Source organism: Ruegeria sp. AM7, from assembly GCF_056535965.1.
The window spans coordinates 1,236,899-1,289,820 of record NZ_JBQFJE010000003.1 but is presented as its reverse complement, the minus strand read 5'-3'; the positions used below and the strand labels follow the sequence as shown (position 1 = coordinate 1,289,820).

The following is a 52,922-nucleotide window of genomic DNA, read 5'->3' as shown; positions in this document are numbered from 1 at the left end:
GATGAAAGCGGCCTGATTGGCTCGGCTGAACAAACCGGCACCGCGCGCTGCATCCCCGAAGGCCGCACGCATTCCTATCTGATCCACGATGCGAGCGCCGAAGGCGGCCCGCGTATCACCGTAACCCAAGGCGATATCCGCGCCATCCAACTGGCGAAATCGGCGCTTTATGCCGGTGCGCGCCTGCTTATGGACGAGATGAAGGTCGACGCCGTGGATCGCGTGGTTCTGGCCGGGGCGTTTGGCGCGCATATCTCGACCAAACACGCGATGGTGCTGGGCATGATCCCCGACGCACCACTGGACAAGGTCTCAAGCGCGGGCAACGCCGCTGGCACCGGTGCCCGGATCGCGCTGTGCAACATCGGATCGCGCCAGGAAATCGAACGCGTCGTGCGCGAGATCACCAAGGTCGAAACCGCCATCGAGCCCAAGTTCCAAGACCATTTCGTCGCCGCCAACGCGATCCCACACAAGACCGACCCGTTCCCGGAACTGGCGCAGGTGGTCACGCTGCCCTCACCCTCGTTCAACACCGGCGGCGGGGATGAGGAAAAATCTGGCCGCCGCCGTCGCCGCAGGTCATAGTCCCCGGCAGGAGGCACCATGACCATAGCAAACGAAGAACAGGCCGAATTCTGGGGCAACTCCCCCTCGGGTGCGAAATGGCTGACCTATGAGGACCAGATGGATGCGCTTCTGGCCCCGGTCCTTGATCTGGTGCTAGAGCGCGCCGCCCTGCAACCGGGGCAGCGCGTGCTGGATATCGGCTGCGGCACAGGGGCCAGCACGGTTCTGGCGGCGCAGGCTGTTGGTCCGGATGGGCATGTTCTCGCCGCCGATGTCTCGCAGCCTTTTCTGGATCGCGCCGCCGAGCGCGCGCTGGCAGACGGGCACGCGAATATTGGCTTTCAATTCGCCGATGCGCAGACCCATCCGTTTGAGGAGGGCGACCGCGATATCATGATCTCGCGCTTTGGGGTGATGTTTTTTGAGGACACCGTAGCCGCCTTTGCCAACATGGCGCGCGCGCTGAAACCCGGCGGTCGGATGTGTTTCGCCGCTTGGGGGTCGCTATCTGGCAACCCGTGGTTCCGCCTGCCCCATATCGCAGCGACCGAACGGCTTGGCACCCCGCCCAAGGTCGACCGCAATGCCCCCGGCCCTTTGGCATTTCACGATCAGGATCGAGTAAGCGGGTTGTTGGCCGAGGCTGGCCTGACCGACATCGCTGTCGATGCTGTTCCCCTCATTTTGCCTGTTCGAGGCACGCTTGAAGACAGCGCGGCGCTGTGTACGCGGATCGGACCCGCCGCACGAGTGATCGCCCATTTCGACGGAACGCCCGAAGATGTCGCCGCAATTCGGCAGGCTGTGGCCGAGGAGTTCAGGCCCTATGTCGCTGGAGATGTTGTTGAAATACCGGCCTTGATAAACCTGTTTCAGGCACGCAGGCCGGGTTGATCTGGAGCGGGTAACGCGCACCATGTTACTGTTGCAACATGTTGCAAACTGAACTAACACCCATACCTATGTTGCATTTTGCGAATTATACCTGTAGCAGATTGTGTCAACATGTTGCAAATGAACTCACCGCAAGTGTGGGGCAAAGTGTGGGGCAGATATGGCAAGAGGCAATAACCGGCTTTCCGCAACTCAAGTGAAGAACGCGGCACCTGGTAGCGTTGTCCAAGACGGTGGCGGGTTATCTCTGAAAAGGTCGGAGAGTGGCGGGCGCTGGACGTACCGTTTCCAGATCAACGGCAAGCGCCGCGATATGGGTTTGGGATCTTACCCAGACATGTCGCTGTCAGACGCGCGCAAAGAGCGATCAAAGTGGGCGGCCTATGCAGAACGCGGCGAAGATCCAATCGCAGAACGAGAACGGCAACGTATTGAAGCAGAGAACAGTCAGAACGACCCAACATTCGAAGATATGGCGAAGCTAGTTTTTGAGGGGCGAAAAGAGAGGTTACGCGGTGACGGCAAGCGCGGTCAGTGGTATTCACCCCTCAAGAACCACATCATCCCGAAAATAGGCACCCGCAGGATCAGCACCCTGCACCAGCGCGACATTCACGATGCGCTGAAACCGATCTGGCGCACAAAGCATGAGACTGCGGACAAAGCCATGTATCGGACCCGAATGGTGCTGAGACAAGCGAAGCTGATGGGATACGAGGCTGAACCATTTATCTGCGACTCGGCCCGTCACATGCTGGGCTATGTCGAGCGTGTTCAAAAGCCTCTGCCTGCGACGCCTTGGCAGGACATACCTGATCTATATGCGCGGCTCGACAAGATGCACCCGTCCTACTTAGCGCTGCGTTTCACGATCCTGACAGCCGCGCGCGGTATGCCTGTGCGTGGCGCGAGATTCGATGAGATAGACGGGGACGTCTGGACTGTGCCCAAAGAGCGCATGAAAGGTGAGCGCAGTAAGGTGCAAGACTTCCGCATTCCTTTATCCACTGAAGCGCTGAATGTTGTCGAGCTTTGCCGGGAGAACGCATGCAACGACTATCTGTTCCCAAGCCCACGAGTGAACAAAGGCGTCAGTGACGTTGCCATGGCGAAGGTGCTGAAGTTTTTGAATGAGGAAGGCCGAATACACGGTTTCAGATCTTCTTTCAGAATGTGGATTCAGGACAACGAGACTGCAAGCTACGAGGTTGCGGAAACGGCCTTGGCGCATGTGATCGGAAATAAGGTTGAGCGCGCGTATGCCCGTTCTGACCTTTTGGATAAACGCCGTGTTCTCATGCAGAAATGGGCTGACTTCGTGACCGGCCAAGAAGCAAAGGTCATCCCGTTGAGAACCGCATAACTCTTAAGTAAAAGACTGCAGATGGGCGCGCTCAGGCAATACCGCCGGATTTTGTAGCCAGGAAGGATCTGATGGCAGTTTCTTCTTCTGCGCTCGGTACGCGGTTGAGGTGAAGCCCGCCGTAGTCGCGAATATTCGCGGCGTTTGGACCGAACACCAAGTACGGCTCTACCCCCCCATCTGTTAAGGCCGCCCCGCTACCACTAACAATGGTCCCATTCACATTTGCGTGCCGTTGGGACGCGCTGTTGCCACCAGTCACAACCACGTCGACCCCGATAAGCGAACCGACCGATTCCACGTTGGTTGGCGAGCCTCCAAAGGCCACAGTCACCCTTTGCGGCGCTGACTGCGGCGTCGAAATCAATGGCTGACGCTGGCCGCCTCTATTGCTGATTATATGTGCAAAAGACCGCCCGATGCTGATGGTCCTAAACGCAACCGCCTCAAAAACATCCGAGGAAAACTCAACGACGCCTTGAAACTCCAACTGATCGTCCACGCCGTCACTTTCGAGCCAGTGCCGAACCCCGTCAGTGCGGTAGGCTGGGGCTGCGGCAGCGTTCGGGGCGAGAAAGAAGCCGCCAAGGGTGCCCTTGTTGTTAACCCGGCGCACTGGATCGCCATCTGCTAAGACAGGTGTCGTTCCAGCCGCGTCTTGAAATAACGTGAGGATATCGGAAGGATCGCGCCACAACGGCGGTGAGAGGGCAGCTATTGGCTGCGCCCGTGGCTGAGAAAAACGCCCAGCCTTGAAGCGACCTCTTCCGAAACGGCCCCCGATCCTCATCTTTATGTCTCCAACGTCGCCGTCGCGCCCAGCCCCGCGATCCAGAGGCGTTCCCCCGATTTCAGGGTCATCGGAAAGTTGTCATGCTCTTTGACAATGTGGCCTTGGCCAACTGCGATAGCGGGCTGGCTGTCATCGGCTGTAATTGTCCAGCGCACCACTCCGCTCGTTGCCGTTAGCAAAACATCCGTCTCAGCCGCCGCCGTAAAGCGATTGGCCGCCAGCCATTGGTTTTTCAATGCGTCGTATGGGGTTGAGGCCATGAAGTGCCCTCCTAATAAAACAGCGCGTTTTTGATTTGCCCCGGCCAGCGCAAAGGGCTGTCGAGAAACAGCGCGACGGCAAAGGCGATGATGATCCAGGCCGGGATCTCGTGAACGGTGATCTGCTCGACTGTTTCAGCTTTCACCTTTCCAGTGTCGCTGGATTGTCGAATAACGCGCGCCTGCGGTCGAATGATCTTTTGTTCTGTGACCTGGTTACTACCCAAGGTCTGATTGTTCGTTTTGCCTGCCTGCACATTGGCTGCCACTTTGGGCCCGCCTCCATTCAACAAGCTAAGCGGCCCGGAGCCACAGCCAACCAGCGCGAACAGCGCGACGACCACAAACAGCAACCGGATCATGTGAACACCTGCTCGGCGGCGCGCAGGATTGCACGGGCAAGGGCCGCCATTTCATGCGGCTCGTCTGTTGCGGCCTGTCCATTTGGTGACGACCCAAAGAAGGGCTCGATGAGCGCCGCAGGGGCGCGACCGGAAATCAGGCTAGTAGCGCCCCGGCCCTTTCGAACGATCTTTTCCCCACGATCCCGCAGGCCCAAGGCGTCAAGCATTTCATCTTGCAGGGCCTCAGCAAACCGCAGGGACATGCGCGAGCCGCTGGACAGTGTTTCTGTGCCTGTGGCGCTTGGTTTGTGGTGGCTGTTGAAATGCAGTTCCACCGTTGCGTCCGCGTCCCACTCATCCGTGCGCCCATAGACGGCGCGGATTTCTTGGGTCGTGGATTTTCCGGGGGTCCGATAAAACGTCTTTACAATCAGTTCGGGAAAGTCGTGAGACAGCTTTTCGATCACAGCAGCAAGCCGTGAGTTCCAAGCAAACTCTGTTTCCCCGGTATCAGGGCGCACCGCGCCCTGTCTCTTGGCATTGTGGCCGACAACAACTGCAAGTTTCATCAATCGAACTCCCTCTTTTTGCGAGGTAGCCAGCGGTCAAGAACCCGATCGGCGATAAGGCTGCTCTGCGCCTCCGTGTGGTCCATGACTTTGACGAAGATGTTGACGAACCAGCTGCTAACGGCAGCGGCTAGGATCATTATCAACTGCGGGGGCCAGCCCCAGAAATCCCACACCTGCGCGGCGATAAGCGCGATGATTGCGGCCAAGCCAGATGTGAAGAGGATGCCTAAAAAATGGGCCTCCTGTTGCCGTTTCCGGCCAATCAAGCTGCCTACGGCCAAGGCCATCACCAAGCCGCCGAAGAATACATGAGGTGCGACGGTAATCCCGATGCCCGCTAGGAACATCGTCAACCAGTCGCGCGAAATCTCAAGAAAGTGGTGTTTCATAGTGCGCTTCCAAATGTGACGGAGTGGCTAGGGCCAGCCAGACCGCACATCTTGTGCGCTTCTGACTCGACCCTACCACAAGTTGTGTCACCTTGGAAGTGGTTCAGTCATAAACCAGCGGCGCGGCGTCTCCGCGCAGCTTCTCGTTTAGCCGCGGATTCAGGATCACGCCGAACTCGTTGCGTTCGCTGGCCTGCATCCGGCCCTTGATCGACCTGCTCAGGCTCTTGTTCGTGATCGCCACCTCCGGGTTTTCCTCGTTGAACTTAGCGATATCGGCCAGAACGCTTTCGGGGATGCCCCGACCGGCGCGCGCAGCATCACTTGCGTCCCGCATGATTGACTTCTTTTCGTCAAGGATCTTGCGCTCTTCGTTCTTGAGGCGGCTATTAGCGTCGTACCGCTCCGACAGGCGGGCCGGTGTGAACCCGATAACCTGGGCGATAAGCTCCTGCGGCTTGAACTCGTCAATGATTGGGTCGCCGTTGTAGGTCTGAGCGCCTTCGTACCAGTACCGGCCCGACCGCATAATGTCTCGGATAGCCTTTGGCATTATGGTCTCAACGCCACGCCAAACGTGGCCCTCGCCAATTTGCTGGACGCCTCGGTGGACATTCTGAGCAATGCCGGGACCAGCGCCAAGCAACTGTTGAACCCAATAATTGTACTCGTCCTCGCCTTCCAACTGACGATCAGGTGCCCGGAACCACAGATCAGGCATACCGACACGCGACCGCAAGTCGATCCCCAGCATGTGACCGGGTACGCCGTTGAGGAACGCGCCTGCAACGTCGCGCGGCAGAACCGACATAAGCAGCTTTTCAAGCTCTTTCTCGGCCTCATCGCCGCCGCCTGCGAAGAACATTCCCGCGAATGCCTTGAGCAATGAATAGCCCCACACGCCCTTGACACCAGCGTTCAGCAACATCTGCGCAGAGATCCCGATCAATTGCCGCCGCGCCTCTGCTTTGACGGCGGAACTTTCGCCGTTAAGTGCTTGGTGTGTATCGCGGAATAGACGCCACAGCATGTTGATTTGGAAGTTTCTAAAAACCATCGCAACGCGCAAATAATCGTTCTGCAACAGGCGCGGACGGCTGGTGTTCTGATAGTCGAAATGGGTGCGCCACGTTAGATCCGCAGCCTTTTCAACGGCCTTTTCGTGCTGCAAACCTTTGGCCTTCGCCATCCGGTAGGCCGCCAAGAACGTAACCTCGCGGTTGGCACGCTCCGTGTGGTGGAACATCCAAGAGATTATGCCCATGACCTTTGTGCGAACTGGGCTGTATTCCACGCCGGTTTCCCCGACGCCCGCCAGATCATGAGATTGGCTCTTGTCGATCGTTCCCCGCTCGTAGGCGTCGTTCATGGCGCGCTTTTCGTCTTTGGTCAGACGCTTGCTGTCAACAGCATGAGCCTTACCCCTCGCAAAGTCCTGAGAGGCCCTAAGCAATTCCTTGGCCGCCGTCGCCTGCCCTCCTTTGCCGTGGTAGGCGCCGAGTATCGGCGTCCCTACGATCACAGTCTGAGTCAGGTTCACCAGCGCCGCAGCGGGTGTCATGGACAAGTAGTAGACAAAGGCGGCACCGGTGATTGTCTGAGCCCATGCTGAGCCTTGCGGGTTCATCACATACTCATGGCGGCGCGCGACTTCTTTAACGATCAACCCATTGCGTTCAGGGCTGTCGGAGTGGCGCGCTTCCTGCTCGGCCGCATCCAGCGCCTCGCCCATATCAAGGCTGTACGTCAGGCGGGCTAACTGGTGCGCGCCGTGGAACATCTGAGAACCGAACGCACGGAACGCATCGCCACTATAGCCCTGCGTGCCCTTACGATGCAGCTTTGACTTGCGCATGGACATGTCAGGAAGCGTTTGCAGCCAGCGTTGCCAAATCGCATCCATGACCATTTCGTCGGCGTCGATATCCTCAAGCAACCCCTCAACGTCCGCGACGAACCCCGGATCTACCGCGTCGCGGGCTTGCATCTCCTTAAGGACGCCGGTCTCAACGTCCCGGCCTTCTGCCTTCATGTCTTCTGCGAATTTTCGCTGTTCGCGGGCACTTTCAAAGCGGCTGAACGAGACTACCGCACCCTCTTTGTTGCGGACGGTTGCATAGAAGTCACCAAAGCGGGCAAGCGGGAAATACGGACCATCCAGACGGTTGCTTTCGAACCTAGCACGCAATCCAGCGAGCCGCGCGTTTTTCGCCCATCGGTTCTGCATCTTGGCCGTGGTCAGGATTTCATCGGCTTCTTTGATCGCCGCTTCCTTCTCTTTTCCGGTCAGGCCATCGTCACGGATTTCCTCAAGCCGCCTTTCGTGCGCCCGTTCGGCGCGGCGAACAGCAACGGTCATCGCCTTTTCTGCGTTGGCCTCAATCGCGGATTCGAACTCGTTGGCCAAATCGTCATAGGCGTCCCGCACGTCGACATACATATCGCGGAACCCTTCCGGCAGCTTCATGTACCGGACGCGCAGTTCGTCATAAGCGGGCTTGCGTTCCGCATCCTTGTCTAGACGGTTTTGCGCCTCCCTGCCGGTCTTGCTGTTCGGTCCGTATTTTGTGACGATGTATGGGTCTCGTTCCTCTGCTACAGGCATGAACGGCTTGGACGGGTCTTGCCCTTCAATGGTACTGTCGTGCATCAGATCCATGAGATGCGTATTGGCGTCCTTATCGCCGCTCAAAAGTTTGCACCACCGCTGGGCCAGTTCGTCCGTCATGGCGTGGCGCTCATTACGCAGGGTGTCCATCTGCTCTTTGAGCCGCAGATACTTCTTCACGGACGGCATTTTGCCGCCCAATTCCTGCATCAAAGCCCGCCCGGGCACCAACGCCAGCAGGTTGGTACCGTTCTTTCCCGCCATTGCCTGCGTCAGAGCATCACTAACAAGCTGTTTGGCCCCTTTGGCAATGCTGGTGGCCTTTATGGGTGGTGCCGCTTCAAAACCGGGATTTTGGCGCGTTCGTTTGTGCTTTGCGGTGCCATCGGCCTTGAAAACGTCTCGGTGCTGCAATATCTTTTGACCACGCTGCGGCGTGGTCGTACCATCCTTGGGCAATTGGAGCCCTCTGGATCGTGACCACTCCGCAGCTTTTCTTTTGTTGATATACCGCAAATACCCGTCGCGGATCAGCCCGATGGTGCCTTTGTCGCTGTCTTTCCCATGGATCGTTGCAATCCGGGAAATTTCAAGGCGTCCAGCCTTGAATGCCACGTCAATGCCCAGAACCATGGACCGGCCATCAGAAGCGGGCTTGTCGACCAGGACAGTGAAATTACCGGGTGCGTTTCGGGCATCGAACACCATCACTGGATTCTCCAAGCCCTCAATAGCATTGATCACATCGTCCAGTGTCAAGCGGTGACTTCCGGCCTTTCGTATCACACTGGATGCAATCACCATGGGCGTGTTTTTCCCGGTCAGAGAGCGCAGAACAGGCGGAAGCTTCCCCAACACAGTCGGCGCATCAGTCCGGTCGCCGTTCCAAATCCCCTCAATCTTGTCGCGTGTCGATTTAGACACGGAAAAGCGAAGCCGCCCTCCGTTCGGTCCACGTGGCCCCGGCGCGCGCCCGCCAATATCGCCGCTCTCAATCCGTTCGAAGATCGAAGCAGCATCTTTATGACCCCCGCCACGCAAGGCGTTAGCGAAGGCTTTCAGGGCCTTGCTGATCTTCTGGAAAACTTCTGCAAGGGGGGAGGTTGCGTCACGCTGCTCACCCCAGAGGCGGTACATTTCCGCAATGATCTCTTCCATCTGTTCGGCGATGGACAGTTCCGGGTAGTCGGCTTCGATCTGCGCCACCAGATCCGTGCGCTTACGGGCTTCCCTTACCAGAGCACGCCATTCGTCCTTGGTGAACAGGCCATATTCACTGCCCCAGAAGCGGTTATCACGCAGCAAGTGAATGACTTCGTGCCGGAAGGTACCTATCGGGCCGTCTGCTGCCGTCATGCTGACGTTGATTTCGCCGTGGTTATATAGGCCATCCAGAGCGATCGGCCCTGCGCTCAGTTGTTTCCACGCGCGCACGGTCGCCCTGCCCTTGAGCCCCAAACGCTCAAGTTCCTCGTTCAGCAAGTCTTTCAAATCGACCAGTTCCGAACGCGGAATCGCCCCGGCGCTCCGTTTGTGTTTCTCACCTTCCAAATGTGAGCCAGGAGCGCTTAGCTCATCAAAGTGCCTACCCACAATTCGGCGAGCCGAATGAATTGCAGCGCTAGTGTTCTTTCTCTGCCACGCTGTATTGGCGCGGCTCCAGCGCCAACCTTCCTTTTTTAGATCTGTTGCGACATCTGACGAAACACGTTCGTCAAACTCGATACGAATGCGTTCATCAGATTTTGCGTTTGTAACGCTCGCGCCTTCAAATTGCGAAATCAGCTCATCATTTTCTGATCTAAGCCCGTCAATTTTGGCCTGTGCGACCTGAGATACTTCCCCCAGCTTCCAAATCTTGTGCCGGTTGGTGAATACTGGCCGGGCCAAGCCAACATCTTCGTGTACCGTTTCAAGACGCTTGAGCATCCGTAACGTCAAATCTACATCGCCACCATTCGCAAGAGTGTTCATGCGATTGTAGAAATTGCCTTTGAGAAGGCTAAGGTTGAACGTTGCCTCTCCATCCGCTGCTAGCTTAGCGTCCACTGCAATTTGGACAACTTGAGCCTCAATCTTTTTCCACGCCTCTTCGGCTTTTACATCATCGGGACGTGCCTCGAGGATCTTCTTCTTGATGGATGCTTTGGCCTTGCCGACCCAATCTAAAAACTCACGAGACCGCCGGTCATAAGTATCCAAGCGCTTTCGGTTGCTGGTAGCCGGGAAGTTCGCGGGCCCAGTGATCATGGGTGAGGCTGTGCGACTGCTGGCATCCCACATGGCGTTTACGTGCCTTATGTAGCGCTCTTTGTAGGTTGTGAACTCAGCGTCGAGAATGGATTCTTGGTCTTTTGTCTTGGCCAACACCGCAAGTTCCGAGTAAAGCCCATTAACCGCTGAAACATACCCTTCGATGTCGGATTTTGCCCGTTTCTCAGGAGTGAAGGTCATGTTTCGATAAGCGGCGTACCCTCGCTCATAGTCGAGATCACTAACGCTCGCCGGACCTTGTTCCGTTTCTTGATCTAGTACGTCAATTTTGCCGTCTGTATCGAGTTCAACAGCCTCAGAATTTGGATTTTCCGCCTTTTCTTCAGGTATTGCGGCAAAATTATCGGAGTCCGTGTTCTTAACCGGTTCTTGATCAGCTACCGCCAAAGCATCCGCCAACGTGGCATCAGCGGGATTCTTGGTGTCACCTTCACCCAGCCATGCTTTGAAGGAGTCGATCGAATGCTCGGTTATAGCCCCTATGCGTGACGCACCAGACCCATCTGAAAACCCTGCAACATAGATCGCGTGAGCGTCCTCACGATTATTTACCCCCAGCACCACCTTATGTTCATCGAATTTACCCGTTTCAGGGTCAATCTGATCGACAATTAACACTTGATCGCTGTCAGGAAATTCCCCCATGTAAAAGTCAACTGGATCGCCGTCCGCGCCCTCAGTGCGCTTAATGTCGCCATAGTGCGCTGGCATGGTCACGGACCATTCGGTGCCATCCTTTGCGGTGCCGCGCCGCTCTTCGCCCTTGGCGGTTTCGATAACCATGTCCAGACCGTTCCACTTAAAGCGGCCCTTCTTATAGTTGCCCGCCTCGGCCTGCGCCGGTGTCGGGTTCGGATCTGCCTCGGCTGCGGCGGCATCAATTTCCGCCTTGTCTGCGGAATTGTCAGGCTGTTTCGGCTTAATTTCAGCGGGTTCAACGGAATTTTCCGTTTCAAATGTCCCGTCAAACAGATCCGTTTGGCTGCGCGCACCCTCATCGAATAAACCGCCCTCGGGCATGGCCGCATCGTCGCCGCGCTTAGGCTTTGCCATCTGCGCCTCTGCCCGGTCCTTGTCTTTGACCGGCTCCACACCGGGGATCAGTGTTTGTTCGCCCTCTGGTGTTTGCTCTGTCGCTGGGGCTTCGTGACGCAGGGCAGATGCGCCGATCGACACATCATAGCCGTTTCCGCCACGGCCCCCGTCCGTACGCAATTCGATAGTGCCCTGTTGCTTCGACAAGACCTTTACGACCGTACCCTTAAAGACGCGCGGGGGTTCAAAATGGTTGTTTGTGTACTCAACCCGGTCGCCCTTTTTGAAGTTCTTCGCAGCTTCACGGTTTGCGGCGAATTTTTCCTCAATCGGGTCGGTTGTGGCGTCATCCGGGGCGCTCAGATCATTATGGCCGCGCTTTTGCAGTTCAGCGTTCACTGCCGACACCAAAGCAGCCTTTTTCGACCACGCGTCGCCCAGATCGTCTTTGGACATGCCCAGACGCTTAGCAGAATGGCGCGCTTTGGGAAGGCTGCGCCACCAACTGTCCTGCAGTTCCGGGGCCGGGTCTACCCGTTCTGCTTCGGGCTGTGCTTCGCTTCGAGTGCTTTCAGCATCGTCAGGTCGCGGTTCGCTTTCGCTTTCGCTTCCGGCGTCGCCTTCGGATCGTTCAGAACCCGATTGCTCCGCTCCTGTACCTGCTGGCTCACTCGCTGCCGATAGCTCGGACTCTGTGAACGGCGGGCCGGGATCTTGAACGGCTGGCTGGCTCGGTTCTGCATACTCGTCGGGCTCCTTTTCCAGTTGCGACCATAGCGCATCCTCAACGCTTCCGCCATTCTCATTCAGCTTTTCGAAAACGGTGCGGCGTTCCGTGGCAGACAGTTCAACGCCGATTTCAAGTTCAGCTGCGCGCACATCCCGCCAGATCATGTCTGCGCGGTCCTCGCCCATGGTGAAATCATCCACGTCATTGCGCGGGGGAAAAATGCGGTATGCTTCCGCTTGCTCGGGCGTGATGGTTTCTGCGCCGGTTTCGTCCAGATCCACGCCCATTTCGCGCAGCTCTTGCAGTTCGGCCTTTGCGTCGGCCACGGCCTGCAATTCCATCTGTTCGCGACCCTGAACGGGTTTCCCGGCCAGTTCATCGGCCAGCGCGTCCACAATGCCTTGTTCGCTCAGATAGCCGCTGCCATCGTCACCGACCAATGAGGCATATTCGGCCCACTCTGCTGTGGGCAGGTTGTCGAGCGATTGCGCGCCGCCTTTGCGGAACAGGCCTGGTGCGGTCTGAGGGGTAACGCCACGGTGCTGCAAGTCCTGACCCAGAGGGCCAGCCGGATCAATGCCGCCTGTGTTGGCCTTGAGCGCCGCTGTAAACGGGCGCTTTTGCAAAGAAGGCTTGGCGGGCTTTTTCGGGCGCGGCTGTTGAGCCGGTTGCGGGACGGGCTGCGCGACTGGTGCGGCAGCGTTCAGGATCTCGCTGGTTTCCGGGTCAAACTCTTCGACAGGGGCTACAGCTTCCGCCTGCGCCTCGGTGATGGGGTTTACCTGCTCAACGGCAACCTTGCCCCCTTCAATCTCTTCGCGCGATACAAGGAAGGGGTTGCCGTCCTGCTCGAACAGCATCCCGGTTTCGTTTTCTTCCTTGAACACGGCGTCAATCGGCTTGCCGCCCGGTACGTTCAACCGGACCTTTGAGCCCGGGACCATGCCAGGTGTTGCCAACGGTGCCGGGGCTTCCGGTTGTTCCGGGGCACGTTGAGCGGCGCGCGATAGCGGACCCTGTGGCGGGGCCTCGGGTGCCGGTACGATCCGTTCAGGCGCAGCGGTGGGGGCTCCGGTCTCGTCCACATACATCGTGGTTGCCTCGTCCCGCACAGGCAGAACCGACGCCTCGCCCGGTTCGGCTGCATCCAGCGCGCCAGACAGTGCAGCTGCATCAGCGGCGCTCTGGTCGCGGCGAATGCCGCCCAAAGCACCAACTGGGCCGCCGCCCATAGCGCCAAGCACGGCGTCGTTCAGTGTTCCCTCCGTTAGATCCAGATCTAGGCCGGTTGCTTGCTGGACACCAGCGCGCCCCGCAACGCTTTCCGCGACCTCCTGCGCGCTCTCTTCGGCTGCAGAAACAGCCGCCGTTCCGCCAACACGCACAGCTGCGTTTCGGGTTGCCAGTGACGCCAACGGCTTCTGCAATATCCGGCCGGTCGCGGCTCCCCCTAGTGCTCCCGGTATAGCCGCCCAGCCTGCCGCTGCGCGTTGTGCCGCTTCTCCGGTGATCTTTAAAGCTTCTTCGGCGGTTTTGCCTTGCGTCACCAATTCCCGATAGTAAGGGCTTTCGCGTTCCAAGCGCGATACCCCCTCAGAATCAACATCCTGCGCAGCCTCTTCAATCAACTCTCGGGCTTCTTCGGCTCCTGCACCCGCTGACTGCGAACCGCCTACACCAGCGCCAACTACGGGCTTTCTTGTCGCTATGGATGCAATAACCACTGGGGCCATGGAACCCAATACCTCAACGGTGAGGTGCGCCATGCCCTCAAAACTGGCGTCTTCGGGCAATTCCCAAGTCGATGGCTTGAACAAGTCACCTTTGAATTGGGATTTTTGCATTGCCGCTTGCGCGTCGGCGCTAATGCCGTCTTCGATGCCCTCGCCTTTTTCGCGCAAAACATCACCAGCGTCCCGAGTGTTCACCACCATATCGGACGGTTCGCCAGTCGATATCAGTTCCGGTTCGCCGTCGGCGCCCATTTTAACTTCGAATTTGGAACCGCCAGTGCGGTCAAGCGCGCGCCCCATGCCCTCAACTGCAGAACCTAAGCCGCTTAGTATTGACGCCCCCCCGCGACGTGCCAGGTCGCCCAAAACACCCCCGCCGTCAGAGTCTTGCTGTGGTGGGGCCCCTGCTTCACTTTCCTGTGGTTGCGCCAGTTGCACCGCACGCTCAAGCAAGGTGTCTGCGAATTGTGCGTTGTCCTTAAATACCGCCCGAACGGCTTCTTTAACGGGGGTGCCCGCTTCAATTTGCTGCCCAACTGCCCAAGAAAACCCACTGGTAAAACTGTCAGCATCCACGCCTTCGGAACCAGCCAATTCATAGGCTGCTTCAATGATGTTTTGGGGCACCTGCGTTTGACGTGAAATCGTGTCAAAATCAAACGTAGCAGGAGCACTCGGCGCGCTGGTTTCCATCGCTTCGAAGATCCCACGTGTGCGGGCATCAGCACGATCGGTTGCAATTTCAGTGGGGGATTTGGCAAAGATGTTATCGGCCACGGCAAACCTCTATGAAGGTGGTTGCAGGCCGCACATCTTGCGCGGTTATGTATGGGGCACAATAACAGTTAAAGGGAGGCTAGTGAAGTCGGTGAAGGCTAAAGACTATCCGCTACGAACTGTTGAAATCGGCTGCAAGAATTGCGGGCGCTATGGCCGGTACAGCAAGGCGCGGTTTGTGGAATTGGTCGGGCCTGACACCGAATTGCCGCAAGCCCTAGAAATCATCGGCAAAGACTGCCCCATTCCCAAGAAAACGGGAGATTTCATGCATGGGGAATGTCGTCCTGGATATCTGCAAGACTGGTGGAAGAAGCAGGAACAAAACTAGTGTCACTCCTTTTCATCGTTTACAAAATCCGCTACATTGATGGTTCACGCTGGGTAGCTCCCAGCACCCCGTCGGCTGCGGTCGGCGGGTTTTCTTTTCCCGCCTCCCTATCGTGAATTTACTTCGGCCAAGGTCGAGCGGGATTTGCGTCCCGTACAAACCGATCTGTGCCTTGGATAATCTCACGCGCTCGGCTGCGTCCTGCTTCGCGGGCCAGGTATTCCGCGCCGAGTTTAAGCCACGCAGACAACGTCAGAATGCGGCTTTCTCGGTCCCCACCTGACATAGCAAGGCAGTCTTCCATTGCCTTGTTCATCGGCGGCTCATCGCTCTCGGAAACGTTCAACATGTCATTGATATCCATCGGCCTCGCCTCCTATTAATGAACTACGGCTTCAGGACCACCGAAGCGACGATCAAGCGCTGGATCGTCCGCGCCACGCCTCCAAGCCTCGATCCGCTGACACTCTTCCTGAATGCACTCTTCGCAGCGCCCATCGTAGTAATGGATTTCCTCTGATGTCATCGTTGCTTGGCAAGTCCGGCAAGCCTGCATGTGCCCAGCCTCCTATTTGTTAACGCATTACCACAAGGGGCAGAACTGCACCCGGCAACCACCACCACCAACCAGAAAGGCTATTAATCCAACCATACCCGGCAAACCCTATGCACATGCAGACCGCAACACCGATCACCAAGTTCTTAACCGCTAAGGCCATACGATCAGCTCCTTTCTGTGAACTACTCGAACGGCCCGAAGGTTGTTCCTTCGCACGCCGGGTCGATCTTAACCGGAAACCCAAATAATTTGCGGTCATCCCTTCCAGTGCTAAAATCATCAAACACCCGACCAACATCACCAGAGTGCATCTTTTTGATGTCCAGCCACTCATCAGGGGGACACGTAAAGCCCGCGCCTTCGCGCTGATCAGGTGGGCAGGTCTCAATCATCTCAACCAAATCGTCGTATGAAAACGACATGCTTTGCTCCTTATTGTGAAATACTAAAAGTCTGCATTTTCGTATTCTTTCAAAACGACGATGCCGGATTTAGTGATGCGGTAAGTTGCACCGCAGCCTGATTTTGGTGGGTCTCTCGACACCAGTCCCTCCAACACTAGCTTCTCAAGGCTGATAGTCACACGGTCCTCAATCTCGTCGGTCACTAGCGGAAATGTGTGAGCGTCGACCAAGTATAGAGTCTTCAGAGCCATTATTTCATTTAGGTCGCGCACCCGGATTCAACTCCTGTTTGCCGTCTACAATAATGGCCCAACCCGCCTGCGCCCAATTCTCAGAAATAGGCACATGCCCTAGGCGTTGCGGTCTACCGCCTGAACTGTCCAGAAGCGCGGAATCGGAACCCATCTCTTTGATAAGAGCGTCCAGCGCAAATGGGTGCATTGAAATCCGAAGATCATCGAAGTCCGCGCCAGCATCTTCTGCGCGCGTGAGCTCATTGCAAATATCTTTGTACATTAGGACGCCCCTGACTCCTTACTGCAACGGCCAATACGGCCACTTCACGTATGCGGAGATGCCCGCACCAATCACCCAAACCGCAGTGGTAGACAGTGCTTTGATAAAAGTGGCATCATTGCGCCGAAATTTCTCCCAAGCTTCAAAAATCATTAGCGTAGCCAATATCCACGTGAGCCCGACCACAATCGCCACCATATAGTTTGGGACGCTATCCATTCCTGCACTCTTTCCCCATTATTCATCTTCAACCTTGTCTTCATCGCGCAGCTTCAAGCCGGGGCAACCCTCTTCCAGCCAGCGAGTGATGGTCAGGGTGTTTTTGATGGGCTTTTCCTTTTTCGTGCAGTCGTTCAGCACCTTGAGGATTTGCGCCAGCTTAACACCGATACCCGGTTTGATCCGATAGCCGATGCGCTTGCCCTTGTCGGGACCGCGCTGCTTGTATTTTGGCGCTAACTCGAACTGCTTGCCGTCGTACAGCACTTGCAGCTGCTCAAGCCGCGCAGGCACGTCTGCGATGCTGCGCTTGGCTCCGGCGCGAAAATCTGGGTCTGCGAGTTTCTTAGCGAGCATACCGGCCTTCGTCCTTTCCGAAGTCAGATTGCGCTCGAACTCGGCCATTGCCGCCATGAAGTGGAAGTACAGCCGACCGGCAGGTGTGGTGGTGTCGATCTGGTCGGTGATGCTGACGAAATCCGCCCCGGCCTCTTCGATCATTTCCACGATTTGGATAAGCTCTTTCATAGAGCGCCCGAGCCGGTCCAGCTTCCAGACGACCAGTCGTTCGCCCTTGCCGATACCGTGCTTTAGAACGTCGTAGAGCTTGCGGCCTTTCAGCTTCGCGCCCGATTTCTTTTCCGTAACAATCCGGCTTTCCGGCACCCCGTAGCGCTTGAGCGCGTCGATTTGCAGACGCAAATCCTGATCCTCGGTCGAAACCCGCGCATAGCCAATGAGATACCGCTTTTCCATGGCCGCCAGTCATGGGCAGATTCTCCTGATCATGTCGAGTTTCAATGTGAAGTTCCATAATTCCCTACAGCGTCGCGATTTTTATTTGTTAAGTTTATTTGTAAAGTTTCTGTTGCCATTCGTCAACGCAATGTGTTAAGTTTTTAAGTGAAGTTTTTTCTTAACAGAATGGAACCACGATGTCCGACAGTGTGACAAGCTGCTGTATTGGCTGTGCCACGTCCCGCGCCACGAAGAGCTAAACTGAGGATCGCAATGCAGGAACAGAACTTTGTCCTAATCACACGACCGGGCAAAGTCCCGATGCTATTGAAACCGTGGAACGCCACGGCAGACGCGGTGATCGCGCTGCTGGACGAATGCTCGAAACGGGCCACTTCGGATGATGAAGCCCTGACCGTCTGCATCGTTGATGAGTATGGGGAATTTGACGTTTGGGGCGAGAAACCGTTCCGCGCGATGTTCGGGGGTGCCGCCGCAAATGGATGAGATCGCACAAGCAGCTGAAAACAATCTGCGGGCCATATTCGGCCCGGATGTCTACGATGAGTTGGAAAAGCACGAGCTGGCGGCAATGGTCTGGGAGTTGGCGGGAGATATAGTTGGGCCGGGTTTTGACGGTGATATCAGGCACCGCATAGCGCTTGCAACTATTGACGCCTCAAGAGGTCACAATGCCATTCCAAAGGCGAAGGCGTCCAGAATCGCCAATAAGCTGCGCAATGCTTGATGTCGAACTCAAGAGCTTTTTGGCGCACGTTGCCCGCGCCGAAGAGGGCCAACATGATGAGCGCACCTATCCCGCGAGCTGCAGCGTACTGACCTACGCCCGAAACAATGGTTACGTTAGCCTGATGCCCAGCTTTGAGGGGGATGCCGGTGATGCTGGTCGGGTGTGTCTGACGAAAAAAGGGCGTGAACTGCTATTTTGAGTAGGAATCGGCAATATGCGAAAAATCGCAAACTCATTAAAAAACGCCTCGATCCAGCCGGATTTCTTCTGCAGACCGGACGATAAGGCGAATATCGGCGGTCCATTCTGCGGCGAATGCGGGCGCGGCATCAAAGCGCCAGCCAGTCAGGGCAAAGCAATCATGTGGTGTTATGGGTGCGGATTTGAGACCGGTTCTTTACCAATGGTTGAAATTCCTCTGTTTTGGTCACAATTTGAGGGTGCGTTCACCTTTGAGGAGGCGCAACGCATGAAGGAACCGGGCTTTGATCCGCTGGCTGAAATGGACGAGAGGCAACGACACATGCAGGTTTCGGGTATCGGATCGCTGGGCGAACTCGCCCAAGAGCTTGGGGAAAACGCGCAATGTGTGGTCTTGACCGGACAGCCAGACGATCTGCGCGCCGCCGCGCCACACTTCCTATCTCAAGTGAAGATCATATCGCCGTCACACCTAATCGCGTTGAGGGAAGCTGCAGAGCGGCGGGACTTCGATGCCGTAATTGCACTCACAAAATAAGGGAACCAGCATGGCAGATAAAATTTACACCGATGGCTTCCCCGATGGCTGGTCGATGGTTCACCGCCCAGACGCAACCCTGCTTGTTCGCAAGGGCGATGGATGGGCGAGCTTTGGGAGTACCTGCATCTGTGCCGCCCCCAAATTGCAGCAGGGCGAAGAATGGCTTGAGACAGCCAAGAATTTGGCTATCGGATTTGCCGGTATTCAGAAGCAGTTTTTGAAATTCCGCGAAGCCGCATATTGCGACAAATGCGGATACGGACCCCGCGTCGATGACGATGGATATGAGCTTGAACATTCCCGATCGGTCAAAACTTGGGAATGTGAAGATTGCGGTCACATCAACCAGCGCCCGGTAGCCGTGGGCAAATCATCATAAAGGAACCGCCGATGCCGCGCCGATGCCCAGACTGCAAAGCTGAAATGGAAGATGACGGGCTGCACGCTTGGTGCGGACACTGTGATTTCGCGGGATATGTCGTCGTGCAAACCGGCAAGATCCTTCGCGAAGACCCGCCCGATTGGGATCCCGGAATCGAATGCGAGCATGGCTATGACGCCTGCCCGATCTGTGACGCATAAAAAGGACCGTGGACGTGAAAGCAGGCGACAAGATCAAGATGTGCGGCGAGCGAACCCGTTACACGGTGCAAGGAATAGACGAACGCTTTATCGTCGCCACGAAGCCGCACTTTTCGACGTATCTCTACACCATAATCGACAAGAAAAAACGGATCAGGGGGCCAATCAATATGGTTCTCGGTCCACCCTGCGACGTCGATTCACCCGCTGGCGCAAGTGAATGCCTTACCTTCATGCGCGAAGAAACAGGCGGGCATGAAACTTGGGGCGTCAGCTATAGAAACAACCTGCCATTGACCCAAAGAGAGGTCGAACAAATCGGCATAACGTAGCGGGAACACAGTTGCACATTCAACCCCACAATAGTCTCGACGCTGGCGTATTGAATCTTACTGGTTGCCTAAGCAGACCATGCGTCAATATGAATAGCAGTTTGTCGAAGATCCGACTGTGTTGCACTGAACCCGTGTGTTCTGCGGGATCAGCAGCGCGGGGTTCACCACATCCGGGCCACGGAACGCGAAGGTTGGCATTTGCCCGTCAGACTTCCCACACAGGAAAGTTAGCTGATACCATGTCACTGGCCCCGGTATAAGATCGGCAAGAACGCCGCCCGCGTGGCTGTCGCTGTCAATCACCTGATAGCTGCCTTTGCAGTGCTTCCCTGCTTTCTTCATGCACTTGGCTGAATTGGATTTACATTTCACCTGGCTGACTGTCACGCCGCTTGGGGTTGCAATCGACTTAACCTGTTGTGCGGACGCGAGGTTGGGGGACGCCACCAAAAAAGCGGCCAGCAATGCGAGTTTTTTCATGTTATCCTGCTTTGGAATGCTCAATGATCTTCTTTTCAAATACCCAGCCATCGCGCCAGTTAACGTACGGGCCGGGGTAGTCGTCACCCTGAGCGACACCTTCGGGATATGGATTGTCCGAAACTGGGCGACCTTCCCTAAACGCAACACCGCCCAGTTTGAATGGAGGCAGCTTGTCCGACATATCAACTCCAAATTGATTCACTATAGGTTGAACATATGTTGCGATTTGCGAATTGAAAAGGCCCCGCCGCAAGGAGAAACGACGGGGCCAGACCGACTGGTGAACCAAGGGGGGAAGTCCTAGCCGGTATAGGGTGCGGGTTTGGGGGGCCTTCTAAGCTCCTGACCTGCCTGTTCGTTGCGCCGCAATAGTTCGATTGCTGCCGCGTCCTGTTCTTGCGGGGTCATTTTCTGCCACTGACCGTAAGGCAGTTGCTCAGACAGGGCCTTTTTCGCGCTTGCAATCAGTTTGGCGTTGTCGGCGGGAGATTTCATATCGTGCTTCGCTTGTTCCAGCATCAGATCGCGCTCAAACTTGCGCTGCTCGGCGGCGACCTCTGCCGACTGAGCCAGCTGTGAATACAGGGTTTCGAACACTTGCTCAGGCGACAAGGCGTAGATACCAAGCTCAATTATGTCGGACTGATCCGCGAAGTTTTCAACGAATACCTCACCTGTCTTAGTGTTCTTAAATTGAACCTGTGCACCAGTGATATTCCCTGCGTTGTCACGGGTGAAGCCAGAGCCTTTGCGGATCACTTCGTATCCGTCGTCATAAGAGTTGTACGTATCGGAAAGGTGATCAAGAAAGGCATCGTCGTCACCGATGGCAGCGGCATGAACCGCCTTACTCCACGATTCCATTTGGCTTTTGGCCTCACGGCTCTTGGCCCAATCCTCGAACGCCTGTGCCTTTTCGATATCACCTTGCGACGCGTAGTATTCGATCAGGCGCGGCACGGCTGTTTCGGCGTAGTGATCAAGGAACGACTTGGACGCGCGATTGCGCTCACCTTCCGTGGCTTTGATTGCGCCATCCTTGCCGACGACCCCACGCCCCTGCGGCGCGGTGGCGGCAGCCACAGCCACAGACGGCGATCCACCTTCATCGGGCGGCGCGCTAACTGCACGCTCATGCATCGCTTGAACTTCGGCCTTTTCATCTGCTGGCATGTTCGGTGCAACGGGCGCTTGTGCGGCCCGTTGCACGTCCTCAGTCATGGGAACAGCAGGTTCAGTGTTGATCTGCGGCGGGGTCTCCGCTGTTGGCATAGCAGGCGCGGACGATTGCCGCATGTTGAGCGGTTGATCCGGCTGTGACGCAATAACGGGGGCACCGGTCGGCACGGGTTCGGCCTGCGGCTGGCTCGGGCCCCGCACGTTGTACCGCTCTTGAACAACGCCCCGGCGGTGCTTTTCGTCCAGATCCGCTTGTGTCGGTTCTTCGTGCCCCTGACGGTTCAGGTAGTCTTGGTACGCTGCGTCATCGGCGGCCTTATCAAAAGATGTGGGCGACGTTACGCGCCGCAAATTCTGCTCTAACGCACCTGGCTCCATCTGTGCGATGAGTTGCTGCGGGGTCATGCCCCGACGTTCGGCCAGCGTTGCGATGGCTTCATCTGGTAGGGATTGCAATAGGTTCGCTTGCACCTTGTTCACATGTTCTCGGCGCATTTGGATATCTTGAGCGGTCAAAGGTTGCCCGGTACGCGCGTCGACACCTGACGCGAGTTCAGCGGCCGCCCGGTCAGCAGCACGGGCCTGAATGCGCACTGGACCGCCAATACCAGCCCCCACGGCAATTTCTTCAAACTGACCTGAAAACGGCGACATTTCCTGTTCCGTCAGACCTATTGGTGAATCTGAATGAGGGTCAATCACGCCGCGCGCTTGCGGTGGGCGTTGAACAGGTGCCGGTGCCGTATCGGATGAGACGCGCGGGGCCTGTTGCTGCGGAACGACCGACTGTTCCGGTTGGGCCGGCGCAACGTCGATCACGCCGCGCTCTTCTGAGCGGTTGCGGGTGGACAAACGAACGGGCACGGGCGCGGCCTGCGGTCCCGGAACGACCTGGGGTTGTGGGTTCGGCACTTCCGTTGCGGTACCTTCTATCACATCACCGCTATCATAACTGGCTTTGGCATCCGCTGCGATTGCAGCCAAAACCCCGCGTTCTTCTTCAGCCCTACGGTGGGCCGCATCCTGACGCCCCCACTCAACTTCTTGCCGTGCGCGGGTCTTATCGGTCCACTCGTCATTCTTCTTCTGACGTTCGCGACGCTCATTGCGATCCTCGACGGACATGCCGTAGCTGTATCCGCGCATAGCGCCGTCAATAAAAGCCCCAAGTCCTGACATTAGCTGCTCTCCTTGTTTCGATAGAAACGATCCAACAACCGTTCCCCCTGATCGACCGCACCGTCGATTCCGCGCTCCGGCGGCGGTGGGGGCGCTACATCTGTGTTCGAGAAACGATCAAAGACCGACGAGGCATAACCTGCGCGCCGTTCCAGATGGGGGGTGCCCGGTCGCCAAAACTTGTTTGACGCTACACGCGCTGCCTCATCTGCCGTCTTGGTCGCGTTGATGGCCGCCCACGCCCTCTTCTCGGTGGTTTGGCCTTCATGCAGAATGTAGTCGATCTGCGCGTCAAAATCGGTTGGATCTACCCCCCTCTCTGCCGCGAATGCCTTGTATCCGCGCATGCGCGGGCCGTTGAATTGTGGTGCGCCGAATGCGTTGCCGTTGTCGCCCACGGCTGCTGGGTCGATCTGTGCGCCGCTCTCCTGCATCAGATTGCCGGTCAGGCCCGCCGCCACATGCGGGGGCAAGCCCGCGTCTGTGAAGCGGTTGTAGGCGTGGCTCACGCGGTCACTGATAGCCCCGTCGTAGGTGAACCGTTCCGGAGTGGCCGCTGTAATATCTGGGGAAACAACTTCCGTGACCCCGCGTACCACCTTAGGATCTGGTGCACCCGCCTCAATCTCGGATTTGACCCCCCGCTCATTGCGGCGGGCCTTCATGTCCTCGATTTGCATACCAGTGGCGTAGCCGTTGGCGAGGCCGCTCATGAAAGATCCCGCGCCGCTCATGACATGGCATCCTTCACGCTGCGAGGCTTAACCGTTTTGGCAAGGTCATCCACCTTGTCAGCCAGTTCCTTGACCGCGCCCATGGTGACGCCGATAGCATCGACAACAGGGATGGTCTTGCCATCGCCCTTGCCGGTAGCGGCTTGGAAATCCTCGGCATAGGGGCCGATGTGCTGGCCGCCGTCGCCCATGCCGTCTTTGTACTTCCATTCCTCGACCGGCATATCCTTGAGGGCTTCCAGAACGCCGCGCGCGGGTTTCTTGTCCTCTTTGGCGTCTTTGGACGACAGCATCATCATGCCCATACCGGCCATACTGCCCAGACCACCCCACAGGCTGTTGTTGGAGGCTTGGTTGGCCTGATGCGCCTGCATTCCTTGCTGCCACTGGGTGTTCAACCCGTTCATCATATCGCGGTTGCCTTGCATTGCCCCGCTAAAGCCTTGCGCGCCAGATTGGTTCGCTAGGCCCATGGATGTTGCCGGATTGACGGCTAGTCCGCTGCCAAGGTTTACAGCCTGTCCACGAAGCTGCCGCCCCTCCGCCTCGACCAAGCGGCGCGAGTTTTCATCCGCCCCAGCTTTCGCCAACGCGGTATCAAGCGCGTCCCGACGGTCTGCTGCATCTGCGCGACCGGAGCGAGGATCCACGCCCATACGGGATTGATAGCGTTGCCGTGCTGAACGCGACAAACCGGCCTGCTGCTCAATCGCAGCGACCGACCGCCCAGCGGCAGCCTCACGGCGTTCAGCTGTGTCATAATTCTGAGCTTCTTGAATGAATTGGTCTTGAAGCGGCTCGAATACTGTCTTGTACCGATGCCGATCTTCGGATGCCCAACGGTTTGAGATAGCCGCTTGGCCTCTCATCCATTCGAGATAATCCCGCCCTAGAGCGGCGTTTTCCAGTGCGGCTTGCCCAATACGTGGATCAGGTGACGGCGCTCTTGAAGAACTCTTCCCCATTTTCTGCCTCGTGCGTTTCATGCAACGAAGCATCTTGCCCGTCAGGTTTCTTGTGTTGCTGGATAAACCGGCATTCTTCTTTCAGCATACCAAGGATGACCGCATCTTCGCCGTCCAAAGCAGACCGCCGCACACCCTCAACCTTGAAGCCCAGTTTTAAGGAATTGACGAGCGCGGCGACATTTGACGCGGGAATCTGAGCGTTTACGCGAGTAAGGCCCAGTTCAAGAAATGGATATCCGAACAAGCGCGCCAATGTAGAACGGGTCGCCCACCTCCGCGTCTTTGCCGTTGCAATGTGCATGTGGCAAGCCTGATCGTAGAAAGCATTGTAAACGACGACGGCGTGAATCTGCTGATCATCGTCAACAACTGCAATCGGTCTGCTTTCTGGCGGCCACACAGAATCGAGACCAAGGCGCGCAGCGGCCCAGCCCAGAAGCAAGTACGGTTCGCTGTTGGTGACAAATCGAGCCATTGCCCAAAACCCCTACATATTGCGCTCAATATGCCACAAAGCAACATCAATGACTAGATGTAGTATCTGCGATCAACGGTGTCAGACTGATGTTTGCCAGTTGCTGTCGTTTTTCAGGTCATCGTCCATCACCACGGCCTCTTTCAGAGGCCAAGACGCCTTGATGATGTCGGATACGAATTTTGCGCCTTCCGCCCATGTCATTGCCAGTTGCAGTGAATTGAGGTCATGGACATCATTCATCCCATCCCGAAACGGTTGGATGGTCGGATCAGTCGCCAGTCGGGCGGCAAAGGCCGGGTCCGCCATCAAGGCGCGCAGTACGGCCCCAAACGCCAGTCCCATCAGGTTTATCTGGCCTTCTCGATCACCTGTCAGCCAGACCGGAGTGTTATAGCCGAATTGCGAGATATCGAACTCTTTGCCGGTTGTGATACGGCGGTTGCGCTCTTCGTTCACCTCGTAGCTTTCCACCTGGTACGACACCATTACGAGCTTGCCCTTTTGGACCGCCCATTTGCGAACGTCCTCGATGTTCACATCCTCGGGGATCGGCACCGTTGTCGCATCCGGTGAAACGAATTGGCTGTCACCGATGAGTGTGTTGATCACTGGACCCGACGTAGGGTCTTGTGGATCAGGATCGTAAAACGCCACGCGCACAAACATGATAGCCTCCTACTGTGCTCTGAATGTGTAGTAGATCGTCACATTCGCCGTACTGGTGCGAATGATCGGTCGATCATGGCTGAAAAACGAGATTGATGGCGCGCTCGGCGTAATATGAACCCAATGCGATCCCGTTGGCTGGATGGCGATGGTCGCGCCGAAAGCCGACAATTGCCAGAAACCGCGATTGGGTGCGATTGAAGGGAAGAACACATCCAACGGATTCCCGCTGCCCGAATTAAACATCCCCGTTGCAGTTGGCGCGACCCCGACAGGCGCGGCTTGAACAAAGACCTCGGTTGACGTTTGCACAACAACAGCACCCGCGCCGCCCGTCGCCCCTTGGCCGCCAGCGGTTTCGGTAAAAATGTCCTGACCTTGTTGACCCCTTACCCGGTTGGTGCCGCCCCCCGCACCGCCCAGGCCGCCGGGTCCGATTGAAATAACCAGTTTAGGATCAGCATACCCGGAGATGTTTATGACGGGTGTTCCTGTTGCCCCGCCCTTGCCTCCGCGCCCGCCGTATTTTCCGGTTCGGGTGTGGGATTTGATGTATGCCGCCTGCCGACTGTCCCAAACCCGCTGAATTTCACGCCCAGGCGTCCCCCCTGCGCCACCATTCCCATAAGGGTTCTGCTGCGCGATATCAGCCGCTTGAAAATAGTCGAAAACGCCGCCGCCGATACCTCCGCCATAGGCTGTCCAAGACCCCTTTAACGTCGCACCGTCATAGAGGTGCAGGATCGTATTTCCCCCCGGCGCACCATTGAAACCGCCCTCATCCTTGTAGTCGGTGCCGCCCCGTCCACCACCGCCGCCACCCTGCAGTTGCGCGGCAAAAGACGTCTTGCCCGCCAAAGAAACCGTTTGATTGTATGTGTAGGTATTTGTCGCAGGTACGCCCGCCCCAATCAGGTACTGACCGTTTTTTATGACAAGCCCATCTTGTTTGGTCAGGCGAATATACTCTTCCACACCGTTGGCGCTGCGCCCGATCATGAAGCCAAAGGCGGAATTTCCGGCACCGTCATCATGGCGACCCATGTAGACGCCGTCATTGACGAAATCGCCCGGTCCCTGCTTGTCCATTCGGAACCCGGCATTGACTGCGTCGATATCCAGAAACTCATCGACCTCGATATACTTCGCCTTGACCTCTTTCGAGTTGAGGTGTTCCGCGAAAATCGCCCGCACGCGCAGCTTCTCGCGCCCGATGCTGTCAGCCTGAATGTTGCCGCCGTTGATGATTGTCGCACCGCCGGGGGTCCAGATCGCAGGCCCCTTCGCGTCCTCATGTGTGGGCGACACCATCGGCTTGTGAATGAACAGAAAGCTGTTGGCGTCCGAGGTGGTGCCGTATTTCGTGATCTTGATCGTTGCAAAGGCGGCATTGGCCGGGGCCTGCGCTTTGCCCCAAATGCGATCCCAGCCGTCAGGGTTCGCGGACCCGCCGCCGGTTGAACTGCCTTTAGCAAAAACACCCGTTGAGCCGATCACCGTGGCGGTGTCATTGACAAATTGAATATCAACCTTGTACTGGCACCGCAGCGAGAACACATAGGCGCTGAAATCCAGCCAATCGCCCGGTTTGCAGGGGATGTTCATCAGGCTGCCTGCCGGGGACTTGATGAACAGGACAGCCGCGCCCACGGTGCTGACACCATCCTGATGCATCATGAATGTGGGGTAGTTGGCCCCGGCATAGCTGAACCCGGCCTCGCGCCTGCCGATTGTTGTTTCCGTGGACACGGCACCGGAACTGTCAGCCGCGGATAACGCCCATCCGGCATGGCCATGGGCAAACACCGGATCGTGCAAAAGGTTCGCTGTCGACCCCGTTACCAAACGATCCGCTGACAGGGTGCCTTTTGCGGTGATTGTGTCCGCATTCAGCTTGATCGCAGACCCGGCGTCGTTGCCATCGGCGTTGTCCCACGCAACAAGCTCGAACTCGGCCACGGATCCGCCCGCCTTGGCGCGCAGCACGTGGGCGGCCTGTGCTTTCCCATGCACATCCGCCATGGCGCTACCAAAGTTCTCAATGCCAGCCACTTTGCCCTGATTGTCGACTGACAGCTGATTGAGCATGGCCGCAAAGGCCGTGGTATCAGTCAGATCAAGCCCGGTGATTTTGCCGACCGACGCGCGCAGATCGGCCGCGGGCGGCAGAGCCAGGGCCGTTGTGGCAAACTGGACGGAGATTGCAGCGATCTTGAACGCTTTGCCGCCGCCTGTGACCAGATCAGACCAGAGCGCGATATAGTGGCTGATGCCGTTGGGCGCGTTTGGTACGTCATAGGTGAAATCCACCCATGTCCAACGATCGGTAATCGCTGCAGTGAGAAAACCGGAATCGCCCGTCCCATTGGTCGAATAAGACAGTGCAACATGTGAGGCCGCGTCGGTCTCTGGTGCGCGGACCAGGACAGACACTTTTGCCTGTTTGCTGCCCATTACATCCGCGATGACGGGCGGGACCGCGACAACAAGGTCGCCGTTTGGCACGCCCCCAGACGCGCGAACTGCGCCCTGATCGGTGACTGTCGTGGTGTTCGTGTAACCCAACTCAGGTTTGCCGGTCAGCGCCGACCCGGCGGGCGCACCATGCAGCTTTGCCAGATCGTTGAAGATCACAGCATATCCCGGCACCAACCCGTGGACATGTGACAACGCCCCATCGGCGCGCGCCTCACTGGCAGCAAAGGCGTCCGTCAGCTTCCCGGTAAACCCGTCTGTCAGAGCGGTGAGACTTTGCGACACCTGACCTGCTGTCTGACTGGCCGTGTTGGCGGTCGCGGCGGCTTGTGAGGCGACGGTTTCAGCACCGCCCAACCTTCCAAGAACGGACAGTGGGTCCGGGTTGTCTGTGCTGCCAATGACGCTCTGAACCTGGCTAACTGTCGCCGTGGTGGATTGCAAAGCAACTCGAACGGATCCGAACCGTTCGAAGAAGTCTTGCAACTCACCGTACCTAACAGCGCGGTCGGATGGCTTGCCCCTGCGACCTGCAAGAACTTCAAGGTCTTCGGATTGACGCTGACCCTCCTGGCTGGAAAGATTTGGGTGCAAGATCCGCACGGCTATGCCCTCCCCTGCAGTTCTGCGACGCTTGTCGCAAAGCTCAAGGCGGTTACAGACACTTTGCCTGAGATTTCAACTTCCCAATGCCGCGCCTCTACGTCCGGTAGACGCTCAATGCTATCAAGTTCAGTGATGGTGTGGACGACTTGCCCATCCGCTATTATTTTCGCCGAAAACCCCGAGGGCTGTTCCAGTTTTTCGCCTTCTGCTTTGAAGCACGAGAATCCAACAGCAACCGGAAGGTCGTGTAGCTTCGAGCGCCACTTTGCCGTTCGGTAGCCCGCCGATCCGGGGTCATCGAACACATAGAGCTTGTTGTCGGCTTCCTGCAAGTACAGTCGACCTGTCCTTATGTCGTGATAGGCGCAGTTCAGGGTTACATCCGAACGCATGAAAAACGGCTGTTCACCGGTCAGGTCAATGATACCCGTCTTTTCTGACGCTCCGTCCAGCGACCCGGAGAAACCGAACACATACTGTCCGTCCAAGTGACTCGCCACAAAGGATTCCGGTCGCAATGCCGTCCATCCTTTCCGGCTGAACAGGGGGCGCGTGACAAGTTGAGCGCCCGCGCTGGAAACCAGAACAAGCCCTTCTGTCGACGGGTAAGCCGCCGCATATCCGAGATCCACAATCCCCCGCTTCGCCAAGCAAGGTAGTTTCTCTTCGCTTTTCTCAAGGATGAAAGTCTCGGGCTCCGTCCCCTGCCCCCGGTACGGCGTCCCTTTGGTCATTACAGCGAGTTGAGACCCAAACGCAGCAAGGCCAACAATGTCATAATCCACCGTCAGGCTGTATTTGCGGGGCCATGCATGGGGTTGATACGGCTCACAGAAATGCAATTCCCGGTCAGTGTGACCAACCATCATGCCGTTAGGCATTGCGATAATACCTCTCAGGTCATCAGGCGGCGTGTTATAGTCCGTGGTCTGGATGCTTTCATTCAAAGGGTGCGTATCAAGGCTGTGGACGAAAGATGCAGCCGGCGCGTTTTCCTCTGCCACAAAAAACAGACTGGTAGTGCCGTAATCCGAGGTCCGCGACCTGTAGATCCGCATCTTGGTCACGTTCCGGCCCACCGGGGGCGCTGCAAAATTGTTGACAAGAACACTAACTGTCCCGTCTGTCTGGAGCGCGTCATCTTGGGCCGGACTTGGGGCGCTTTCCTCCCCATAAGCGGTAACCCATGTGTAGACGTAGAGAACCGTTTCCGTGTTCTCTGTACCCGGCGCCGACTGGTTTGCGATTGTCGGGGCCGTCGCAGGTGCTGGTAGAGCGAGGCTATACCATGTGTTGTTTGCAAACATCTTGGGAACGCCGTCGCCGGTAACATAGAGCCGATCAGTTGCAACCGGCCCAGGCAAAACATTCACATCAATGTCCCAAGACAGCCACGAGACGCCATGGAGGTACGCCGTTTGCTTTGGTGAGACTAAATCTGTCACCTCCGTTGAGCCTGACAGCGGGGTTATGGCACCGTCATCCAGCCGAACATTGACAGACAATTGCGCCGCGTTCGGCACAAGGTGGCGCGGCTTGATTTTCGGGAACTCGCCTGTGAAACCCGTTGTTGTAATCAGCATACGGGGCCTCCCTAGAAGAAGCTAGAACGGGACCGCACCGGGGCTCGATGCTGGCCGCGCAGTGGAGACTGAAAGTTGCTATCGCAGGCCATATTGAACTTGGCCTCGTAGACAGCCGCGTTGTTCGGGTCATACCAATTCGTCTTTGAAAGGTTCAGCAGACGTGCCAAAGCACCCCACGCGACCTTTTCAGCCGATTGCGTGAAGATATGGGCTGGAACAACGTTGAATTTCTCTTGCAGGGGCGCGGCTGGGTTCATGCCATACTCCGTTCCTGAAACCGGCTTGAGAAACAGGGACATGTTCAGCGTGCCCGCCTGAAACGGGTAAACAGTGACAGTGTTCGGTGAAGACTGCGTAATATAGCTCGGGGTTCCGCCCTCAGACACCTTGCCCAGATCATCCAGAGACATACTGGAAAACTGTGTCGGCGTCAGCTTTATCGCGTCCACGGTTGCGCTTGAAAACTCGGCCTGTTCGATCTCGTGAATGGTCGCATAGTCAGGCGCAACAATGGCTTCGTTTTGCTCATCAATCGCAGTCGCGACCACTTCCCGCCAGCAGCGTGTACGTTCGCACCACTCAACAGCGGCCAGCCGCAAGTTTTGCAGCGCAACGGGACCGGGACACTGCGGCGCGTGCGGCAATACAAGGGGCAGGAAATCGCGCAGGTGACGTGTCGGCAGGGTCATGCGCTGGCTCCTGTGGTTTTAGTCGTAGTCGCCTGATCCGTGGCCATCTTCTTGCCGATCTGGGATGCGTACATGTTGTAATGCGCTTGCGACCGCGCAGCGTTGGCCGGGTCATCGCTGTCCTTGGCAAAGGCGCGATAAAGCACGTAGTCGGTCAACGCGTTCTCGAAGATCGCGGGGGCTGGCACGTCTTGTGTGTAGGTCGCCAGATCAAGCGGATCCGACGCATCGGCCATGGGTGTTGGGATGATCGACACCACGGCCTCAATGATACCCGTCCCGCTATTTGACGGAACAACGTGAAAGCTGCGGGGATCGGCAACGTCTTGAATGACGTGATCCACAACCGCAGAGGCGGGCCATACATTCGTGTCTTGCCAACCGGGCATGACCACATCGAGGGACGTTCGCGAAACAGCTGTGACGACTTTACCACCTTTGTTGCGCAAGACGCGTATCAAAGAAATGTACTTGGCGTCGATCGCTGTCAGGTCTTGGACCGTGCCAGCGGCAAGGGGTAGCTCTACGGTCTCGGTAACGGCGTTTGGCTTGTCGAGCGCCAAGGCTTTCAAGCCTTTGTTCAGGTAGAGCAATAGTTCAGAAAGGGGCCAGCGCACGTGGCTTTTGTCCAGCAATGTGATGGACGCGACTTCGAGAATGTCTTTGGCCTGCATTGCGCGCCAGCCCCTTGATATGTGGTTGTCCGCGAGGTTTATTCAGCCGCACTGGTCGTCGCGTCGTCCTCAGCCAATTTGGCCTTGATGCGGTCGAAAATGGTTTCGTCCTTGGCCTGTGCGTTCGGTTTGCGACCGTTCAGCAGTTCAAAGGCGGCTTCCAGATCGGCGCGGGACACGTCGCCTGCAACTTCCGCCGCTTTGACAGTCAGCACCGCCTCCTGTGGGTCGTTTGCGACCGCAGGTTCTGATGTTGGCTCCGGCTCAACAGGCTCAACCGTGTTGGGCTTTGCTGGCTCGACTGCCGCTAGCGGCTGTTCGCTGGTGATCGCGTCAGGAACCGTGCCCTCAATGCCCTCAGATACAGGCGCAACAGGCGCAGGAACGTTCCCAAAAACACCCTCTTCAAGAACCACGCCCTGTTCTGCTAGGGTCGCCCGTGCCGCTTCTGCTTCCTCTTCTGCTCGCTGCTCTTCTTCTGTAAGCAATCCACCAGTACCAGCAGCGATAGCAGCCACAGAGGCTTGCGGCGCGGTCGCTTGAGCGGGCATGTGCAATTCATAGCCCTCTGGGATCGAAAGAAAGCGCGCCAGGTGCTTCTGGTTTTCGACTATAGCCAAGTGCGGGCCTTTGGGTTCACGAGGTTGGAAGTGGTAATCTGTGCCGTCGATATCGACTTGCGTTCCACCCTCGCGTTCAATCTTGCAGCGAACGTCCATGTTCACGGTCTCCTTGATGTTTCGGGGGATAGGCGGGCCGGTTACCCCGGCCCGTCAGGGGATTAGTAGGTGTACTGAACAACAACCTTGATCTTGTCGCCTGCGCCCTGATTTGCGCTCAGCTTAACGCCAAGGCCACGGTGCTTGTCGCTTGGCGTCAGGGCCAGGCAGGTGGCCATGGGCGCGGCGTTCTCGGTCGATGCGCCCGCTACATCGAGATCGTCAAACAGCAGCGCAGCGGTCAGGGCGCGGGCGTCGTCGTCCTCACCTTCGTCACCGGACAGGATCCCAATGTCGGCGGTAGTGCCAGCGGCGAAATTCTCCGTCAGGGTGGTCGCGGCGATAACCTGTGCGCCTGCAGGAATGGACCCGATTTCAAGCACGTCTGTCGCGGCGGTATAAGCCTTGTCGAAAGTGTGCTCAAAGATCGCGGCAGCAACCATGCCAGCCGCATACGGGGTCGGCGGCGACAAACGGCGCAGCGCGTGTTTCGATTGGTGGAGCATGTCGATACCTCGTTCTTGCTCTGGATGGTTGGGGGTGGTGGAGAAACGGGGCCGTGTGGCCCCGCTCAAATCGGCTTACTCGGCAGCAGCCGTGTCGATGGCCATCACGCCGAAATCACGCTTGTTGAACCGGGTTTTCTTGATGCCGACGATTGTACCCGCCGCAACGATGGGCTCGTTGCCGTGGTCCTCGACCTCTTCCGACCAGGTGAAGCGCGATTGCTTGGCCACGCCATAGGCGCAGACACCGGCCTGACGGCCCATGAACAGCGCCCGGGCAGCTTCGACGTTGTTACCAGCGCCGTAATCGTTGAACCGGATCACCGACGAGTGGCTGTGCAGAACAACGTTGTTGATCATGCCCAGACCGCCCTTGAAGATCTTGTTCTTGTTGCCCTCGGCAGATGCTGCGGCTTTTTGCAGTTCCAACCACCCGGAGGTGCCGGTTGCAGTACGCATATCTTCTTCCTGATAGGGCGACATGACCAGAACATAGCGTTCTTCGCCGTCGATAGAGACCGGCACCATGTTGGCAACCTGCGGGTTGCGAGCGCGCATCATGCGGCTGCGGGTGACAGCCTTTTCAACCAGATCGCGCGTCAGCTTGTCCGCAGCGGTAAGTGTGCCCTTGGACGTGGCGGCACCACCAAACAGGATATGATCGTCATCAGGCGCATCCAGCGAATTGCCTGCGTGGCCAGTGAAGTCGTCATCTTCGATGAAGTCTTCGTTGATTCCCCGCGCACCGGACAGGTAGATGAACATGAGTTCGTCCAGGTATTTCGACCAGTAGTCGCCAAGACGCGCCTTGCCCACCTTGCGCAAATCATGCGCAGTACGCTTGCGGGTCATCTTGCCGCCAGCCGAAACGGAGTGACGCAGCTGATCCACGATCACTTCGTCAGTGTAGAACTTCAAGTTCTCTTCTTTGCCCTTGAGGCGGTTGTCGCCTTTGGTGGGCTTTCCGCGCAGCTGCACGGAAAGGTCGAACGAAACACGGTCGCCCTGATCCGATTCAATGTCGGTCTTTTCTTCAATGATGTTGTTGTCACCTTTGCCGATGAACTTCTTGGTGAAGTACGATTTCGACAGGGTGTCGATGGCGAGGTTAGAGCCCCATTTCTTTTGGGCTTTGACGTCACCAAAAGGGATAACAGTCTGCGACATGTGATGTCCTCATGTTGGATCGCGTTGAACCAGCATCAGCACATCTTGCGCTTTACCTGCATGAAGACTACCACATGTTGTGTTTATGGTGAAGCCCCCGCGTTATACTCGCGGGTTGCTTCCTGCATCAGCGCCACACTCGGCCTGTTCGCCATTTCGGGCGTGGTGAACTTCGGTCCCATCAGGAGCTTGAATTGCAAGGGTCAGGTTGTCGTCCGTCGCCTTGCGCACCAGAATTACCGAGTCACCGATCGTCAGTGCGTCGCCCTTTTTCAGTTTACGGATGAGCATCTATTCCTGTCCCTTTTTGTTCTTGCTCGATGTTTGGCGGGGGATACCGGCGTTAGCCGATATCCATGGACGAGAACTCGTCCCGCTGCTCGGGCGTGAGCTTCATCAAAGCCTGCTCGAACGCAATTGGGTCATCCCCTTGGGCCAGACGTTCCAGCGCCGCATACGGACTGTCACTGCCACCTGAAATGTCCGACGCCGGGGTATTGGCCAGAGTGACGGGCGGGGTCCGCATGTCAGGCTTATCCCCATCCTTCGCGGGCTCCGTCGCTTTAGCCTGCGGCTTTGGATCAGGCGTCGGGTCAGGGGTGGGCTCCGGGGTGGGCTGGGGTTCACTGCCTTTAAGGGCCGGCACACCCTGCAATCCGGTGTGTTTGGCTTGGAAGGCCAGCAACTCGTGGGCCGCGTTCAACTGCTGCTTATTGGTCATGTGGGCGTACATTGGATTGCCCGTGACACTGCGAACGGCAGCATCAAAGGCGGTCAGAACGTCCTCACTGCCTTTCAGTTCCGGATAGGCGGTCAAGTGCGCCTGCACAGACCCACGCCAGTCGTTCATTTCAGTGTTCGCCGCATCCTGCGCAACCGCGCGCTGTGCCTTCACCTGGTCGGCCTGCTGGTCAATCTCTTCCAGCTTGGTTTGCAGTTCCTGCCGGGTCAGATCGCCATCTTCGTACTGATCCAGCAACTCATTACGCTGCTCTCCAAACGACGCAATTTGCTGATCCAGTTCACCTATATCGACATTCGACCGCTTGGGCGCAGGTTCAGCGGCCGCAGGTTCCGGTTCAGGGTCGGCGGCCTGTTGGGCTGGTTCGGGGTCCGCTTCGGGGTCTGCCCCTGCCTCTGGTTCAGGGGAGGGTTCCGGGTCGGCCTCGGGCTCGGGCGTGGAGCCTTCTTCCTCAAGGAAGTCGCTTTCATCCAACGCCTCTCGTTCCTCATCGGTCAGGAAATCCATGATCGCGTCATCAACTTTGTCGGCGTCTGTTTCGTCAGCCTCGGGTGCTGGTGCGGCTGTATTCGGGTCCATGTGTTCAGTCCTTGTTGCTGGTATCAGAGGGGGCCGATGAGTACTTAGAGCTTGCTCAGTCGTTCAACATCGTAGGAAAGTTCAGCGGCGATGCTATTCAGGCGCTCTAGGCGCCGGTCGAGTGCCTCAAGATCACTGTGCGGCTCGGTGGGATCATCGTGAGCAGCGGTGTTGCCAGACGTCGGCTCAGCCCCGATCAGGCGGTTGGCGTTTTCACATGCCATACGGCTGATGTATTCGGCCCGCTCAATCAAATCGTCCAGCATTCGAATGCGCAGTTGTATCAGGCCCGAAGCGACAGCCAAGGACGGGCCATTGCCCGTGTCGCCTACATCAGACCTCGTGGCGCTACCATTCGCAGCGTAACCCATAGCTGTTTGTTGGTTCATCTTCTTAATCCTCCTTGGATTGTTGAGGTTTGTACTGCGCAACCATCCGGTCGATGTTCTTGCGCGACAGATCGGCCAAGAGGCCGTCTAGCTGCACGGTGTTAGCCGCGATGTGGCGTTTGCCGATGCCTTCTTGATGCGCGTCGGGGCCGGTTTCGTAGACCACAAAGCCGTTTTCGACGGGCTCTACGCGTAAAGCGAAAGAAGCGACTGCTTTGGTCATGTCGGGGCCGTTTTCGGATGCCATAAGATTGCGATATGGAGGCGATCCGATCATGCGCCGCCCTCGGTTTCCAAGATCAAGCGCAGATCCATCCAGCCCAGACGAGCCGAAACCAAGAGCAAGAGCCCCTGCATTTCGTCGGGCCTGTTGGCAAAGTTGCCCTTGGTGGCGCGCTCAAGAATGCTGCGGAACCCTTTGCTGGTGCGGCACTCCGCTACCAGGTTCGCCAATGTCTGCTGTTGTTCCGGCTCCATGTCCTCAATGGCAGGACCGGGTTCGTCACCGATGGCTTGCAGAAACGCTTGGGACATTTCGTGAGCCACGCGCATGGCGTAGCCCACCTGTTCCTGTTGCGTCAGATTGTTGTCGTTCACGGCTATCTCCTTATTGCCGGGTGAAGCGGGTCAGCGACGGCCCTTGTTGCGCAACATGCGCTCAAGGCTTCCGCTTTTGGGTTTGTCGGGCTTGCAGCCGTAGGCGCGGCGGGTCTGCCGTGCGGTGCGGTGGCCAAGCTCAATTTCTGGCTCCGGTGCCGTGGTCCACGCCATCGCGGCGGCCCCACGGCCCACTGTTCCTGCCATGATTATGCGGTGTTCTGGGTTCATGCCGTTCCCTCCACTGGTGGTAGCTGTTGAGCGGGTGCAGGCAGGGCCGGTGCAGGCTGCTGCGCTGGCATAGGCTGGGGCATGGGCTCCGGTGCGGGCTGCCCTGCCCCCTCGAACCCGGATTCTGCCAAGACCTGATCCGCGATCCCTGCGATTGCCGGTGCGCCTAGGATTTGTGCGGCCGCTTGCAGAGCCTTGGCCTGCGTTTCGGCATTGGCCCCGGCAGTTTCGGCCAGAATGCGCCCGACCTCGGCCATGACCTTTTCGGTATCGACCTGTGTTTTCGCGGCCTTGGCTTGCTTCTCGGCGGCGCTGGCTTCCTTCTCCGTGACCTCGGCCTCTTTCATGCGCTGCATCAGGGCCATTTCCTGAGCCTGCATTTCCTTGCGCTGCATGGTATCTGGATCTGGGTTGTTCGGATCCGCGTCGGGATCTTCGGCCCCGGTTATCTGGCGAATGCGCTTCACCAGTTCTTCGCGCTGCGGCACGTCCATGGTTTCCACCAGTAGATCCAGCGTGGCCATGACGATCTGAGGCGCGGTGCCCGCAAGCATCTGCATCAGTTCCAAGAGCGATTCCACCTGTGCCATGCGCAGAGTGGCGTTCCAGTCCTCTTCGCTGATGATGAAATCAGCCTTGGTCTGAACGATATCGTTCTCGGGCAGGCCGTCGTTCACCGTCACCCATTCGGGATTGCCCCGCATGTTGGTGATGCGGAACTGCTTCTCCTGATCCATGAACTGTTCGGTCAGGCTCAGCATCTTCTCGCCGTGAACCTGGCGCGCAAAGCGCAGGTTGTCGAAGATGGTGGCTGTTGCCAGCGCGCCTTGGTCCTGACGCGCCACGATGGCCTTGCCAGAGGTCGCATTGGTTGTCCGGCCCATGTTCTCATCTGTGACGCCCCCAACCTGCTGGATCATGCCGATAGAGCGCGACATGAGGTCCAGATGGGCAGGCGCAAGTTCACGATCCACGTTCAGGTCGATCATCTTGTTCGGCTTTTTCACGATGATCGCGTCAGGGCGCGAAACCTCTTCGGCAAACTCCGTAAGATCATCCACCGCCCCCTCATCCATGACGACTTTGTTGGTCGACAGGATATGCAGCGCCTTGGAGGCCCGCTTGTTCACATCGCTCTGCGGATCGCGCATGTGGCGGATCGGGCTGTAAGGCATGTTGTCACGGTCTCGGCGATAGGCCCAGATCGGAGTGAACGGATAGCGGTTGTGGCGGTACGGGCTCTTTGACAGGTGCAGAAGGCCCGCTTCGGTCATGATGGCCACAAACATGCGCATACGGACGCGCTTTTGAAGCGTGGCTTTCTGAGCTTCCAACTCACGCATGTGGCCTTGGCTCAGAGGATCGAACAATTCACCCCGGAACTGGCCACCGCTCATGTACTCGTCCTCGGACGGCACCCGGAACCACGCTTCAATCAGACGGACGCGGCCCCGGTCGGGCTGTTCAGTGCCCAGCATCAGCGATGAGTTCTGCTGATACGCCTCTTCCATCGAGTCCATAGCCTCGTCTCCGGTGCCATCCAGCGCGCGGAAGATATCGAAGGTCTTGTTGGCCGCGATGTTGATGACATCCTGACGCTTGGGGAACATGGACTTGGCAATGTCCGTGTCGGCCCATTTGCTGCGGAAGATGTAGCGTCCATCTGACAGGTCCAATTCCTGCGCGACGCTGTCCCACAGCATGTTGCGCCAGCTTTCGTACCGGTCATAGATCGGTTCGCCCTCATCGTCGCTCTGAACGCCGGATTCGAGCCAGCCAATACCGACTTTGGCGGTGTCTCCGAATGCGCGGCTGATATGAAACTCAGAGCGGTTCACATCGCTCAGGTATTTCATCAGCTGCGATTTCTTTTCAGCCGCCTTACCTGCGTCCTCCTGCCGGGGCAGGATCTTGTAATCGGTACGCCCGCGCTTTTCGGTGCCCAAGAGCCACTGATAGGTGGTGGCAATGACGTTGTAGACCAAGGGTTCTTGGCCTCGGTTGCGCAACTCCTGCGCCTGCTGGGGCGTCCACTGCAGGCCGTCCACGAAATCGGCGTCTGTCACCTGTTGTTCGCGGTTTTCTTCCTGCCGCATCAGTTCGGCGCGGTAGAACCCGATCAGCTTGTTGAACATATCCTTGTGGTACTCGTCGTCCAATTGGTTCGGCGCAACACGGGTTGTGATCGGCTGGCTTTCGAGCCGGTCAATAGGGTCGGTCTTGCGCTTGGTACCGGAATAGCTGACCTGACCGGCGAATGCGGGATCATCTTCGTGCTTAAACATTGTCGATGATCTCCGCTTCACGGACCTTGCCGGTGTTGCGGTCGGTCATGATGGCGTCTGCAACCACTTCCTGTTCGGATTCGGGCAGGTTGCGCATGGTCAGCAAGTCGCCCAGATGTTCGCGGATGATCGAAGTCAGGCGAACCATTGTGCGCGGCTCATAGGCGTTCAGGCCCAGAGCATTGGCAAACTCGAAGGTCATGCGGGCACAGTGTGCTGCGTCACCTGTGTGTTCGTCCCACTGATAGGCCATATCCAGCGGCACAAGGCACGGGATCAGGTATTCACTGTCCGAGGGCTTAAAGGTCGGCACCAGCACCATGACGGGCCGCCCGTTGTGCAGGGACCATGTACCGTACACGATCACGTCGCCCTTGCGGCGCTTCCAGTCGTACCGGGTCAGGTCAATTAGGGGGGTCGCAGCGGTCATACGGTCATGCCTCCTGTGGATCTGCGGCTGCGGACCTTCTTGATCGCGGCTTGTGAATTGCTCAGTGCTGTTGCGGGGTCGAAGCCCTGCGCCATCTGCATCAGGGCGTCGGCGGCCTCAGAATGGCCGTCCTGCTTCTCGGGCTCGTCAATGTAGACACCCAGGCGCGTGTTCCACTTCTTGTGGTAGGCTTCGAGGTGGTCGATGCCCTCTTTGCAGCCCTCTTCATCGAACCACAGTTCTTGCCAGCACCCGCGCAACAGCGTGATCGCGTGTTGCTTGGTCTGGACGCGGGGAACAATGTCGTACTTCCAATCTGGGGCCAGATCTTCCAGCATTTCACGGGGCTTGCCGACCTTGTGCTGTAGCTGGCGCTCATGCTCTGCGTCGTGCGGCAGGTACATACGGCCAAAGACGAACCCGCCCTTGATCTGCGCTTCCCGCAGCTTGTTGACGTAGTATGAATACCCCTCGCCCCATCCTTCGATGAACAGCGGAAACCGGCGCTGTGTGCCCACATACTGCATGAGCCATATCGCGGTGCCGTCGCCTGAACCGATATCCCAGAAGGTATGCACGGGTACGTTGCTGACGAACGGAACGCGGCCAATGCGTCCCTGTGCGCGCATAACGGCGAACTGATGCGCGAAATACGTGCCCTCGGTCGATTGCATCCAGCATTCGGCGGGTGTGGATGGGTATTCCTGCCACATCTTCTGTTGGTCGCCGGATTGGCTATTCTCAAGCTCTCCGATGTACCAACGGCGCTGATGGATTGTCAGCTTGACGCCCATCTGCGCTTCGATCTTGTCGAAGTATTCGTGCTGCGTGGCGCTGATCGGCGTATTGTCGTTGGCCGGGGCGCGGTACTCGACCATCTTGTGCCAAGGGGAGAAGTGGAACCGCCACTCTTTCCGGCCCAGCGGGCGCGGGATCTTGGCGCGGGCCTCTGCACGGCTGGCGATGTTGTAGAACTCGCCCTCGCGTCCCTCTGCGGTGGATTCGATCACCGAGATACCCTTGGCCGGAACTGCTGGAATAGATCCGGTGACAATCTCGCGGGCGCGCTCGGGGAAACGCTTGGCGATCTTGCCCATTTCCGAGATATGCAGGCGGTGAATGGTGCCAGAGCGCATGGACAGCGATACGCGGATACTGCTGTTGTTGTGCGCGAAAAGGATCTCTTCTGCGGCCCACTTCTTCACCGGGAACATGGCCTTAACCTCTTCGGGCATGTTCTCGTAGGCGAATTTCACCTTGTCGCGGAAGATCACCTTGGCGTCGGTGTCGCTGTGCGCGATTATGCCAACCCGTTGGTTAGCGACGTAGAGCGCGTGGTCAAGCCACAGGATTGCAATGAGCGTGGTAAAGCCAAGCTGACGGGCTTTTAGAATCACGTTGCGGTAGTGCAGGTTCTCGACAAACTGTCGCTGCGCCGCGTTGGGCTTGAAGGGGATGACTTCACCATCGTTGAAATCATCGTCCTTGGTCATGATCTTATAGAGTTGCCCGGAGAAGATGCGCCAGCGCCAGTGTTTCAGGCACCAAAGCAATTCAATCGGGTTCTGAGGGGTATAGTCCTCGGGTGCATAGCCGCGCACAGCCTGCATGGCGTCGGCAGCTTGTGCCAACCGATCGGCTTCACTCAAGCCGTCGTACTTATGCGCGGCCACACCCATTAGAGCGCGTCACCCTCTGCTGTTTCCAGCCTGTACCAGCGACCCGCGCTATGCTTGCCGTCGATCACAAGCGGCAGGCCGCAGCCAGTCAGAACCCATCCGTCGAATGTTGGATTGGCCACTGCCAGTGGTTCGCCACGGTGGTTCAATAGTTCGAACAGAGCGTCGGGGCTGATCATGATGCGCGACGGCGGCGCAGGAAGGTCACGGAACACAAGGGCGCGTTCCTCCGGCGTGAGTGCGGCTGCGGCCTTCGCTTGCGCATTTTCAGCCGCTAAACGTTTGGCATTGGCACGCTCGACCGCGTTGTTGGCGAATTGGTGGATAGCTTGCCCGAGGGGTGTTCTCCCGTCCGCTGTAAGCCCTGCCAGTTGATCCATCCATTCAAGTTCATCGCTCGACCATTCGGTAACGACGGTCTGATCCCGGTCTGCGCCCATGTCGATTCCTATACTGTTCATGGTCGAACCCACCCTTTTGATAAGTACCAACCGAGTTGGTTTTTTGAGCAAACTCGCCCGGTTCCGGTCTTGGGGTGAAAGATCGAGACCATTCCGAGACAGGGCATGAAGTCTGGTTTTTTCATGTCTTCAAACCGTCAGGCAGAATGTGACTGAGGATCACGTCGGCCAGTTTCTCTGAGTGGCTTCTGGCAAGCGCATTAGCGTGTTCACGCAAGATGTATTGGGTGTATTCGGCAATTTCTGCGCGTTCGCGGGGGGGCATATCGAGGCTGGCGATACTTAGTGGCTCGAAGTCTACGCGCGTGATGTGAACGGGGTCGCGCGCAACGTCTTCGTAACGATAACGTGCCTGATGAACGCGACTGCTGGCCCGAGGCAGAAACTTGCCATAGTCCCTGATTAGCGCGCGATGTTCGCTTTGCAGGTCGATATGGGCGATGTTTAGGCGAGAGTGCTTGTCCGCCAGCGCGTCATACGTCCTGCGGCGCACCAAAGGCGAGTTGTTTGCAGCCCAACGGTGTGCGCTGTGCAGCCGGTTGATCTGACGCGTAACGAACCGGGCAAGGCGGGTGTTTGTCGGCTGTGGAGGAAGGCGATGGGTCATTTGCGCACCTTCTTTTTGAGGCTGGCGGCCAGCGCGCGGCGCTTCATGCCGTTGACGACCCGCTCTCGCGCGTAGTGCGCTCTCTCGGAGGGCGATGGCGTTCTTGGCCGTTGGGGCAGCGGCGGCACCGGTCGCTGAAATATAAAAGGTGGCAACATCAGGACGCCTCCCCTTCCCGCCGCACCAGTTCCCAAGCGGTGTGCTGAACGCCCCATTCGCCGGTCTTGCGGGTGCCGCTGTCCTCGACCTCGCCTGTCGCTTTCAACTCAGTGAGACGCGGGCGAACGCTGCCGTAGTGGCGACCGATGCGCTGCGCGATTTCATTAGCTGTGAGTGGTCCGGGGCTGCGTTTGAGGCAGTCAATGACCTGATCGCGGATTGTGAGCGCGCCAGAGCCCAAGCGGGCTGCTGCTGCTGCGCTGGTGTCAGTGTTGCGGTGTCCGACGTTGTCAGGCTGGCTGTAGGGCATCAGGACACCCCCACCGCTTTGGTGGCAATGACCAACAGCAAAACGGAGCCCCAAGAAAACCACAGGATAAAGAACCAAGCGCCGACCTTCGTGTGTTCTTCGTCTCCTTTGGCAACAGCATTCGCTACGCCTGCGGCGAACATGGCAGAAAGCAAATATAGGCAGATGGCCAGCGCGGTTAGAAACCAGATCATGCCGCAGCCTCCCGAGTTAAGCGGAAGGTGGGCAATTCACACCGGCGCACTTCACCGCCACGGAAGGCAATCGGAGTGCTGTCATGCACAATCCGAACGTTGTACTCAGTCTTGGACCACCGGCTGAACAGCCACTCACCGGAAATCAGGCGATCACCTTCCACAAACTCAAGGAATGTTGCGAAATCCGCGAACTCGGTTTCGATGACGTGGAAGTGGTCCCGCTTTTTTCGGCCGGGTGCGCTGTCGTCCTCAAGCCAGACCTTTACGGCGCATCCGGTGCGTGGTTGGTCGACCGGAGCCGTTTGGCCGGTATCTGGCGCATCTATGCGGGGAAAATCGAGATAGTCGCTCATGGTTCTACTTCCATTCCATCTTGGGTGGTGTGATCGTCGGTAACGTCCAGCGGGTGTGCTGACGGTTGAACCTGGTGCGTGCGTTCGCTGGCGGTATTGACCGGTACGGCGTTGGTGCTGCTCATCATGCTTTGAACGAGGCGTTCGAGCGGGTGCCGCTCTTCTGGATCCACCTTGCCCGCGAACATGCCGAAGTGCTTGGCGATGTTCTCAAGCGCTTTGCCCCGGTCTTGCATCTTGATTTCGATACCCTGCTTGGTTTCCTTCACGCCGTCGAAGAGAAGGCGCGCAGCGGGGCTGAGCTTTCGCGTGTCGGCCATGCGGGTGATTTCCATCCCCATGCCGGAGCACTCAGGACAAGCCGGGTTTGGCGAGTCTGTGAGGCGATAGCCGTATCCGCCCGCGTCGTCGGGGATGCGGGGGTCTATGATCAGACCTGCCATAGCCTTGTCGCGCAGGTCATCGTCCGAGAACATGTCGAACACCACGGCGGCTTTGCGCTCGGTGAACTCCCGTTCTGTTTTCCACTGGAACTGGTGGTCGACGCCATAGCAGTAGCGGCAGGGCGCGATGATGTGCTGCGTTAGTTCGTTGGGGTCTGCCAGCGCGATCTGGGTCCAGAGGTCCACTACCCCCTGCGCATCCAGCATTGCCTTGCTCTCGATCCGTTTGCGGCCCTCTGCGATGGCAGCAGCCACCTTAGCGTGGGTTAGCAATCGTGATGCTGTGACCTCGGCTGATCCTTCCGCATAGCCCGCGCCGATTGCGGCCTGTTTCCCATTCGGATCAGCCAGATAGGCAAGCACAAACGCCCGTTGACGCGCATTCAAGCCGAATGCGTCCAACCATGCGGTATCTACCAATGCTGGATTGCCTGCGGTGCTGCTCATTCCGGGGCTGGGCCTCTTGCGCCTCAAAATCACACGCAGGTTATGCGTCATCGGCGCAATAAGCAACATTTTGCTGCACATCGCACCGACCACCACCACCAGTGTATTTGTTTATTTCTTACTTTAGTGACTTCTCGTTGACTTCCAGTTTGACCCCCTCCTGACTTCATTAGAAGAATTATACTTTATTTATCAGCATTTTACTTGACTTCTTTTTGACTTCCATCCTGACCACCTTTTGCGACGCATCTTTTTGCGACATGTGCACTTTTTTCAGTTGCTATTTGCAACATGTTACTATACGAATGAGACAAAGGAGAACGGCACATGGAAAAGATCATCGAAGTCATCAAACGCGAACGCTGGGCGCTGCTTGGCGACCTGATCGGCGCGGTCTGCGTGATGGGTGGCATCGCCCTGCTTTTCCTGCTGCTGCCCATCCTCCTGTAACCCCAACCAAACCGGAAGAAACAATGACTATAGGACAACTTGAGAAGGCCGCAGGCGTTACCGACCGAAACGAGTTTTGGGCTCAGTTCTCACACATCAAAGGCAGCGCTAGCATCAACGGAAAAGAGCATGACAGTGGCTTGCAGGCTGGAATTGAGCAACTGCGCTGGATGGCCACACAACGCGCAGCCCAACTTGCCAGAGTAACCGCCTGACGCATCGGTGCGGGGCCGATCTGCGGCCCTCATCCCATGCGCCAGCATGACCAGCTTCAAGACGGAGAAACACATATGCCATTTAAAAGCGGACCTTTCAGCCTACGCATTGAGCGTGAGGATGCATCGCCGGTCTGGCTCAACTCAATTGCAAACGCGAGCCGTGCCAGGAGTGCTTTTTTGGGCTTCAAGGCTTGCCACCATTTTCCCCACGTTGTCGGCGGCGCTGTTTACAACGCCGACAAAGAGCTTGTGGCCGTCGTCAACATGGATGGTTCAGTGATCGCCCCGGATGGAACAGACATGGTGGCACTGCAGGAGGAAATTGAGGTTGTAGCAGAAGAAGAGCGCGCTGCGGCGGCGGATCATATGCAAGCCGAACAGCGCGCCTATGAGACTGGTCAAGTCACCGAAATCAAAATGACTTGGTCTCGCACACTCCCCTCCCTCTTGGCGCTTCTGGAAAACGATATGGGTGCCGGCCGCACCATGGCCATCGAACAACTGCAGATGATGGCGCGGGTCGCTGATCTGGCGGTGGAGCAAGCGACATGACCCAAGCATTCCCATTGCAGTGGCCTTTGGGCAGGCGAAGGATGAAATCCCGCCCCGACAGCCAATTTAAGGTGCGCCCGACACAGGCGTTTGAGGAAATGATGCAGGAATTGGAGCGGTTCAACGCCAAAAACGTTGTGGTATCCTCCAACATCCCTACGCGCCGGGACGGGACGCCCTACAGGGATGGGCTCACTGAATTGCACGAAGACCCCGGCGTTGCGGTTTACTTCACCAAGGGCAAGCGTTTGATCTGCCTGCCCTGTGACACGTACCGCCGCCCGTGGGAGAACTGCCGCGCCATAGGCAAGGCCATTGAAGCCCTACGATCTATGGAGCGACACGGGGCCCAGCAAATCCTAGACCAAGCATTCGAAGGCTTCACCGCCCTGCCATCGCCAGAGGCCGTCTCCGACGCGCCTGACAAAGCATGGTGGGTTGTTCTGGGTGTAGAGCCCGCCGCGAGTGCTTCCGAAATCCGAGCCGCATACAAGCAACGGGCCCGAGAGGCAGGTGGTTCATCCGTCGAATTGAACGCTGCCAAAGACTTGGGGCTTAAAATACGAGGCGCAACATGAGCCAACAAACAAAAATCGAGTGGACCGAACGCACGTGGAATCCGATTGTCGGGTGTTCCCTTGCCTCCCCCGGCTGCACAAACTGCTACGCCATGCGGATGGCTTACCGCCTGTCCAACAACCCCAAGACGCCGCAATACCACGGCACTGCCGAACTGGTGAATGGCAAGCCCGTTTTCACCGGCAAAGTCGCATTGGTGGAAAAGGCTCTATTGGAACCGCTCAAGCGTCAGACGCCGACCACCTATTTCGTCAACAGCATGGGCGATCTGTTTCACAAGGACATTCCTGACGAATGGATTGACCGGATTTTCGCAGTGATGGCGCTCTGCCCGCAACACACGTTTCAGGTGTTGACCAAACGCGCAGACCGGATGCGGGAATACATGATGCGCTGCTATGGCCGGGTTCTCGACTTGGTATCGGACCGCTTCGAACGGTGCTGGCCGTTTGATTTTTGGCAGATTGTCGGAATTGAACGGTTTTCCGGGGCGGAATTTGATGTTCGCACAAATTGGCCCCTGCCCAACGTCTGGCTTGGTGTCTCGGTCGAAGATGAAAAACGCGCAGTCGAGCGCATCCCCGATCTGTTGGCGTCACGTGCCGCTGTTCGGTTCATCAGCGTGGAGCCGCTGTTAGGGCCGATAGACTGGAAGCGCTGGCTCCCAACTGGAAGAACCGTAAAGCGCCCTGATGGCCGCGTTGAGACAGAAGCCCACTACTACATGACCCTATGCACGTCCTGCGGCTGGGTTGGGTCGTCGGAACTGTGTGGTTCTGACTATTGGGGTGACGACAGCGATGTTTACTGCCCAGCTTGTAACAACGGCGGTGCTGACCACGAGGTTCCATCAATTGATTGGGTAATTTGTGGCGGGGAAAGCGGCCCGAACGCCCGCCCCTTGCATCCCGATTGGGCTCGTAGCCTGCGCGATCAGTGCAAGGCAGCTGGCACCGCGTTTTTCTTTAAGCAGTGGGGCGAGTATTCCCCGGATTTCCCGAGTTCCGGCAAGTGGTCGTGGCAGGAAGTCGAAGGCACTCCGATGTACCGCGTCAGCAAGAAAGCCGCTGGCCGTCTTCTGGATGGCGTCGAGTACAATGAAGTTCCCAAATCTCTGAAAGGCGGTGAGGCATGACTGACCACCCCATCCTATTCTCTGGACCGATGGTTAAGGCTCTGTTGGACGGTCGCAAGACCCAGACGCGGCGCATTTTGAAGCCGCAGCCCGACTTTGAGCCGAATAAATCCGGCCTGCGGCTCGGCTTCTACACCTGCTTGGTCACGAAACACGGCCCGACGATCTACGCAGATACAGAGCGCGAATTGGCCAGCCGCATTCTCGCGGAACACAGGCTTATCAAAATCAGGCCGGGTGATCGCCTGTGGGTGCGTGAGGCTCATCGGTTAACTGACGACGGAGAAAACGAATGCGTTGTCTACGAGGTCGATGAAAAAGACATCAAAAACCACGAGTGGGGCATTCGCAAGATTCAGGAGCAGTGCAACCTTTCGGATGATTGGGCTAAACCGCATCTGAAAAAGCGGCCTTCCATCCACATGCACCGTTGGGCATCGCGTATGACCCTAACAGTGACCGACGTCCGCATTCAGCGGTTGCAGGACATCTGCGAAAAGGACGCGCAGGCCGAGGGGCTGATCCACGACACATGGGAAGTCGGTATCTCTGCCGATCAAACTGGGACCGGAGAATCTGATCTTATCTACCAAACTGGATGGTCCACTGATCGAGTTTCCGCCTTTAAAAATGGCGTGGCCAAAACCGCTCGGGACGGCTTCCATGCTCTGTGGGACGGTTTAAACGCGGATCGCGGCTTTGGCTGGGACGCTAACCCGTGGGTCGCTGCCTACACCTTTACCGTTCACCAAGAGAACATCGACCGCATGGGGGAAGCCGCATGACCGACCTACCCATGATCGTAGACGGCTTCGCAGGTGGCGGCGGTGCCAGCACGGGCATTGAAATGGCCTTGGGCCGCAGCCCTGACGTTGCAATCAACCACAGCACGTCCGCACTGGCGCTGCACGAGGCAAACCACCCCGATACGCTGCACCTGGATTCAAACATTTGGGATGTGGACCCGCTGGAAATCGCCAAGGGCCGCAAGGTCGGGCTGTTGTGGGCCTCGCCTGATTGCAAACACTTCTCTCGGGCGTCGGGTAAGGCGCTCAAGGACCGCAATATCCGTGATCTTGCATGGGTAATTGTGGATTGGGCCGAGAAGGTGAAGCCCGACGTGATCCTGATGGAGAACGTGGAAGAGTTCCAGACGTGGGGCCCGGTGGGCGAAGATGGCCGCCCGGTCAAAGAGTTCGCGGGCATGACCTTCGAACTGTGGGTCAAGCGGCTGAAAAAGGCGGGCTACAAGCTGAAATGGAACGCGCTGCGCGGCTGTGACTATGGTGCGCCGACGATCCGCAAGCGGTTCTTCATGGTGGCGCGGCGCGATGGGCGACCGATCGTCTGGCCCAAGCCGACCCACGGCGACCCGAAATCAGCCGCGGTTAAAAAGGGCAAGCTGCTGCCATGGCGCACGGCGGCGGAGTGCATCGACTGGTCGATCCCCTGCCCTTCGATCTTTCTGACCAAGGAAGAGGCCGTTGCATACGGCAAGGAAAACCAGTGCAACGCTCCAAAGCGCCCGCTGACCGGCAACACGCTGGCCCGGATCGCGCGCGGCATGGGCCGCTATGTCCTGAACGCAAACAAGCCCTTCGTCGTCAACCTGACCCATGGCGGGCGCGTTGAGGATGCAAGCGAACCACTCAAGACGATCACCGGGGCCAATCGCGGTGAAAAGGCGGTTATTGCGCCGTCAATCACGCGGTTCAACAGCGGTGCAACCGGCGTGGCGATGGATGAACCTATGCCCACGGTGACGGCGAACAGCTGGGTGAAGAAACCCGGCGGCGCGGCTCCGCTCGGCGTGATCGCGCCGCACCTGATGACCATGCGCAACGCTCAAAAGCCGTTCAACGGCGCTGATGAGCCCGCGCACACGATCACGGCGGGTGGTGCCCGGCTGTGCGAGGTCGCGCCTTACCTGATGAGCCTCAAGGGGTCTGCGCGCCGTGCCAGTGCGGTCACGGGCCCGCACCCAACGGTTCTGGCCGGTGGCCTGCATTCGGCGGTGATCACCCCGGCCCTGCTGAGCGTGGCCCACGGTGACAGCGGTGGGCGCCGGGAATACCCTCTGACAGAGCCGCATGGTACGGTCACTTCGGGCGGAATCTCCCACGCGCTGTTCTCACCCATCCTGACCTATGCTCAGCAAGGCGGCAGCAACCGAAGCTGCGAAGTGCCGGCGCACACCATCACGGCCAGCAAGAAAGATCAGAACGCAGTTATCTCGCCGCTGCTGGTGCAAACAGGCTACGGGGAACGTCAGGGGCAGGCTCCACGCTCGCTAGACCCGTTTGCGCCGCTGGGCACGGTCGTTGCCGGTGGCATCAAACACGCGCCCGCAGCGGCGTTTCTGGCTCAGCACAATAAGGCCAGAAAGGGTGTCAATCCGGGCCGTCCCGTTGATGCGCCGATTTCCACCCTGACCATGACCGGATCACACCAAACCGTCGTAGCCCCATGGTTCGCCAAATACTACGGCACCGCCGACAATGGCGCGCGCGTGGATGAGCCCTGCCACACGGTCACGGTGAAGGATCGCTTCGGTCACATGCAGGCAGAGTTGGCCGCGCCAGAGTTCGGTCCAGAACATGAGGATCGCGCCCGCGCTGTTGCGGATCTGCTGCGCGACCATGGCGAATGGGACGGCGGCGAGTTCGTCACGCTGGAAATCGACGGTCAAACCTTCGTGGTCGTTGACATTGGTATGCGGATGCTCACACCCCGCGAACTATTCAACGCTCAGGGTTTCCCATCTGACTACGTGATCGAAGGCGTCTGGCAGGAACAGGACGGTGAGTGGTTGTTCAACTCCTTCCCCAAGTACGTCCAAGTCTCCTGCTGCGGCAACAGCGTGTGTCCAGACGTGGCGGCCGCTCTGGTGGAGGCCAACTGTGAACACCTGAGCGTCAAACACGCCGAGCGCCAGGTGTCTGAGAAAGGCTGACCGATGCTTGCTTACTTCATCATCTTCGCCCTGATCGGCACATGCCGTGCCATTTATTTTGCTGTGCGGGGGCTCTTAGCCCCCGCCCAAGAACAGGATCAAAAACAGTGACCATCATTACAAACATCATCGCATTTTTCCTGCTGTGTAGCGCTCTGTACCTCTCCTATGAGGCCGGAAAGTTCGTGCCAGAGGACGAAGATAACCCGCCGCCAGTGGCGCTGTTTGCCGTGGTCGCCGCGCTGGTCGCATACCTGCTGCTGGTATTCACATGATTGCCCGCATCTGCACCGCTATGGCCTTGCTGCTGGCCACGCCAGCCGCATCCGACACACTGACGGTTAAGCCGCTTTCGGGTTGGGCGTCCGGTGGCCACCTGGCGCGATACCTCGAAAAGCGAGAAAGCGTCGATGCTGTACGCATAACGGGTCGGTTCGCCTCGTCCGCTGGTGTGTTCCTGTCTCACCCGAACGTCTGCGTCACCCGGCGCGCTAAGCTGGTAATGCACGCTATGACCATCAAAAACGGCTCTATTGCCCCTTGGGCATGGCAAGAGTTCTACGCGGGCCAGTTGGGCAACGCGGATCTGGGCACATGGTTTCTCACAAACGCAGCCCACAGCAAACGCCCCGCGCCACCGATCCATGGCGCGGATCTGATCGAAACCTACGGATTCCGTGAATGTGGAGAGAACACCTAATGATCGCCCGTATTTTCAAAACGCTGGGTATGTGCCTGCTGGCAGCGGTTCTATTCCCGCTCTCATGGCTCAAGGAACAACCCTTTGCGCTCAGTATGGCGTACTGGAACACCTTCGGCCCTGCCCTCCTGCACATCAAAAAGACTTGGAGCAAGAAATGACCAAAACCAGTGCGCAAATCAGAAAAGATGACGGCAAGATTGTCGTAAAAACGGACGCTTATGTCTCGCATAGAAACACCGGCCTGCCTTGGACCTCGTCCTACTCCCTGACAGTCGATGAGGCTGAAACCTTTATTCGTCAGTTATTGGAAACGGTTTCTGACGCAAGAGGAAGCGGGCTAGAGAACGAAGCGGGCGAGTACGGTGAACTGGCCCTGCGGGAACACGTTCGACTGGTGATGTCGCAGGACGCCGTGACCGAAGAAGAGGCAAACGTTCGCGCGTGGCTCGAAGGGCCCAAGGGATACGTTGAGCGCCGCCATAAGGGTTTAGCCCAATGACTGCCGCCAAAAGTGACACTCCAATGTACCTGCTGGAAAAGCGCGGCCTGTACTATCGCGTCGGGAATGCTGGATACACAGGCATTAAGGACGAGGCGGCGCGCTACACCTTCGATGATGTGGCCTGCATGTTCCCTAACATGGACAGCCCCAACCAAGACGGGATCACCTGCATTGCAGAGAATGACGCGCCTGAGTTCAGCAAGGCTTGCTGGACAGAAACCAAGCTACATCACCGCGAAAAGCAGCGTGACGCCCTAGCAGCACGCGTGGCTGAGTTGGAGGGTGCGCTTGACCGCATTGCGACACCAGAAGCCTTCTATGTCGCCACTTCGAGTGTAGATCCAGAAACCTTCGCCCGCATGATCTATGCCAAGAAGGTTTTAGAGAATGCCGCTCTGGTCGATGCCGAGAAAGAAACGGAAACCGAAACATTCGATCGTTACCCCCTGAAAGTGAACGCCCAATGACCACCGCAGCCCTTCAAACGATGGCCGAAATGCGCCGCCACCTTCTCGCCGGTGAGGAACTGCTTGGCCTGAACGTGCTGAGCCCCACGGAGCGAGACCTGTACTATGCAGCCTGTGACCTGGCCCGAAAGGAACCCATTTTCAGGACGGCTGACCTAATCGCGCATCCTCTGGCCGCGCCGATTCCGCGACCGACGTTCTTCCGGGCGATCAAGAGCCTGACGAAAAGCGGGTATCTGATCATGACGGAGCGCGGACGCTATACGATCAAGGAGACAGGCCAGTGAAGAACCCTAACCCGATCAACCTCAAAACGCCCGATGAAGTCAGGGCGTTGGGGTGGTGCGCCGAAGCCCGCGACGCGGACGGTCACTTGTGCTCAATGCAAGGTTGGCTGCCTCAATGCAGCAAGAACCAAAACGCGCTGATGCTGGCTGAGTTCATTCAGGACTATAGCCCCGACTGCACGATCACCCTTTTCCCCGAAAACATCAAATATTGCGAGAAGGCGACCCTATGACAGTAAACACGCACGGTGTCCGAATTGACTTCGGAAAGCACAAAGGCGAGTTGATCACCCGCCTGCCCGTCTCCTACCTGCGCTGGATGATTAACGAAAACTCGCGCATGTCTGATGTAGCTCGGGCGGAACTGGACAGGCGCGGCGACACCATGCCCACAGTTGAAGTCTCTGGTCACGCAATCGATAAGGCCAGCTTGCGCGTTCGGAAGATCTGGCACGAGACACGCAGCAAAGATGAGGGTCTGTATAGCTGGCTCATGCGGATAACACTTGAGGCGCTGGACAAAGGCGAGAAGCTGGAAAGCGGCAAAATTAAATATCTCGGCATGAAACTGGTGATTGAACAGGGCGAAGAATTTCCGGCGCTCAAGACGATAATGAGGTAGTGAATAGCTGCGTGAATAATTCGCTGCCCCAAATGGAAACCCCGCCGATCTGGCGGGGTTTTCTATCTGTTTCCCGGTGCGCTGGTGCCCTGCGACGAGTATGTGCCGCGCGTGGGGCTGAACTCGTTCAATACGGTCTCCACCATGTGCTTGATGTGACGGGGCTTCTTCAAGCCTAGGTCCATGGCCGTTTTGACAACGGTATACCCATAGTCGTGAACCAGTTCCCGGATCTCCTTGGGAAGAGCATCGCAGGCATCCATTCGGTTTTTCCTGCGATGGCGGATCAAATCCTGAAACTCGGTTTCGGTCATCTTGGAAAAGTCGCGCTTACCCATTGTCGAACCCTGCCATTTTCAGAAAAGCCCGTCGCAGCCCGCCTGTCCTCACGGCGGCGTACATCGAGTAGCGCCAGATCTTTGGCATACCCAAAACCTCAAGAGCCTCTAGGAACACGCGGTCAATGTAGCTGCGGCGATAGGTGCCTTGCTCAATCATCCAGTCATGCAAAGCGGCAGCCTGCATATAGCTCGGATGGGCCATGGGCACCAATACCCGGAACGGAAACGGCACAGATGCCCCATCGAACGAGAAGCCCCAGCGCACGTTGATCACGTCGCTTGGAGCATCTAGAGAGCCCACGTAATAGGTGAAGCCGCGCGCCAATGTCCATTTCGGGCGGTGAAAACTCGGTGGCAGCAAACGCGAAAGGCCGCTCCGCTTTTCAGGGACGGCCACAATCATAAGGGGATCGGTGAAGCTGGACATGTCAGGCCATCCCCAACGCTTCTTTGTACATTTCAAGAACCGCCTCTTCTTCGGCAACATCGTCCTTGTCACGTTTACGCAGGGCAATCACTTTGCGCATAACCTTCGCGTCATAGCCGCGCGCCTTGGCCTCGGCCATAACCTCTTTC

Annotated in this window: 70 protein-coding genes (2 of these 70 running past the window's edge); 27 read left to right on the top strand and 43 right to left on the bottom strand. The window is 57.6% G+C overall.

What is annotated here, in order from left to right:
- From ACR3EG_RS10270 to ACR3EG_RS10260, 3 genes are all read left to right on the top strand, one after another.
- A protein-coding gene (locus tag ACR3EG_RS10270) for an ASKHA domain-containing protein (RefSeq protein ID WP_480495421.1) crosses the window boundary here: on the top strand, positions 1 to 588 show its final stretch. Its footprint begins 1,458 nt before the window's first position; 588 of the gene's 2,046 nt are visible here — the last part of the coding sequence; the start codon falls outside the window, past its left edge; the stop codon is at positions 586 to 588.
- An 18-nt stretch (positions 589 to 606) separates the two neighbouring features.
- Positions 607 to 1,464, top strand: a complete 858-nt coding sequence (locus ACR3EG_RS10265) for a class I SAM-dependent methyltransferase (RefSeq protein WP_480495419.1) — start codon at positions 607 to 609, stop codon at positions 1,462 to 1,464.
- Between the two features lie 160 nt (positions 1,465 to 1,624).
- Positions 1,625 to 2,827, top strand: coding sequence for a tyrosine-type recombinase/integrase (locus ACR3EG_RS10260; protein WP_480495417.1), 1,203 nt, complete (start codon positions 1,625 to 1,627; stop codon positions 2,825 to 2,827).
- A gap of 31 nt (positions 2,828 to 2,858) precedes the next feature.
- Here ACR3EG_RS10260 and ACR3EG_RS10255 read toward each other — a convergent pair whose 3' ends face one another.
- The 6 genes from ACR3EG_RS10255 to ACR3EG_RS10230 form a co-directional block, all read right to left on the bottom strand.
- Positions 2,859 to 3,617 carry a hypothetical protein gene (locus tag ACR3EG_RS10255; protein WP_480495415.1) on the bottom strand — a complete coding sequence of 253 codons (759 nt, stop codon included), beginning with the start codon at positions 3,615 to 3,617 and terminating at the stop codon, positions 2,859 to 2,861.
- A 2-nt stretch (positions 3,618 to 3,619) separates the two neighbouring features.
- A complete protein-coding gene (locus ACR3EG_RS10250) occupies positions 3,620 to 3,880 on the bottom strand; it encodes a hypothetical protein (RefSeq protein WP_480495414.1) in 261 nt (86 codons plus the stop codon).
- An 11-nt stretch (positions 3,881 to 3,891) separates the two neighbouring features.
- Positions 3,892 to 4,224 (bottom strand): bacteriophage spanin2 family protein, encoded by a 333-nt coding sequence (locus ACR3EG_RS10245; protein ID WP_480495412.1) that lies wholly within the window; start codon positions 4,222 to 4,224, stop codon positions 3,892 to 3,894.
- Positions 4,225 to 4,238: 14 nt separating this feature from the next.
- Positions 4,239 to 4,793, bottom strand: coding sequence for an N-acetylmuramoyl-L-alanine amidase (locus tag ACR3EG_RS10240; protein ID WP_480495410.1), 555 nt, complete (start codon positions 4,791 to 4,793; stop codon positions 4,239 to 4,241).
- Positions 4,793 to 5,185 carry a hypothetical protein gene (locus ACR3EG_RS10235; protein ID WP_480495409.1) on the bottom strand — a complete coding sequence of 131 codons (393 nt, stop codon included), beginning with the start codon at positions 5,183 to 5,185 and terminating at the stop codon, positions 4,793 to 4,795. Before ACR3EG_RS10235 ends, ACR3EG_RS10240 begins: the two co-directional genes overlap by 1 nt.
- 103 nt (positions 5,186 to 5,288) lie before the next feature.
- A complete protein-coding gene (locus ACR3EG_RS10230) occupies positions 5,289 to 14,342 on the bottom strand; it encodes a PLxRFG domain-containing protein (protein ID WP_480495407.1) in 9,054 nt (3,017 codons plus the stop codon).
- Between the two features lie 82 nt (positions 14,343 to 14,424).
- Between ACR3EG_RS10230 and ACR3EG_RS10225 the strand changes: the two genes are divergently transcribed.
- Positions 14,425 to 14,673 carry a hypothetical protein gene (locus tag ACR3EG_RS10225; protein WP_480947278.1) on the top strand — a complete coding sequence of 83 codons (249 nt, stop codon included), beginning with the start codon at positions 14,425 to 14,427 and terminating at the stop codon, positions 14,671 to 14,673.
- A 118-nt stretch (positions 14,674 to 14,791) separates the two neighbouring features.
- Here the strand turns inward: ACR3EG_RS10225 and ACR3EG_RS10220 are convergent, their stop codons facing one another.
- Positions 14,792 to 15,037 carry a hypothetical protein gene (locus ACR3EG_RS10220; RefSeq protein ID WP_480495404.1) on the bottom strand — a complete coding sequence of 82 codons (246 nt, stop codon included), beginning with the start codon at positions 15,035 to 15,037 and terminating at the stop codon, positions 14,792 to 14,794.
- An 18-nt stretch (positions 15,038 to 15,055) separates the two neighbouring features.
- Between ACR3EG_RS10220 and ACR3EG_RS10215 the strand changes: the two genes are divergently transcribed.
- On the top strand, positions 15,056 to 15,193 hold the full coding sequence (locus ACR3EG_RS10215) for a hypothetical protein (protein WP_480552217.1): 138 nt from the start codon (positions 15,056 to 15,058) through the stop codon (positions 15,191 to 15,193).
- Between the two features lie 221 nt (positions 15,194 to 15,414).
- On the opposite strand, the gene ACR3EG_RS10210 is transcribed toward ACR3EG_RS10215, so the two are convergent.
- The 4 genes from ACR3EG_RS10210 to ACR3EG_RS10195 all read right to left on the bottom strand — a co-directional run bounded on the left by ACR3EG_RS10210 (position 15,415) and on the right by ACR3EG_RS10195 (position 17,127).
- Positions 15,415 to 15,654 carry a hypothetical protein gene (locus tag ACR3EG_RS10210; RefSeq protein WP_480495401.1) on the bottom strand — a complete coding sequence of 80 codons (240 nt, stop codon included), beginning with the start codon at positions 15,652 to 15,654 and terminating at the stop codon, positions 15,415 to 15,417.
- A 237-nt stretch (positions 15,655 to 15,891) separates the two neighbouring features.
- On the bottom strand, positions 15,892 to 16,152 hold the full coding sequence (locus ACR3EG_RS10205) for a hypothetical protein (RefSeq protein ID WP_480495399.1): 261 nt from the start codon (positions 16,150 to 16,152) through the stop codon (positions 15,892 to 15,894).
- Positions 16,153 to 16,170: 18 nt separating this feature from the next.
- A complete protein-coding gene (locus ACR3EG_RS10200; RefSeq protein WP_480545850.1) occupies positions 16,171 to 16,371 on the bottom strand; it encodes a hypothetical protein in 201 nt (66 codons plus the stop codon).
- An 18-nt stretch (positions 16,372 to 16,389) separates the two neighbouring features.
- Positions 16,390 to 17,127: a recombinase family protein gene (locus ACR3EG_RS10195; protein WP_480495397.1), complete on the bottom strand. Its 738-nt coding sequence runs from the start codon at positions 17,125 to 17,127 to the stop codon at positions 16,390 to 16,392.
- A 255-nt stretch (positions 17,128 to 17,382) separates the two neighbouring features.
- On the opposite strand from ACR3EG_RS10195, the gene ACR3EG_RS10190 reads away from it, so the two are divergent.
- The 7 genes from ACR3EG_RS10190 to ACR3EG_RS10160 are packed head-to-tail and all read left to right on the top strand — an operon-like array spanning position 17,383 to position 19,516.
- Positions 17,383 to 17,616: a hypothetical protein gene (locus tag ACR3EG_RS10190; RefSeq protein WP_480495395.1), complete on the top strand. Its 234-nt coding sequence runs from the start codon at positions 17,383 to 17,385 to the stop codon at positions 17,614 to 17,616.
- Complete coding sequence (locus tag ACR3EG_RS10185) at positions 17,609 to 17,857, top strand: hypothetical protein (protein ID WP_480495393.1); 249 nt, start codon at positions 17,609 to 17,611, stop codon at positions 17,855 to 17,857. Before ACR3EG_RS10190 ends, ACR3EG_RS10185 begins: the two co-directional genes overlap by 8 nt.
- On the top strand, positions 17,850 to 18,059 hold the full coding sequence (locus tag ACR3EG_RS10180) for a hypothetical protein (protein WP_480495392.1): 210 nt from the start codon (positions 17,850 to 17,852) through the stop codon (positions 18,057 to 18,059). The genes ACR3EG_RS10185 and ACR3EG_RS10180 overlap by 8 nt, the downstream gene beginning before the upstream one ends.
- A 15-nt stretch (positions 18,060 to 18,074) precedes the next feature.
- Complete coding sequence (locus tag ACR3EG_RS10175) at positions 18,075 to 18,599, top strand: hypothetical protein (protein ID WP_480495390.1); 525 nt, start codon at positions 18,075 to 18,077, stop codon at positions 18,597 to 18,599.
- A 10-nt stretch (positions 18,600 to 18,609) separates the two neighbouring features.
- Entirely contained in the window at positions 18,610 to 18,981 is a 372-nt protein-coding gene (locus ACR3EG_RS10170; protein WP_480495389.1) for a hypothetical protein, read from the top strand.
- Positions 18,982 to 18,992: 11 nt separating this feature from the next.
- Complete coding sequence (locus tag ACR3EG_RS10165; protein ID WP_480495388.1) at positions 18,993 to 19,184, top strand: hypothetical protein; 192 nt, start codon at positions 18,993 to 18,995, stop codon at positions 19,182 to 19,184.
- 14 nt (positions 19,185 to 19,198) lie between these two features.
- Positions 19,199 to 19,516, top strand: coding sequence for a hypothetical protein (locus ACR3EG_RS10160; RefSeq protein ID WP_480495387.1), 318 nt, complete (start codon positions 19,199 to 19,201; stop codon positions 19,514 to 19,516).
- Between the two features lie 84 nt (positions 19,517 to 19,600).
- Here ACR3EG_RS10160 and ACR3EG_RS10155 read toward each other — a convergent pair whose 3' ends face one another.
- The 29 genes from ACR3EG_RS10155 to ACR3EG_RS10015 form a co-directional block, all read right to left on the bottom strand.
- On the bottom strand, positions 19,601 to 19,999 hold the full coding sequence (locus ACR3EG_RS10155; RefSeq protein WP_480495386.1) for a hypothetical protein: 399 nt from the start codon (positions 19,997 to 19,999) through the stop codon (positions 19,601 to 19,603).
- A 1-nt stretch (position 20,000) separates the two neighbouring features.
- On the bottom strand, positions 20,001 to 20,183 hold the full coding sequence (locus ACR3EG_RS10150) for a hypothetical protein (RefSeq protein WP_480495385.1): 183 nt from the start codon (positions 20,181 to 20,183) through the stop codon (positions 20,001 to 20,003).
- Between the two features lie 119 nt (positions 20,184 to 20,302).
- Positions 20,303 to 22,360, bottom strand: a complete 2,058-nt coding sequence (locus tag ACR3EG_RS10145; protein ID WP_480495383.1) for a DNA polymerase III subunit gamma/tau domain-containing protein — start codon at positions 22,358 to 22,360, stop codon at positions 20,303 to 20,305.
- The gene (locus ACR3EG_RS10140) at positions 22,360 to 23,094 is read right to left on the bottom strand and encodes a phage tail tip lysozyme (RefSeq protein WP_480495381.1); all 735 of its coding nucleotides are present in this window, start codon (positions 23,092 to 23,094) and stop codon (positions 22,360 to 22,362) included. Before ACR3EG_RS10140 ends, ACR3EG_RS10145 begins: the two co-directional genes overlap by 1 nt.
- On the bottom strand, positions 23,091 to 23,963 hold the full coding sequence (locus ACR3EG_RS10135) for a tail fiber domain-containing protein (protein WP_480495380.1): 873 nt from the start codon (positions 23,961 to 23,963) through the stop codon (positions 23,091 to 23,093). Before ACR3EG_RS10135 ends, ACR3EG_RS10140 begins: the two co-directional genes overlap by 4 nt.
- A gap of 61 nt (positions 23,964 to 24,024) precedes the next feature.
- Complete coding sequence (locus ACR3EG_RS10130; protein WP_480495378.1) at positions 24,025 to 24,504, bottom strand: GNAT family N-acetyltransferase; 480 nt, start codon at positions 24,502 to 24,504, stop codon at positions 24,025 to 24,027.
- A 114-nt stretch (positions 24,505 to 24,618) separates the two neighbouring features.
- The gene (locus ACR3EG_RS10125; RefSeq protein WP_480495376.1) at positions 24,619 to 25,206 is read right to left on the bottom strand and encodes a DUF4376 domain-containing protein; all 588 of its coding nucleotides are present in this window, start codon (positions 25,204 to 25,206) and stop codon (positions 24,619 to 24,621) included.
- Between the two features lie 9 nt (positions 25,207 to 25,215).
- Positions 25,216 to 28,284 (bottom strand): hypothetical protein, encoded by a 3,069-nt coding sequence (locus ACR3EG_RS10120; protein ID WP_480495375.1) that lies wholly within the window; start codon positions 28,282 to 28,284, stop codon positions 25,216 to 25,218.
- A 2-nt stretch (positions 28,285 to 28,286) separates the two neighbouring features.
- Positions 28,287 to 29,870 (bottom strand): hypothetical protein, encoded by a 1,584-nt coding sequence (locus ACR3EG_RS10115; RefSeq protein WP_480495373.1) that lies wholly within the window; start codon positions 29,868 to 29,870, stop codon positions 28,287 to 28,289.
- A gap of 11 nt (positions 29,871 to 29,881) precedes the next feature.
- On the bottom strand, positions 29,882 to 30,562 hold the full coding sequence (locus ACR3EG_RS10110; RefSeq protein ID WP_480495371.1) for a hypothetical protein: 681 nt from the start codon (positions 30,560 to 30,562) through the stop codon (positions 29,882 to 29,884).
- A complete protein-coding gene (locus ACR3EG_RS10105) occupies positions 30,559 to 31,236 on the bottom strand; it encodes a phage adaptor protein (RefSeq protein ID WP_480495370.1) in 678 nt (225 codons plus the stop codon). Before ACR3EG_RS10105 ends, ACR3EG_RS10110 begins: the two co-directional genes overlap by 4 nt.
- Positions 31,237 to 31,274: 38 nt before the next feature.
- Entirely contained in the window at positions 31,275 to 31,955 is a 681-nt protein-coding gene (locus tag ACR3EG_RS10100; protein WP_480495368.1) for a hypothetical protein, read from the bottom strand.
- A gap of 62 nt (positions 31,956 to 32,017) precedes the next feature.
- On the bottom strand, positions 32,018 to 32,461 hold the full coding sequence (locus ACR3EG_RS10095; protein ID WP_480495366.1) for a hypothetical protein: 444 nt from the start codon (positions 32,459 to 32,461) through the stop codon (positions 32,018 to 32,020).
- Between the two features lie 75 nt (positions 32,462 to 32,536).
- A complete protein-coding gene (locus ACR3EG_RS10090) occupies positions 32,537 to 33,628 on the bottom strand; it encodes a N4-gp56 family major capsid protein (protein WP_480495364.1) in 1,092 nt (363 codons plus the stop codon).
- A 102-nt stretch (positions 33,629 to 33,730) separates the two neighbouring features.
- A complete protein-coding gene (locus ACR3EG_RS10085; RefSeq protein ID WP_480495363.1) occupies positions 33,731 to 33,919 on the bottom strand; it encodes a hypothetical protein in 189 nt (62 codons plus the stop codon).
- Between the two features lie 52 nt (positions 33,920 to 33,971).
- Positions 33,972 to 34,949: a hypothetical protein gene (locus ACR3EG_RS10080; protein ID WP_480495361.1), complete on the bottom strand. Its 978-nt coding sequence runs from the start codon at positions 34,947 to 34,949 to the stop codon at positions 33,972 to 33,974.
- Positions 34,950 to 34,993: 44 nt separating this feature from the next.
- Positions 34,994 to 35,338 (bottom strand): hypothetical protein, encoded by a 345-nt coding sequence (locus ACR3EG_RS10075; RefSeq protein WP_480495359.1) that lies wholly within the window; start codon positions 35,336 to 35,338, stop codon positions 34,994 to 34,996.
- Positions 35,339 to 35,342: 4 nt separating this feature from the next.
- Positions 35,343 to 35,615 (bottom strand): hypothetical protein, encoded by a 273-nt coding sequence (locus ACR3EG_RS10070; RefSeq protein ID WP_480495357.1) that lies wholly within the window; start codon positions 35,613 to 35,615, stop codon positions 35,343 to 35,345.
- Complete coding sequence (locus ACR3EG_RS10065) at positions 35,612 to 35,935, bottom strand: hypothetical protein (RefSeq protein WP_480495355.1); 324 nt, start codon at positions 35,933 to 35,935, stop codon at positions 35,612 to 35,614. The genes ACR3EG_RS10070 and ACR3EG_RS10065 overlap by 4 nt, the downstream gene beginning before the upstream one ends.
- 30 nt (positions 35,936 to 35,965) lie before the next feature.
- The gene (locus ACR3EG_RS10060; RefSeq protein WP_480495354.1) at positions 35,966 to 36,166 is read right to left on the bottom strand and encodes a hypothetical protein; all 201 of its coding nucleotides are present in this window, start codon (positions 36,164 to 36,166) and stop codon (positions 35,966 to 35,968) included.
- Complete coding sequence (locus ACR3EG_RS10055; protein ID WP_480495352.1) at positions 36,163 to 38,451, bottom strand: portal protein; 2,289 nt, start codon at positions 38,449 to 38,451, stop codon at positions 36,163 to 36,165. Before ACR3EG_RS10055 ends, ACR3EG_RS10060 begins: the two co-directional genes overlap by 4 nt.
- Entirely contained in the window at positions 38,444 to 38,881 is a 438-nt protein-coding gene (locus tag ACR3EG_RS10050) for a hypothetical protein (protein WP_480495351.1), read from the bottom strand. Before ACR3EG_RS10050 ends, ACR3EG_RS10055 begins: the two co-directional genes overlap by 8 nt.
- Entirely contained in the window at positions 38,878 to 40,560 is a 1,683-nt protein-coding gene (locus ACR3EG_RS10045) for a hypothetical protein (RefSeq protein WP_480495349.1), read from the bottom strand. Before ACR3EG_RS10045 ends, ACR3EG_RS10050 begins: the two co-directional genes overlap by 4 nt.
- On the bottom strand, positions 40,560 to 41,021 hold the full coding sequence (locus ACR3EG_RS10040; protein ID WP_480495347.1) for a hypothetical protein: 462 nt from the start codon (positions 41,019 to 41,021) through the stop codon (positions 40,560 to 40,562). The genes ACR3EG_RS10045 and ACR3EG_RS10040 overlap by 1 nt, the downstream gene beginning before the upstream one ends.
- 121 nt (positions 41,022 to 41,142) lie before the next feature.
- On the bottom strand, positions 41,143 to 41,628 hold the full coding sequence (locus ACR3EG_RS10035; RefSeq protein ID WP_480495346.1) for a hypothetical protein: 486 nt from the start codon (positions 41,626 to 41,628) through the stop codon (positions 41,143 to 41,145).
- Between the two features lie 157 nt (positions 41,629 to 41,785).
- Positions 41,786 to 42,097: a helix-turn-helix domain-containing protein gene (locus ACR3EG_RS10030; RefSeq protein ID WP_480495344.1), complete on the bottom strand. Its 312-nt coding sequence runs from the start codon at positions 42,095 to 42,097 to the stop codon at positions 41,786 to 41,788.
- Entirely contained in the window at positions 42,097 to 42,291 is a 195-nt protein-coding gene (locus ACR3EG_RS10025; RefSeq protein WP_480495342.1) for a hypothetical protein, read from the bottom strand. Before ACR3EG_RS10025 ends, ACR3EG_RS10030 begins: the two co-directional genes overlap by 1 nt.
- Entirely contained in the window at positions 42,288 to 42,647 is a 360-nt protein-coding gene (locus tag ACR3EG_RS10020) for a hypothetical protein (protein WP_480495340.1), read from the bottom strand. The genes ACR3EG_RS10025 and ACR3EG_RS10020 overlap by 4 nt, the downstream gene beginning before the upstream one ends.
- The gene (locus ACR3EG_RS10015) at positions 42,644 to 43,537 is read right to left on the bottom strand and encodes a terminase small subunit (RefSeq protein ID WP_480495338.1); all 894 of its coding nucleotides are present in this window, start codon (positions 43,535 to 43,537) and stop codon (positions 42,644 to 42,646) included. The genes ACR3EG_RS10020 and ACR3EG_RS10015 overlap by 4 nt, the downstream gene beginning before the upstream one ends.
- A gap of 327 nt (positions 43,538 to 43,864) precedes the next feature.
- Between ACR3EG_RS10015 and ACR3EG_RS10010 the strand changes: the two genes are divergently transcribed.
- The 15 genes from ACR3EG_RS10010 to ACR3EG_RS09940 all read left to right on the top strand — a co-directional run bounded on the left by ACR3EG_RS10010 (position 43,865) and on the right by ACR3EG_RS09940 (position 52,005).
- Positions 43,865 to 43,987 carry a hypothetical protein gene (locus tag ACR3EG_RS10010; RefSeq protein WP_480495336.1) on the top strand — a complete coding sequence of 41 codons (123 nt, stop codon included), beginning with the start codon at positions 43,865 to 43,867 and terminating at the stop codon, positions 43,985 to 43,987.
- 23 nt (positions 43,988 to 44,010) lie between these two features.
- Positions 44,011 to 44,202 carry a hypothetical protein gene (locus ACR3EG_RS10005; protein WP_480495334.1) on the top strand — a complete coding sequence of 64 codons (192 nt, stop codon included), beginning with the start codon at positions 44,011 to 44,013 and terminating at the stop codon, positions 44,200 to 44,202.
- 75 nt (positions 44,203 to 44,277) lie between these two features.
- Entirely contained in the window at positions 44,278 to 44,757 is a 480-nt protein-coding gene (locus ACR3EG_RS10000) for a hypothetical protein (protein WP_480495332.1), read from the top strand.
- A complete protein-coding gene (locus ACR3EG_RS09995; RefSeq protein WP_480495330.1) occupies positions 44,754 to 45,335 on the top strand; it encodes a J domain-containing protein in 582 nt (193 codons plus the stop codon). The genes ACR3EG_RS10000 and ACR3EG_RS09995 overlap by 4 nt, the downstream gene beginning before the upstream one ends.
- On the top strand, positions 45,332 to 46,471 hold the full coding sequence (locus ACR3EG_RS09990) for a phage Gp37/Gp68 family protein (RefSeq protein WP_480495329.1): 1,140 nt from the start codon (positions 45,332 to 45,334) through the stop codon (positions 46,469 to 46,471). The genes ACR3EG_RS09995 and ACR3EG_RS09990 overlap by 4 nt, the downstream gene beginning before the upstream one ends.
- Positions 46,468 to 47,256: a hypothetical protein gene (locus ACR3EG_RS09985; protein WP_480495327.1), complete on the top strand. Its 789-nt coding sequence runs from the start codon at positions 46,468 to 46,470 to the stop codon at positions 47,254 to 47,256. The genes ACR3EG_RS09990 and ACR3EG_RS09985 overlap by 4 nt, the downstream gene beginning before the upstream one ends.
- Positions 47,253 to 49,424 (top strand): DNA cytosine methyltransferase, encoded by a 2,172-nt coding sequence (locus tag ACR3EG_RS09980; RefSeq protein WP_480495325.1) that lies wholly within the window; start codon positions 47,253 to 47,255, stop codon positions 49,422 to 49,424. Before ACR3EG_RS09985 ends, ACR3EG_RS09980 begins: the two co-directional genes overlap by 4 nt.
- A 107-nt stretch (positions 49,425 to 49,531) precedes the next feature.
- On the top strand, positions 49,532 to 49,699 hold the full coding sequence (locus tag ACR3EG_RS09975) for a hypothetical protein (RefSeq protein WP_480495323.1): 168 nt from the start codon (positions 49,532 to 49,534) through the stop codon (positions 49,697 to 49,699).
- Positions 49,696 to 50,124 carry a hypothetical protein gene (locus tag ACR3EG_RS09970; RefSeq protein WP_480495322.1) on the top strand — a complete coding sequence of 143 codons (429 nt, stop codon included), beginning with the start codon at positions 49,696 to 49,698 and terminating at the stop codon, positions 50,122 to 50,124. Before ACR3EG_RS09975 ends, ACR3EG_RS09970 begins: the two co-directional genes overlap by 4 nt.
- Positions 50,124 to 50,285, top strand: a complete 162-nt coding sequence (locus ACR3EG_RS09965; RefSeq protein ID WP_480495320.1) for a hypothetical protein — start codon at positions 50,124 to 50,126, stop codon at positions 50,283 to 50,285. The genes ACR3EG_RS09970 and ACR3EG_RS09965 overlap by 1 nt, the downstream gene beginning before the upstream one ends.
- Positions 50,282 to 50,626, top strand: coding sequence for a hypothetical protein (locus ACR3EG_RS09960; protein WP_480495319.1), 345 nt, complete (start codon positions 50,282 to 50,284; stop codon positions 50,624 to 50,626). The genes ACR3EG_RS09965 and ACR3EG_RS09960 overlap by 4 nt, the downstream gene beginning before the upstream one ends.
- On the top strand, positions 50,623 to 51,096 hold the full coding sequence (locus ACR3EG_RS09955; RefSeq protein WP_480501764.1) for a hypothetical protein: 474 nt from the start codon (positions 50,623 to 50,625) through the stop codon (positions 51,094 to 51,096). The genes ACR3EG_RS09960 and ACR3EG_RS09955 overlap by 4 nt, the downstream gene beginning before the upstream one ends.
- On the top strand, positions 51,093 to 51,383 hold the full coding sequence (locus tag ACR3EG_RS09950; protein WP_480495315.1) for a hypothetical protein: 291 nt from the start codon (positions 51,093 to 51,095) through the stop codon (positions 51,381 to 51,383). The genes ACR3EG_RS09955 and ACR3EG_RS09950 overlap by 4 nt, the downstream gene beginning before the upstream one ends.
- The gene (locus tag ACR3EG_RS09945; protein ID WP_480495313.1) at positions 51,380 to 51,616 is read left to right on the top strand and encodes a hypothetical protein; all 237 of its coding nucleotides are present in this window, start codon (positions 51,380 to 51,382) and stop codon (positions 51,614 to 51,616) included. The genes ACR3EG_RS09950 and ACR3EG_RS09945 overlap by 4 nt, the downstream gene beginning before the upstream one ends.
- Positions 51,613 to 52,005 (top strand): putative quorum-sensing-regulated virulence factor, encoded by a 393-nt coding sequence (locus ACR3EG_RS09940; protein ID WP_480495311.1) that lies wholly within the window; start codon positions 51,613 to 51,615, stop codon positions 52,003 to 52,005. Before ACR3EG_RS09945 ends, ACR3EG_RS09940 begins: the two co-directional genes overlap by 4 nt.
- Positions 52,006 to 52,067: 62 nt before the next feature.
- Here ACR3EG_RS09940 and ACR3EG_RS09935 read toward each other — a convergent pair whose 3' ends face one another.
- The 3 genes in view from ACR3EG_RS09935 to ACR3EG_RS09925 are tightly spaced (at most 1 nt apart) and all read right to left on the bottom strand, a layout consistent with a single transcriptional unit that may run on beyond the window.
- A complete protein-coding gene (locus ACR3EG_RS09935; protein ID WP_480495309.1) occupies positions 52,068 to 52,343 on the bottom strand; it encodes a hypothetical protein in 276 nt (91 codons plus the stop codon).
- Positions 52,336 to 52,773, bottom strand: coding sequence for a DUF1353 domain-containing protein (locus ACR3EG_RS09930; RefSeq protein ID WP_480495307.1), 438 nt, complete (start codon positions 52,771 to 52,773; stop codon positions 52,336 to 52,338). The genes ACR3EG_RS09935 and ACR3EG_RS09930 overlap by 8 nt, the downstream gene beginning before the upstream one ends.
- Before the next feature lies 1 nt (position 52,774).
- Positions 52,775 to 52,922, bottom strand: partial view of a DUF2312 domain-containing protein gene (locus tag ACR3EG_RS09925; RefSeq protein ID WP_480495939.1) — the 3' portion only. 128 nt of this gene lie beyond the right edge of the window; only the last 148 of its 276 coding nucleotides appear in the window; its start codon lies off the right edge, out of view; the stop codon is at positions 52,775 to 52,777.

Bases quoted from the DNA above. Each gene is read 5' to 3' on its own strand.
- ACR3EG_RS10265 (WP_480495419.1), top strand. From the start codon at position 607: ATGACCATAGCAAACGAAGAACAGGCCGAATTCTGGGGCAACTCCCCC.
- ACR3EG_RS10260 (WP_480495417.1), top strand. From the start codon at position 1,625: ATGGCAAGAGGCAATAACCGGCTTTCCGCAACTCAAGTGAAGAACGCG.
- ACR3EG_RS10255 (WP_480495415.1), bottom strand. From the start codon at position 3,617: ATGAGGATCGGGGGCCGTTTCGGAAGAGGTCGCTTCAAGGCTGGGCGT.
- ACR3EG_RS10250 (WP_480495414.1), bottom strand. From the start codon at position 3,880: ATGGCCTCAACCCCATACGACGCATTGAAAAACCAATGGCTGGCGGCC.
- ACR3EG_RS10240 (WP_480495410.1), bottom strand. From the start codon at position 4,793: ATGAAACTTGCAGTTGTTGTCGGCCACAATGCCAAGAGACAGGGCGCG.
- ACR3EG_RS10235 (WP_480495409.1), bottom strand. From the start codon at position 5,185: ATGAAACACCACTTTCTTGAGATTTCGCGCGACTGGTTGACGATGTTC.
- ACR3EG_RS10220 (WP_480495404.1), bottom strand. From the start codon at position 15,037: ATGGATATCAATGACATGTTGAACGTTTCCGAGAGCGATGAGCCGCCG.
- ACR3EG_RS10215 (WP_480552217.1), top strand. From the start codon at position 15,056: ATGAACTACGGCTTCAGGACCACCGAAGCGACGATCAAGCGCTGGATC.
- ACR3EG_RS10210 (WP_480495401.1), bottom strand. From the start codon at position 15,654: ATGTCGTTTTCATACGACGATTTGGTTGAGATGATTGAGACCTGCCCA.
- ACR3EG_RS10205 (WP_480495399.1), bottom strand. From the start codon at position 16,152: ATGTACAAAGATATTTGCAATGAGCTCACGCGCGCAGAAGATGCTGGC.
- ACR3EG_RS10200 (WP_480545850.1), bottom strand. From the start codon at position 16,371: ATGGATAGCGTCCCAAACTATATGGTGGCGATTGTGGTCGGGCTCACG.
- ACR3EG_RS10195 (WP_480495397.1), bottom strand. From the start codon at position 17,127: ATGGAAAAGCGGTATCTCATTGGCTATGCGCGGGTTTCGACCGAGGAT.
- ACR3EG_RS10190 (WP_480495395.1), top strand. From the start codon at position 17,383: ATGCAGGAACAGAACTTTGTCCTAATCACACGACCGGGCAAAGTCCCG.
- ACR3EG_RS10185 (WP_480495393.1), top strand. From the start codon at position 17,609: ATGGATGAGATCGCACAAGCAGCTGAAAACAATCTGCGGGCCATATTC.
- ACR3EG_RS10180 (WP_480495392.1), top strand. From the start codon at position 17,850: ATGCTTGATGTCGAACTCAAGAGCTTTTTGGCGCACGTTGCCCGCGCC.
- ACR3EG_RS10175 (WP_480495390.1), top strand. From the start codon at position 18,075: ATGCGAAAAATCGCAAACTCATTAAAAAACGCCTCGATCCAGCCGGAT.
- ACR3EG_RS10170 (WP_480495389.1), top strand. From the start codon at position 18,610: ATGGCAGATAAAATTTACACCGATGGCTTCCCCGATGGCTGGTCGATG.
- ACR3EG_RS10165 (WP_480495388.1), top strand. From the start codon at position 18,993: ATGCCGCGCCGATGCCCAGACTGCAAAGCTGAAATGGAAGATGACGGG.
- ACR3EG_RS10155 (WP_480495386.1), bottom strand. From the start codon at position 19,999: ATGAAAAAACTCGCATTGCTGGCCGCTTTTTTGGTGGCGTCCCCCAAC.
- ACR3EG_RS10150 (WP_480495385.1), bottom strand. From the start codon at position 20,183: ATGTCGGACAAGCTGCCTCCATTCAAACTGGGCGGTGTTGCGTTTAGG.
- ACR3EG_RS10145 (WP_480495383.1), bottom strand. From the start codon at position 22,360: ATGTCAGGACTTGGGGCTTTTATTGACGGCGCTATGCGCGGATACAGC.
- ACR3EG_RS10140 (WP_480495381.1), bottom strand. From the start codon at position 23,094: ATGAGCGGCGCGGGATCTTTCATGAGCGGCCTCGCCAACGGCTACGCC.
- ACR3EG_RS10135 (WP_480495380.1), bottom strand. From the start codon at position 23,963: ATGAGAGGCCAAGCGGCTATCTCAAACCGTTGGGCATCCGAAGATCGG.
- ACR3EG_RS10125 (WP_480495376.1), bottom strand. From the start codon at position 25,206: ATGTTTGTGCGCGTGGCGTTTTACGATCCTGATCCACAAGACCCTACG.
- ACR3EG_RS10115 (WP_480495373.1), bottom strand. From the start codon at position 29,870: ATGCTGATTACAACAACGGGTTTCACAGGCGAGTTCCCGAAAATCAAG.
- ACR3EG_RS10110 (WP_480495371.1), bottom strand. From the start codon at position 30,562: ATGACCCTGCCGACACGTCACCTGCGCGATTTCCTGCCCCTTGTATTG.
- ACR3EG_RS10105 (WP_480495370.1), bottom strand. From the start codon at position 31,236: ATGCAGGCCAAAGACATTCTCGAAGTCGCGTCCATCACATTGCTGGAC.
- ACR3EG_RS10100 (WP_480495368.1), bottom strand. From the start codon at position 31,955: ATGGACGTTCGCTGCAAGATTGAACGCGAGGGTGGAACGCAAGTCGAT.
- ACR3EG_RS10095 (WP_480495366.1), bottom strand. From the start codon at position 32,461: ATGCTCCACCAATCGAAACACGCGCTGCGCCGTTTGTCGCCGCCGACC.
- ACR3EG_RS10090 (WP_480495364.1), bottom strand. From the start codon at position 33,628: ATGTCGCAGACTGTTATCCCTTTTGGTGACGTCAAAGCCCAAAAGAAA.
- ACR3EG_RS10085 (WP_480495363.1), bottom strand. From the start codon at position 33,919: ATGCTCATCCGTAAACTGAAAAAGGGCGACGCACTGACGATCGGTGAC.
- ACR3EG_RS10080 (WP_480495361.1), bottom strand. From the start codon at position 34,949: ATGGACCCGAATACAGCCGCACCAGCACCCGAGGCTGACGAAACAGAC.
- ACR3EG_RS10075 (WP_480495359.1), bottom strand. From the start codon at position 35,338: ATGAACCAACAAACAGCTATGGGTTACGCTGCGAATGGTAGCGCCACG.
- ACR3EG_RS10070 (WP_480495357.1), bottom strand. From the start codon at position 35,615: ATGATCGGATCGCCTCCATATCGCAATCTTATGGCATCCGAAAACGGC.
- ACR3EG_RS10060 (WP_480495354.1), bottom strand. From the start codon at position 36,166: ATGAACCCAGAACACCGCATAATCATGGCAGGAACAGTGGGCCGTGGG.
- ACR3EG_RS10055 (WP_480495352.1), bottom strand. From the start codon at position 38,451: ATGTTTAAGCACGAAGATGATCCCGCATTCGCCGGTCAGGTCAGCTAT.
- ACR3EG_RS10050 (WP_480495351.1), bottom strand. From the start codon at position 38,881: ATGACCGCTGCGACCCCCCTAATTGACCTGACCCGGTACGACTGGAAG.
- ACR3EG_RS10045 (WP_480495349.1), bottom strand. From the start codon at position 40,560: ATGGGTGTGGCCGCGCATAAGTACGACGGCTTGAGTGAAGCCGATCGG.
- ACR3EG_RS10040 (WP_480495347.1), bottom strand. From the start codon at position 41,021: ATGAACAGTATAGGAATCGACATGGGCGCAGACCGGGATCAGACCGTC.
- ACR3EG_RS10035 (WP_480495346.1), bottom strand. From the start codon at position 41,628: ATGACCCATCGCCTTCCTCCACAGCCGACAAACACCCGCCTTGCCCGG.
- ACR3EG_RS10030 (WP_480495344.1), bottom strand. From the start codon at position 42,097: ATGCCCTACAGCCAGCCTGACAACGTCGGACACCGCAACACTGACACC.
- ACR3EG_RS10025 (WP_480495342.1), bottom strand. From the start codon at position 42,291: ATGATCTGGTTTCTAACCGCGCTGGCCATCTGCCTATATTTGCTTTCT.
- ACR3EG_RS10020 (WP_480495340.1), bottom strand. From the start codon at position 42,647: ATGAGCGACTATCTCGATTTTCCCCGCATAGATGCGCCAGATACCGGC.
- ACR3EG_RS10015 (WP_480495338.1), bottom strand. From the start codon at position 43,537: ATGAGCAGCACCGCAGGCAATCCAGCATTGGTAGATACCGCATGGTTG.
- ACR3EG_RS10010 (WP_480495336.1), top strand. From the start codon at position 43,865: ATGGAAAAGATCATCGAAGTCATCAAACGCGAACGCTGGGCGCTGCTT.
- ACR3EG_RS10005 (WP_480495334.1), top strand. From the start codon at position 44,011: ATGACTATAGGACAACTTGAGAAGGCCGCAGGCGTTACCGACCGAAAC.
- ACR3EG_RS10000 (WP_480495332.1), top strand. From the start codon at position 44,278: ATGCCATTTAAAAGCGGACCTTTCAGCCTACGCATTGAGCGTGAGGAT.
- ACR3EG_RS09995 (WP_480495330.1), top strand. From the start codon at position 44,754: ATGACCCAAGCATTCCCATTGCAGTGGCCTTTGGGCAGGCGAAGGATG.
- ACR3EG_RS09990 (WP_480495329.1), top strand. From the start codon at position 45,332: ATGAGCCAACAAACAAAAATCGAGTGGACCGAACGCACGTGGAATCCG.
- ACR3EG_RS09985 (WP_480495327.1), top strand. From the start codon at position 46,468: ATGACTGACCACCCCATCCTATTCTCTGGACCGATGGTTAAGGCTCTG.
- ACR3EG_RS09980 (WP_480495325.1), top strand. From the start codon at position 47,253: ATGACCGACCTACCCATGATCGTAGACGGCTTCGCAGGTGGCGGCGGT.
- ACR3EG_RS09970 (WP_480495322.1), top strand. From the start codon at position 49,696: ATGATTGCCCGCATCTGCACCGCTATGGCCTTGCTGCTGGCCACGCCA.
- ACR3EG_RS09965 (WP_480495320.1), top strand. From the start codon at position 50,124: ATGATCGCCCGTATTTTCAAAACGCTGGGTATGTGCCTGCTGGCAGCG.
- ACR3EG_RS09960 (WP_480495319.1), top strand. From the start codon at position 50,282: ATGACCAAAACCAGTGCGCAAATCAGAAAAGATGACGGCAAGATTGTC.
- ACR3EG_RS09955 (WP_480501764.1), top strand. From the start codon at position 50,623: ATGACTGCCGCCAAAAGTGACACTCCAATGTACCTGCTGGAAAAGCGC.
- ACR3EG_RS09950 (WP_480495315.1), top strand. From the start codon at position 51,093: ATGACCACCGCAGCCCTTCAAACGATGGCCGAAATGCGCCGCCACCTT.
- ACR3EG_RS09940 (WP_480495311.1), top strand. From the start codon at position 51,613: ATGACAGTAAACACGCACGGTGTCCGAATTGACTTCGGAAAGCACAAA.
- ACR3EG_RS09935 (WP_480495309.1), bottom strand. From the start codon at position 52,343: ATGGGTAAGCGCGACTTTTCCAAGATGACCGAAACCGAGTTTCAGGAT.
- ACR3EG_RS09930 (WP_480495307.1), bottom strand. From the start codon at position 52,773: ATGTCCAGCTTCACCGATCCCCTTATGATTGTGGCCGTCCCTGAAAAG.